Annotated in this window: 40 protein-coding genes, 1 tRNA gene and 1 pseudogene; 15 read left to right on the top strand and 27 right to left on the bottom strand. The window is 66.2% G+C overall.

The window, feature by feature from the left end; genetic code table 11:
- Both ACIRA7_RS04415 and ACIRA7_RS04410 read left to right on the top strand, forming a co-directional pair.
- The coding region (locus ACIRA7_RS04415) for a hypothetical protein (RefSeq protein WP_396219606.1) at nucleotides 1–584 on the top strand (584 nt) is incomplete at its 5' end.
- On the top strand, nucleotides 577–1,956 hold the full coding sequence (locus ACIRA7_RS04410; RefSeq protein ID WP_396219605.1) for a cytochrome P450: 1,380 nt from the start codon (nucleotides 577–579) through the stop codon (nucleotides 1,954–1,956). The genes ACIRA7_RS04415 and ACIRA7_RS04410, both read left to right, overlap by 8 nt.
- Before the next feature lie 140 nt (nucleotides 1,957–2,096).
- Here the strand turns inward: ACIRA7_RS04410 and ACIRA7_RS04405 are convergent, their stop codons facing one another.
- The 8 genes from ACIRA7_RS04405 to ACIRA7_RS04370 all read right to left on the bottom strand — a co-directional run bounded on the left by ACIRA7_RS04405 (nucleotide 2,097) and on the right by ACIRA7_RS04370 (nucleotide 12,732).
- The gene (locus ACIRA7_RS04405; RefSeq protein ID WP_171223885.1) at nucleotides 2,097–2,711 is read right to left on the bottom strand and encodes an ATP-dependent Clp protease proteolytic subunit; all 615 of its coding nucleotides are present in this window, start codon (nucleotides 2,709–2,711) and stop codon (nucleotides 2,097–2,099) included.
- 56 nt (nucleotides 2,712–2,767) lie between these two features.
- A complete protein-coding gene (tig, locus tag ACIRA7_RS04400) occupies nucleotides 2,768–4,012 on the bottom strand; it encodes a trigger factor (protein WP_396219604.1) in 1,245 nt (414 codons plus the stop codon).
- Nucleotides 4,013–4,143: 131 nt separating this feature from the next.
- Nucleotides 4,144–5,655, bottom strand: a complete 1,512-nt coding sequence (locus ACIRA7_RS04395; RefSeq protein ID WP_396219602.1) for a phytoene desaturase — start codon at nucleotides 5,653–5,655, stop codon at nucleotides 4,144–4,146.
- A 47-nt stretch (nucleotides 5,656–5,702) separates the two neighbouring features.
- Nucleotides 5,703–6,005: a hypothetical protein gene (locus ACIRA7_RS04390; protein WP_396219601.1), complete on the bottom strand. Its 303-nt coding sequence runs from the start codon at nucleotides 6,003–6,005 to the stop codon at nucleotides 5,703–5,705.
- A gap of 58 nt (nucleotides 6,006–6,063) precedes the next feature.
- Nucleotides 6,064–7,032 (bottom strand): carotenoid biosynthesis protein, encoded by a 969-nt coding sequence (locus ACIRA7_RS04385; RefSeq protein WP_396219600.1) that lies wholly within the window; start codon nucleotides 7,030–7,032, stop codon nucleotides 6,064–6,066.
- Between the two features lie 12 nt (nucleotides 7,033–7,044).
- Nucleotides 7,045–8,028, bottom strand: coding sequence for a phytoene/squalene synthase family protein (locus ACIRA7_RS04380; protein ID WP_396219599.1), 984 nt, complete (start codon nucleotides 8,026–8,028; stop codon nucleotides 7,045–7,047).
- A gap of 466 nt (nucleotides 8,029–8,494) precedes the next feature.
- Nucleotides 8,495–9,745 carry a hypothetical protein gene (locus ACIRA7_RS04375; protein WP_396219598.1) on the bottom strand — a complete coding sequence of 417 codons (1,251 nt, stop codon included), beginning with the start codon at nucleotides 9,743–9,745 and terminating at the stop codon, nucleotides 8,495–8,497.
- Between the two features lie 11 nt (nucleotides 9,746–9,756).
- Nucleotides 9,757–12,732, bottom strand: a complete 2,976-nt coding sequence (locus tag ACIRA7_RS04370) for a SusC/RagA family TonB-linked outer membrane protein (protein ID WP_396219597.1) — start codon at nucleotides 12,730–12,732, stop codon at nucleotides 9,757–9,759.
- Between the two features lie 546 nt (nucleotides 12,733–13,278).
- Between ACIRA7_RS04370 and solA the strand changes: the two genes are divergently transcribed.
- Complete coding sequence (solA, locus tag ACIRA7_RS04365) at nucleotides 13,279–14,421, top strand: N-methyl-L-tryptophan oxidase (protein WP_396219596.1); 1,143 nt, start codon at nucleotides 13,279–13,281, stop codon at nucleotides 14,419–14,421.
- On the opposite strand, the gene ACIRA7_RS04360 is transcribed toward solA, so the two are convergent.
- The 3 genes from ACIRA7_RS04360 to ACIRA7_RS04350 form a co-directional block, all read right to left on the bottom strand.
- Complete coding sequence (locus ACIRA7_RS04360; protein WP_396219595.1) at nucleotides 14,418–15,425, bottom strand: dipeptide epimerase; 1,008 nt, start codon at nucleotides 15,423–15,425, stop codon at nucleotides 14,418–14,420. The genes solA and ACIRA7_RS04360 overlap by 4 nt on opposite strands.
- A gap of 7 nt (nucleotides 15,426–15,432) precedes the next feature.
- Complete coding sequence (locus tag ACIRA7_RS04355; protein WP_396219594.1) at nucleotides 15,433–15,663, bottom strand: zinc ribbon domain-containing protein; 231 nt, start codon at nucleotides 15,661–15,663, stop codon at nucleotides 15,433–15,435.
- 202 nt (nucleotides 15,664–15,865) lie between these two features.
- Complete coding sequence (locus ACIRA7_RS04350) at nucleotides 15,866–16,720, bottom strand: PEP-CTERM sorting domain-containing protein (RefSeq protein WP_396219608.1); 855 nt, start codon at nucleotides 16,718–16,720, stop codon at nucleotides 15,866–15,868.
- Nucleotides 16,721–17,883: 1,163 nt separating this feature from the next.
- On the opposite strand from ACIRA7_RS04350, the gene ACIRA7_RS04345 reads away from it, so the two are divergent.
- The gene (locus ACIRA7_RS04345) at nucleotides 17,884–18,912 is read left to right on the top strand and encodes an alpha/beta hydrolase family esterase (RefSeq protein ID WP_396219593.1); all 1,029 of its coding nucleotides are present in this window, start codon (nucleotides 17,884–17,886) and stop codon (nucleotides 18,910–18,912) included.
- Nucleotides 18,913–19,027: 115 nt separating this feature from the next.
- On the top strand, nucleotides 19,028–20,119 hold the full coding sequence (locus tag ACIRA7_RS04340) for a serine hydrolase domain-containing protein (protein WP_396219592.1): 1,092 nt from the start codon (nucleotides 19,028–19,030) through the stop codon (nucleotides 20,117–20,119).
- Nucleotides 20,120–20,219: 100 nt separating this feature from the next.
- Here ACIRA7_RS04340 and ACIRA7_RS04335 read toward each other — a convergent pair.
- Nucleotides 20,220–20,301 (bottom strand) — tRNA-Leu (locus ACIRA7_RS04335).
- A 139-nt stretch (nucleotides 20,302–20,440) separates the two neighbouring features.
- Between ACIRA7_RS04335 and ACIRA7_RS04330 the strand changes: the two genes are divergently transcribed.
- The gene (locus tag ACIRA7_RS04330; RefSeq protein WP_396219591.1) at nucleotides 20,441–22,060 is read left to right on the top strand and encodes a hypothetical protein; all 1,620 of its coding nucleotides are present in this window, start codon (nucleotides 20,441–20,443) and stop codon (nucleotides 22,058–22,060) included.
- 33 nt (nucleotides 22,061–22,093) lie between these two features.
- Complete coding sequence (locus ACIRA7_RS04325; protein ID WP_396219590.1) at nucleotides 22,094–22,981, top strand: M55 family metallopeptidase; 888 nt, start codon at nucleotides 22,094–22,096, stop codon at nucleotides 22,979–22,981.
- An 87-nt stretch (nucleotides 22,982–23,068) separates the two neighbouring features.
- On the opposite strand, the gene ACIRA7_RS04320 is transcribed toward ACIRA7_RS04325, so the two are convergent.
- Nucleotides 23,069–24,589, bottom strand: a complete 1,521-nt coding sequence (locus ACIRA7_RS04320; RefSeq protein ID WP_396219589.1) for a trypsin-like peptidase domain-containing protein — start codon at nucleotides 24,587–24,589, stop codon at nucleotides 23,069–23,071.
- A 135-nt stretch (nucleotides 24,590–24,724) separates the two neighbouring features.
- Entirely contained in the window at nucleotides 24,725–26,665 is a 1,941-nt protein-coding gene (gene dnaK, locus ACIRA7_RS04315) for a molecular chaperone DnaK (protein WP_396219588.1), read from the bottom strand.
- A gap of 192 nt (nucleotides 26,666–26,857) precedes the next feature.
- Here dnaK and ACIRA7_RS04310 point away from each other — a divergent pair, with 192 nt between their 5' ends.
- From ACIRA7_RS04310 to ppk1, 4 genes are all read left to right on the top strand, one after another.
- Nucleotides 26,858–27,628: a rhomboid family intramembrane serine protease gene (locus tag ACIRA7_RS04310; RefSeq protein ID WP_396219587.1), complete on the top strand. Its 771-nt coding sequence runs from the start codon at nucleotides 26,858–26,860 to the stop codon at nucleotides 27,626–27,628.
- A 180-nt stretch (nucleotides 27,629–27,808) separates the two neighbouring features.
- Nucleotides 27,809–28,420 (top strand): DUF47 domain-containing protein, encoded by a 612-nt coding sequence (locus tag ACIRA7_RS04305; protein WP_396219586.1) that lies wholly within the window; start codon nucleotides 27,809–27,811, stop codon nucleotides 28,418–28,420.
- A 36-nt stretch (nucleotides 28,421–28,456) separates the two neighbouring features.
- Nucleotides 28,457–29,464 (top strand): anion permease, encoded by a 1,008-nt coding sequence (locus tag ACIRA7_RS04300; protein ID WP_396219607.1) that lies wholly within the window; start codon nucleotides 28,457–28,459, stop codon nucleotides 29,462–29,464.
- Between the two features lie 61 nt (nucleotides 29,465–29,525).
- On the top strand, nucleotides 29,526–31,664 hold the full coding sequence (gene ppk1 / locus ACIRA7_RS04295; RefSeq protein WP_396219585.1) for a polyphosphate kinase 1: 2,139 nt from the start codon (nucleotides 29,526–29,528) through the stop codon (nucleotides 31,662–31,664).
- A 12-nt stretch (nucleotides 31,665–31,676) separates the two neighbouring features.
- Here ppk1 and ACIRA7_RS04290 read toward each other — a convergent pair whose 3' ends face one another.
- From ACIRA7_RS04290 to ACIRA7_RS04245, 10 genes are all read right to left on the bottom strand, one after another.
- On the bottom strand, nucleotides 31,677–33,272 hold the full coding sequence (locus ACIRA7_RS04290; RefSeq protein ID WP_396219584.1) for an HD domain-containing protein: 1,596 nt from the start codon (nucleotides 33,270–33,272) through the stop codon (nucleotides 31,677–31,679).
- On the bottom strand, nucleotides 33,269–33,982 hold the full coding sequence (gene phoU, locus ACIRA7_RS04285; RefSeq protein ID WP_396219583.1) for a phosphate signaling complex protein PhoU: 714 nt from the start codon (nucleotides 33,980–33,982) through the stop codon (nucleotides 33,269–33,271). The genes ACIRA7_RS04290 and phoU overlap by 4 nt, the downstream gene beginning before the upstream one ends.
- Complete coding sequence (gene pstB / locus ACIRA7_RS04280) at nucleotides 33,982–34,758, bottom strand: phosphate ABC transporter ATP-binding protein PstB (RefSeq protein WP_396219582.1); 777 nt, start codon at nucleotides 34,756–34,758, stop codon at nucleotides 33,982–33,984. The genes phoU and pstB overlap by 1 nt, the downstream gene beginning before the upstream one ends.
- The gene (locus ACIRA7_RS04275) at nucleotides 34,755–35,543 is read right to left on the bottom strand and encodes a phosphate ABC transporter ATP-binding protein (protein WP_396219580.1); all 789 of its coding nucleotides are present in this window, start codon (nucleotides 35,541–35,543) and stop codon (nucleotides 34,755–34,757) included. The genes pstB and ACIRA7_RS04275 overlap by 4 nt, the downstream gene beginning before the upstream one ends.
- Nucleotides 35,536–36,417 carry a phosphate ABC transporter permease PstA gene (gene pstA, locus ACIRA7_RS04270; RefSeq protein ID WP_396219579.1) on the bottom strand — a complete coding sequence of 294 codons (882 nt, stop codon included), beginning with the start codon at nucleotides 36,415–36,417 and terminating at the stop codon, nucleotides 35,536–35,538. The genes ACIRA7_RS04275 and pstA overlap by 8 nt, the downstream gene beginning before the upstream one ends.
- Nucleotides 36,414–37,340 carry a phosphate ABC transporter permease subunit PstC gene (gene pstC, locus ACIRA7_RS04265; protein ID WP_396219578.1) on the bottom strand — a complete coding sequence of 309 codons (927 nt, stop codon included), beginning with the start codon at nucleotides 37,338–37,340 and terminating at the stop codon, nucleotides 36,414–36,416. Before pstC ends, pstA begins: the two co-directional genes overlap by 4 nt.
- Nucleotides 37,341–37,396: 56 nt before the next feature.
- Nucleotides 37,397–38,527, bottom strand: coding sequence for a phosphate ABC transporter substrate-binding protein PstS (gene pstS / locus ACIRA7_RS04260; RefSeq protein WP_396219577.1), 1,131 nt, complete (start codon nucleotides 38,525–38,527; stop codon nucleotides 37,397–37,399).
- A complete protein-coding gene (locus tag ACIRA7_RS04255; RefSeq protein WP_396219576.1) occupies nucleotides 38,527–39,171 on the bottom strand; it encodes a hypothetical protein in 645 nt (214 codons plus the stop codon). Before ACIRA7_RS04255 ends, pstS begins: the two co-directional genes overlap by 1 nt.
- 94 nt (nucleotides 39,172–39,265) lie before the next feature.
- Complete coding sequence (locus ACIRA7_RS04250; RefSeq protein WP_396219575.1) at nucleotides 39,266–41,011, bottom strand: hypothetical protein; 1,746 nt, start codon at nucleotides 41,009–41,011, stop codon at nucleotides 39,266–39,268.
- A 163-nt stretch (nucleotides 41,012–41,174) separates the two neighbouring features.
- Nucleotides 41,175–43,949 (bottom strand): carboxypeptidase regulatory-like domain-containing protein, encoded by a 2,775-nt coding sequence (locus ACIRA7_RS04245; RefSeq protein ID WP_396219574.1) that lies wholly within the window; start codon nucleotides 43,947–43,949, stop codon nucleotides 41,175–41,177.
- 229 nt (nucleotides 43,950–44,178) lie between these two features.
- On the opposite strand from ACIRA7_RS04245, the gene ACIRA7_RS04240 reads away from it, so the two are divergent.
- The gene (locus ACIRA7_RS04240) at nucleotides 44,179–45,123 is read left to right on the top strand and encodes an SIR2 family NAD-dependent protein deacylase (protein WP_396219573.1); all 945 of its coding nucleotides are present in this window, start codon (nucleotides 44,179–44,181) and stop codon (nucleotides 45,121–45,123) included.
- Here the strand turns inward: ACIRA7_RS04240 and ACIRA7_RS04235 are convergent.
- Genes ACIRA7_RS04235 through udk form a run of 3 tightly spaced genes read right to left on the bottom strand, consistent with a single transcriptional unit; the run spans nucleotide 45,108 to nucleotide 47,972 of the window.
- The gene (locus ACIRA7_RS04235) at nucleotides 45,108–46,526 is read right to left on the bottom strand and encodes an ATP-binding protein (protein ID WP_396219572.1); all 1,419 of its coding nucleotides are present in this window, start codon (nucleotides 46,524–46,526) and stop codon (nucleotides 45,108–45,110) included. The genes ACIRA7_RS04240 and ACIRA7_RS04235 overlap by 16 nt on opposite strands.
- 48 nt (nucleotides 46,527–46,574) lie before the next feature.
- Entirely contained in the window at nucleotides 46,575–47,291 is a 717-nt protein-coding gene (locus ACIRA7_RS04230; RefSeq protein WP_396219571.1) for a response regulator, read from the bottom strand.
- 12 nt (nucleotides 47,292–47,303) lie between these two features.
- Nucleotides 47,304–47,972, bottom strand: a complete 669-nt coding sequence (gene udk, locus ACIRA7_RS04225; protein WP_396219570.1) for a uridine kinase — start codon at nucleotides 47,970–47,972, stop codon at nucleotides 47,304–47,306.
- 204 nt (nucleotides 47,973–48,176) lie between these two features.
- Here udk and ACIRA7_RS04220 point away from each other — a divergent pair, with 204 nt between their 5' ends.
- The 3 genes and pseudogenes from ACIRA7_RS04220 to ACIRA7_RS04210 form a co-directional block, all read left to right on the top strand.
- Nucleotides 48,177–51,401 carry a 5'-nucleotidase C-terminal domain-containing protein gene (locus ACIRA7_RS04220; protein ID WP_396219569.1) on the top strand — a complete coding sequence of 1,075 codons (3,225 nt, stop codon included), beginning with the start codon at nucleotides 48,177–48,179 and terminating at the stop codon, nucleotides 51,399–51,401.
- Nucleotides 51,402–51,418: 17 nt separating this feature from the next.
- The gene (locus ACIRA7_RS04215; RefSeq protein WP_396219568.1) at nucleotides 51,419–51,685 is read left to right on the top strand and encodes a hypothetical protein; all 267 of its coding nucleotides are present in this window, start codon (nucleotides 51,419–51,421) and stop codon (nucleotides 51,683–51,685) included.
- 2 nt (nucleotides 51,686–51,687) lie between these two features.
- A pseudogene (locus ACIRA7_RS04210) lies at nucleotides 51,688–52,177 on the top strand (adenosine deaminase); the annotation flags it as partial.

Here is a 52,177-nt window from a genome sequence, read left to right as displayed (position 1 = left end):
CGATGGCCATTGGCATGGGGGCGAACACCATTCTGGCCCCGGTGGCCACCCACCCCCATCTCACCGATTGGCCCCCCGCCCGCATCCAGGGCATTTTCGGCTGGATGATGCTGTATCTGGCGATCCTGACCATCAGCCTGGTGTGGCACGGATTGGTCACGGTGCGCAACAAGAAGCAGCACCTCGAGAATCGCCGATGGCCCAACGTGGGGCTCAATGTGCTCGTGATCGCCGCCGCGCTGCTCTGCGCCTACCGCGGCTGGTTGATCGATGAGGTGCTCATGATGGGCATCGCGGTGGTCGGCGTGGCCTCCGGGCTCACGAACCTCTGGTTCATCTACACGCCGAACCCGTCGCGCATCGCCTACCAGCTGGAGCACGTCAAGGCGATCGTCGGTTCGGGCATTTCCGTCTACACGGCCTTCATGGCGTTCGGATTCGTCCGCCTCATGCCACATAATGCGCTTAATCCGAAGATGTGGTCGATCCCGCTGGTGGTCGGTCTGGCCATCATCATCTACCACCAGATGCGCATTCGTCTCACGCAGCGCCGAACGGCGCGGATGACCACTCAGGGTGCCTGACGCTACGCTGTCCCCGTTGTATCGCCCGCCGGCGCCCGTGCCTCGCGCGCCGGTCACCTCGCTCTTGCGGCTGCTCTGGCGCCGTCAGAAGGATTTGCTCAGCCTGCTCCCCGACCTAGCCTACCGCGAGATGGTCACGCCGCTGGGCTCGTCGCGTCGCGGCATCCTGCTGATCAATGATCCGGCCTGGGTGAACAAGATTCTCACCGATCACGATCTCTTCCCCAAGAACGACCTGTTCGTGGAAGCCCTCGAAGATCTGGTGGGCAATTCGATGTTTGTGACCAGTGGCGACACCTGGCGGCGGCAGCGGAAAATGGTCGACCCGGCCTTCTCGCATATGCGCATCAACCGCGCCTTCGACTTCATGGCGGCGGCCGTCCAGGACTTCGAGCAGCGGCTGCGGGCGCTGTCGGCGTCGGGGGACACCTTCTCGCTCGACGCCGCCATGAGTCATCTCACGGCTGACGTGATCACGCGGACGATCTTCTCGGTGCCGCTGGAAGGGGAGACGTCGCAGCAGGTGTTCGAAGACTTCATGCGCTTCGAGCGGCAGGTGGGGAGTATCGACATCAAGCGACTGCTGTTGGACAAGCCGTGGTCGCCCACCACACAGCCGCAGCCGGTCCGCGATGCCTGCGCGCGCATCCGCCGGCATCTGGGCACGATGCTCGACACGCGCATCGCGACCACCGGACTCGATGATATCGCCGGCGCCGTGCTCGAGGCGCGGGACACGGACACGGGGCTGCCGTTCACGCGCGACGAACTGATCGACCAGCTGGGCGTGTTCTTTCTGGCCGGGCACGAAACCACCGCCAGCTCCCTGACGTGGGCGTTCTACATCCTCTCCATGCGCCCGGACGTGGTCGCCCGTATGCGCGACGAAGTGGAGCGCGTGGTCGGTGACGGCCCCGTGCTGCTCGAGCACACGAAGCGGCTACCCTACGTGCGCAACTTTTTCCGGGAAGTGCTGCGCCTCTATCCGCCGATCACCTTTCTGCCGCGTGTCGCGGCGCAGGACACCGAGATCGCCGGCCGTCGCGTGAAGCGTGGCACGATGCTCATGATCGCGCCGTGGAGTATGCACCGGCACCAGAAGATGTGGGTGAACCCGGACCGCTTCGATCCCGACCGCTTTCTCCCCGAACGCGAAGGCGAGATGACGCCGGGGGCCTATATCCCCTTCGGTGCGGGGCCGCGCATCTGTGTCGGTGCTGCGTTCGCGACGATCGAGACGGCGCTGATCCTGGCCAGTCTCGTGCGCCGCTTCGACTTCACCACGCTCGATGCAGACAGCGTGCGGCCATTCGCGCGGCTCACCACGCGACCGGCGGTGGAGGTGATGATGCGGGTGGCAGAAGTGCGATAACTGAAAACTGCAAACTGCAAACTCCCCAAGAAGCAGGGGGGAGGGTTTCAGGAGGCAGGAAGCAGGCGAACCGCACGCGGTTCCTGCGCCCTCCTTCCTGATACCCTCCCCCCTGCTTCCTAGGGAGTTCTTGTTGTTCCTTACTTCGCTACCGCAACCAGTTCCGCCTGATGCTGAATCACGTTGTCGACGAGGCCGTACACCTTGGCGTCTTCGGCACTCATGAAACGATCACGGTCCGTGTCGCGCTCGACCTGCTCGACCGGCTTCCCGGAGTGCTTGGCCATCAGCTCGTTCATCTTCGAACGGAGATACAGGATTTCGCGCGCCTGAATCTCGATATCCGACGCCGAACCACCGCCGCCATTCTGCGACGGTTGGTGGATCATGATGCGCGAGTGCGGGAGCGCGCTGCGATGGCCGGCGGCGCCGGCGCACAGGAGGAACGCGCCCATGCTGGCCGCCATGCCCATGCACGTGGTGTGCACCGGCGCCTTGATGAACTGCATGGTGTCATACATCGCCAGACCGGCAGACACGCTACCGCCCGGCGAGTTGATGTAGAGGTGGATCGGCTTCTCGGGGTTATCGGCCTCGAGGAACAGCATCTGCGCGATGATGATGTTCGCGACGTCGTCATTGATGGGCGACCCCAGGAACACGATGCGGTCCATCAACAGGCGCGAGAAGATGTCATAGGTGCGCTCGCCACGGCTTGAGCGCTCGATGATGTACGGCATGTAGATCGATGCCATGCGACAACTCTCCTGAAACGGTTGGTCGGGCGGTGTCTCGAACGGGGATCGTACGGTTACGCCGTCGTGACCGGGTTCTTTTCGAGCAGCCAGCCGAAGACACGGTCTTCGGTGAGTTCACGCTCGATCTCCTGCAAACGACCCGACTTCTGCAGCTGCGCGTACACCTGGCCAGGATCCACGTTCCGGGCCTTCGCGAGCTCCTCGATGCGCGCATCCACCGCCGCCGCGCTCGCCGTGAGCGACTCCCGCTCGGCGACCGTGTCGACGATGAGATCGCGACGCACCTGACGCTCGGCCATCGGAATGAATTCCTGCGCGAAGCGCTGCTTCTCCGCATCGGGCACGCCGTACATCTGCATGTAGCCGTCGACCAGCTGCATCACCCACGCCTTCGGCACGTCGAACGGATTGGCTTCGACGATCTGGTCGATGAGCTGTCCACGCACGTCCGCGTCGGCTTCGCGCTTCGCATGCGCACCCATGTCGGTGCGCACGGCCTCGCGCAGGATCTGCACGGTGTCGAAGTCGCCGATCTCTCGCGCAAACGCGTCGTCGAGTGCCGGGAGCGACTTGCGTTTCACGTCGGTCAGCACCACGCGTACGAGCTTGGTGGCGCCACGCTGCGATTCGTCGGGGAAGTCGTCGGGCCACCGCACCTGACGCTCCGTGGTGCCGCCAAGGGTGGTCTCCATGATGAGCTCCTCGATGCCAGCGATGGCCTGTCCACCGCCGAGCACGAGCCGGTATTCCTTGCCCTCGGGCAGGGACCCATCGGCGTCGGCCGTGGCGAGCATCACGGTGACCATGTCACCGGGGGCCGGCTTGTCTTCAACCGGCGCCCAGTCGGCCTTCTGCTCGCGGATCTTCTCGATCTGCTCGTCGATCTGGTCGTCGGTCACGGCCGAGTCGCGTCGCGCCACCGTGAAGCCCTCGAGCTTCTCCAGCGTGAGCTCGGGGCGCACTTCGCAGTGCAACTCGAACTCGAGCGGATGGCCGGGTTCGGCCTTGAGATCGTGCACGTGCGGCTGGGCGGCGAGCTTGAGCCCTTCACGCTCGACGGCCTCGCGAAACGCGTCGTTCATCGCGAGCTCGATCGCCTCCTGACGCACTTCGTTGGCGTAGCGCTTGCGCACCATCGCGGTCGGGGCCTTGCCGGGGCGGAAGCCAGGAATGCGAGCCTGCGTCGCGTACTTGCGCGCCGCCTTTTCTTCGTAGGACGCGACGGTGTCAGCCGGCACCGAGATCTGCATCCGGCGCGAGACTCCCGCGCTCTCGGTCGGGGTAATGGTGATGGTCATGCGGCGGAATCTAAGTGAGGCAGGGAGTCGGGGTGAACTGCGAAAACAGGGCCGCCGACGGAAAAGTCCGAACGGCCGCCCTGTGATCGGGGACGATGGCCAGCGCGACGCGTGTCGCCGGCCGGATGCGGTCAGCGCAGCGAGAGCTCCGGGGCCGGCGTCGCAGCGCGAGCAGGCGCGCCACCAATGAGTTCCGCGACGATCTTGCCGCTGGAGATCACGCCGGGGAGTCCGGCCCCCGGATGGGTACCGGCGCCACAGAAGTACAGGTTCGGGATGTCCTTGCTCACGTTGTGCGGGCGCATGTAAGCCGACTGGGTGAGCACGGGCTCCGGACCGAAGGCGCTGCCGAGATAGCTGTTGAGGCTCTTCTCGAAGTACCGCGGGTCGATGCGGCGCTCGGTAACGATATGCTTGCTGAGCTCCGGCATGTAGCGCTCTTCCAGATAGGCCATGATCCGGTCGCGATACCGCTGGCCCACGGCTTCCCAGTCCACGTCGCCGCCGAGATGGGGCACCGGGGACAGCACATACCAGCAGTCGTGTCCCGGCGGTGCCAACGACGGATCGGTGGCGGTGGGGCGGTGCAGGTAGAGCGAGAAATCGTCCGCCAGAATCTTCTTCTCGAAGATGTCTTCCAGCAGCGCCTTGTAGCGCGGGCCCATGATGATCTCATGGTGCGCAATGTCCTCGTACTGCCTATCGGTGCCGAAATAGATCACGAAGAGCGACATGGAGAAGCGCATCCGCTCGACCTTGGCATTGCTCATGGAGGGGCGTGCCTCGGGCGGCAGCAACGTGCGATAGGCCTGCGCCACGTCCCCGTTGCATACCACCGCGTCGGCCTTGAGCACTTCGCCGCCTACCAGCTTCACGCCCGTTGTGCGGCGGCGGGCCATGTCGACCGTGATTTCCTTGACTTCGCTCTCGAAGCGAATCGTGCCGCCAAGATCCTCGAACGCCTGCACGAGCCCCCGCACGAGTGCCCCAGTGCCACCCATGGCGAACAGCACGCCCCACTGCTGCTCCAGCTTGTGGATGAGCGCGTACATCGAGGACGTCTTGTACGGATTGCCGCCGACCAACAGCGGATGGAACGAGAACACCTGCCGGAGGCGCTCGTCCTTGAGATACTTGTCGGCGAGTGCCGCGACCGAGATGTCGGACCTGGTGCGGATCAGGTCGGGGAGCATCTTGATCATCGAACCGGCCGTGAGGAACGGTTTGTCGATGAGCGGCATGCCCACGTTGAAGATTTCCCACGCCTTGTCGCGGAACTTCAAGTAGCCGGCGACGTCGTCGGGATTGAACTCACCCACCTGACGCACGATGGCGTCGCGGTCGCCGTTGTAATGGAAGACCGACCCGTCTTCGAACCGGATGTTATAGAACGGATCGAGCAGGACGAGCTTGATGTAATCTTCGGTTTTCCTGCCGGTCAGCGCGAAGAGCTCGTCGATCAGCCACGGTGCGGTGATGATCGTGGGGCCGGCATCGAACGAGAACCCATCCTGTTCGAACACGTACCCGCGGCCGCCGGCCTTGTCGAGCTTTTCGACAATCGTGACATCGTGGCCCTGTGCCTGCAGGCGAATGGCGGCGGCGAGTCCGCCGAAGCCGCTGCCGATGACAACAATGCGCATGAACCGAGGTGCTGAAGAAAGCGGGGAGCGCCGCTCCGCCGCGTTGATCAGCGGCGAAGCAGCACGGCAATGTGCCAGAGATGAATCACGAGCGCGGCCAGCATGGCCAGAGCAAACCCCTCGGGCGACGGATCCGGGCGACGATGGAAGATCATCGCCGCGACCAGTGATCCGCCCGCGCCGAGAAACGACACGATGCGCGCCGTGTTGGGCGAGCCGAGCGCCGACGATGGGGTCCGTCGCTGCCACAGGTACAGCACGGTGGCCTCGATCACGATGAGGACCAGAATGCCGATCGGGAGCGCGTCGGAATCGAAAATCGGGACCAGTCGATCCATCGGAGCGATCATGAGCCTAACGCCGTGATCCGCAAAACCGTGCCCGCCCGCCGGTGGCCGGTGGGCGGCATCATCGACCGGGCACGGCGACACGCGCCGTCGCGGTCGTCGTGCCGAGGGTGCTGAGCGGCTGCGGGTCGTGGCGGAGCGCCGCCCACAGGGGGATCGCCATCGCAATCGTGCCCAGCACGCCGGCCAACACCATGTCCTGCCGGAAGCAGATGGCGAGCGGCAGGAGGCCGTTCAAGGCGTACAGCGTGATCGGCAGGCGATGCGGCGACACCTTGGTGGCCCAGACGCTGGGCGGCACGATGGCGAGCATGACGCGCGCCACAATGATGCCGGTCAGCAGCCACCCGAGCCAGTTGGTGATGGGCATACCGAAGAAGATCGGCTTGCCGATGAACTGTTCGAAGGCGGAGCGGTCGGACAAGCTCCCCATTTGCCAGAACCAGTGGTTCGTCTTCACCATCGCCGGGTCCATCGACACGTCCCACGCCGTCAGCACCAGCCCACCCATGAGCGCCCAGTACCACTTCGAGGTGTTGTCGTCTTTGGCCGGAAGGAATCGGCCGCAAATGGCCAGCGAGGCCACCAACATGTAGAACCACGACGTCGGGATGTTGAACGGCACACGGCCGAACATCTTGTACCCCAACTGACTGGTGTACTCGTAGGCGCCGAACGGATAGTCGGTGACCGTGCCGGCATACTCGGAGATGAACGCCAGCACGAAGGACGCGAGGAACACCAGCATCGCCCGACGGGCGCCGATGCAATGCGCGAGAAACGTCAGCCCGGCGATCGCGCCGAGGGTAACGGTGGTCGCTCCACCGTACGCGAAGCCCACGGCCATGACCTTCTGGTTCTGCGCGGTTTGCAACCACTCGGGATACGGTGGCACCAGGAACGTCGCGAACGCGAAGGCCGAAAACGCGCTGAAGAAGGCGTGCCCCAGCAGGGTGAGGCCAGCAATCTTGAACAGCGTGGACGGTGAGGAGTCCCGAAGGGAGTCCCGAACATTGGGGGAAGCGGTCATACCAGGTGCGCCTCAGGCCAGTCGGATCAGGGAATCGGCGTTGGACGCCCCCGCGTTGGGTTCCCACACGATCCGTGGACCATGTCCCAAGGCGGAAAGATCAGGCGCCGGCGCGCGATAACGCCAAGCATTCCAGAGAATGCCGACGCGTGCTATGCGACCAATGCGTGCACGGGTCGAAATGGTGTCATACTTCTGCGCTTCGATGGCCGTGAGGATACCGGCATAGCCGTTGGCACAGGCCGCCGCGCAGCGCTGAGCATCGCCGTCGAGCAGCGCGATGCCGGGCATCGCGGCCGCATACAAGGCGCGGGCTCGGCTCACTTCATACGCCATCAGCGGCGCCCAGCCGGCGTGGCTGGCCAGCTCGGGGCCACGGGTCAGCACATCCTGCGGCGTGAGGCCGAAGCGGGCCATGTCTTCGGCCGGGAGGTAGCATCGGCCACGCTGGGCATCTTCACCGACATCCCGCAGGATATTGGTGAGCTGCATGGCGGTGCCGAGGGTCCGGGCATACCGAATGGCTTGAGTGCGCATGGCCGGACCGGCGGGGACGCCGAACACATATGTACACATCTCGCCAACCGAGCTGGCCACGCCTTCACAGTACTGCTCGAGCTCCTCCCACGTGGCGTACGTCTGCGACTCGAGGTCACGCTGGACGCCGTCCAGCAGTTCGAACAGCGGGGCGGGTGACACATCGTATTCCCGCGCCACCCACGCCACTTCGCGGAAAATCGGCCCGCTGGGGCGGCCGTCGAGGGCAGCCTGCAGCTGCGACCGGTAGGCATCGAGTTGGACCGCCAGCTCCGACACGTTGTCGTGATCGGCCTGATCAACCAAGTCATCGGCGATCCGGCAGAACGCGTACAAGGCATAGGCGGCGCGGCGCTTCGCGCCCGGGAGCAGCTTGCTCGCCAGCGAAAAGGTCCGCGCATGCGCCATCGTGATCCGGGCACATTCGGACGCGTCGTCCAAGGACGCGTGGGCGATCATGCTACCGTGGGCAGCATCGGCTGCGTAAAAGGACTCATGCCGGCACGGAAACTCATCAAAACGGTGGTCAAGCGGGATGACGACTACCGCGAGTCAACAGACGGGAGTAAACAGCCCTCGCCAGTTGAACGCGGAAAACGATGGCAAGTTCCTGCAGGTGTTGCCGCGCGGCGGACATTACGGCCTCGCTGACTCGATGCAAACTAAGGTGCGGTTCAATGCGCGGACTGTCAACTATTCCTTACAGTAAAAGTGTCAGGGAAACGTGACGGTCTGATGGGCCCGTCGCTGACTCCAATCACCGCGCCTTGAGATTTCACAGGCCCATTCCCGTAAATGGAAAACAGAATCGCTGTGGCAGAGCCGAATGACAGAACGGGCCGCTCCCAGAGGGAAGCGGCCCGTCCTGTCAGCTGAGCGTCGCGGCCGCGTCAGTCATGCTCCGCGACGCTGACGGTCACCATGCTTAGCTGCGCGGGAAATTGCGGTTGTTGTCCGTTTCCTGCACCGGAAGCGGCCAGCAGGTCTGATTGCCGATCTGTGCAAAACCAGGCTTGAAGTAGGGCGCGCCCGGCACGGGCAGGTTGCGGACGTTCAGCGGACGACGGCGGAAGTCGCCCATACGCTTCGCTTCGAGATAGAAGTCACGCCCCTTCTGCTCGAAGAACTCCGTCAGGACGTCCGCGGCAGCCTGCGATCCGGCGTATGCCGGCTGGTTGTTGGCCGCCCGACGCAGGGCGATGAACGCCAGCTGCGCGGTGGTACCTGTCGCCTCGGCCTCAATATAGTCGGCTTCCAACTTCGAGGCCAACCGGAGCGGGGTATTGAACGCAGGGTACTTGTCCTGAATGAAAAACGGTCCGCTTGCCGGATCCTGTGGAGCGAGGTTGTGCTGAGCGGGCGTCTTGAAACGAATGCGCGGATCATCCGTGATACGGTAGGCGGGCGCCACCGTGATCGATCCACGGTCGAGGGTGAACTGCCACAACCGATTGCCGAGGCGCGTGCGCTGCGCCGGGTCGTCAATCGTGGCCAGGTTGAACACAAAGCCGGCCGGCACGGCACGCGCCGCGGCAATGGCCTCGGCCGTACGCCCAGCCTGAAGGTGCGCGCGCGCCAAGCCGACGCGCGCGACGTTTGCCAGCTGAATACCATCAGCCGTGGCGTTTGCCGTGCCGACGGCTACCGCCTGCGTCAACGAGGCGACGGCCGAGTCGAGCATCTGCGCCGTGGTGAGCGGACCACCACCGTTCGACACGCCCACGCAGAAGCTTTCGGCCATGTAGACGAAGCTCATGCCCTTGAACGCGGCAGCCCGTGCATATGACAGGTTCGTCGTCGGCGTGGGCAAGGTCAAATTGAGCACCGCCGAGGCCGATGACAATGCCACAGAGATTGGCTGCCACACGTCGCTGTTGTGGGAACCGTTCGTGTTCAACACCTCGCGACGACCGTACTCGTTGCGCGTCGGGAACGTCTCGGCGACAAGCGTTTCGCCAACCATCCAGGACTGGTACATCGCAAACCAGCCGTGCGCCACGGCAAAATTCTGCTGCGCCGAGGCGGCGAGTGTCGCCGCGTCATTCACCGGGTCGATGGCCGATGCGTTGATGACGTTGGGATTGGAAACCGTGAGGAAGTCCGAGCAGCCGACAAGGCTGAGCCCGGAGAACGCGACGAGAGCGCCACGTCGAACGATGCGTTGCATATGAGTCATGAGTTGAGCGCTCAGAAAGTGAAGTTGGTCTTGAACACGAAGCGACGCGGATTCGGCAGCGTCAGGAACTCCTCGCGCGAGAACTGCGCGCCGGCGGCCGAGGTCACTTCCGGATCAGGTCCGAGGTAATCCGTCCAGAGCGCCAGGTTCTGGCCGGCGAACGAGATGGTCCCACCGCTGATCGGGCCGAGCTTCGATGTCAGGCTCTTGGGAAGCGTGTACGAAACCGACACTTCACGCAGGCGAATGAAGTCGCCGTTCTGGATGTACGCTTCGCGCACTTCGTTCACCGTGGTGGCGACGCCGTTCTGCTGTACGAATGCCGGCTGTCCCGGGGTATCGTTGCCGTACCGGCGCAGGCGTTCGCGCCGTGACAGCTTATTGGGATCCAGGCGATTGTCGCTGCGAATCAGCTGCGTTTCGCGGAAGAAGTCGGTGTTGTTGTAGACGCTGAAGCCCGACTTCGCATCCAGAAGCGCCGAGACGCGGAAATTCTTGGCGATCGTGAAGGTGTTCGTCAGGTTCCATTCGCGGGTGGGCAGGACGTTGCCGAACGATTCAAGCGTATCGGCCACCACCACGCGTCCCGTGGTTTCGTCGATCGAGCGAATCGTCTTGGTGACGAAGGTGCCAAGCTGGAAGCCCTGCGTGAAGCGATTGAGCGTTCCGAAGGCGTTCACACCGCCAAGGCTCACGAGTTCGTTGTTGAGCGTGTTGCCACCAAAGCGGACTTCCCACCCAAGGTTGTTCATGCGCAGCACCTGTGCCGTCAGCGTGAGCTCGATGCCGCTGTTGGTCACTTCGCCGATGTTCGCGAACGGATTGGAAAGGAAACCGAGCGACGGCGGCAGCTGGCGAGCCAGCAGGAGATCCTTGGTGTTCTTGTTGAAGTACGTCACTTCAGCGTTCAAGCGATCGCCAAGCGTGGTGACGTCCATTCCGAACTCGACTTCCGTGCCACGCTCGGCCTTGAGCGAGTCGTTGCCGGGGTTGAGCGGAATGGCGCCTGCTTGGGACGTCCCGGTAATGGCGAACGGCGCGGCCGAGAACGTGGTCAGCGATGCGCCAGGCGTCGGTGCACGGCCCGTGGTGCCCCACGCGGCGCGAAGACGCACCTGCGGGAAGATGCCGGTAAGCCCGTCGAAGAAGCCCTCTTCCGAGATGACCCACGAGGCGCCGACCTTCGGGAGGAAGAACGACGGCGCGCCTTCACCGAACGAAGAATTCTGGTCAACGCGAGCGCCGATCTGAATGAAACGGCGATCCTGATTGCTCAGCTGCAGTTCGCCGAGATAGCCAAGCGCCTTCTGCTCGCTGAAGTTCTGGCCGCCCGTACGAGTCGATGCGTTGTCAATACTGGTCGCGGCGTTCGTCGTGAAGCCAAAGCCGTTGGCCGTCTGCACGTCGGTTCGGGAAACAATGGCCTGGAAACCACCGGACAGGTTGGCGCCGAACTGGCCTTCCTTGCCGAAGCTCCGGCGCATGCTGCCGAGGTAGTCGATCGTGAAGCGATCCGCGCCGACACGCGTTTGCGTGTTGTCACCCGTGTTCAGGTTGCCCGCATATTGCTGTGGCGCGTTACGCGGGAAAAAGCGGGTGATCTCGTCGCGAGCCAGATCGGCGCCGACCGTGAAGCGATTCGAGAACCACTGGGTGGGCTGGTAATTCGCCGCCACCGTGAACTGAGAGCGGCGGGTTTCCACCGAATTCTTGATCCCGACAATGGCGTCATACTGACGGGCAAAGCCGAAAAAGCCGTCCTGGCCGAGTTGGCCGTCGTCGCGTCGCGTGGTCGGCGACCCGAGCATCGCGCCACCGAGCCAGCCGTAGATGTTGTTGTCGTTGTCCGGCAGCACTGTCTTCGACTGCAGCACGTTGAAGCCGACGTCCATCTTGAAGCGGGCATTCGGCGCCAGGTTGACGTTGGACCGGAAGCCAATGCGAGAGAAGGCGTTGTTCGGAAGCGTGCCTTCGGTCTTGTCGGACGTGGCGCTCAAGAAGTAGCCGTAGTTGCTTCCGCCGCCACGACCGGTCCAGCCGATATTGCGTTCGCTGCCGTCACGGAAGGCGTTCACGCGCTCCAGCGGGTTGTCCTGCACCAGCGCGTTCAGTGCCTGGCCGCGGCAGAGCGGGTTGGTGCTCGCGGGGGCAATCAAGGCCGCGGTACAGTTTCCGAAGTTTGAGGGCGGCGTCCAATTCTGGTCGATCGTGGACGCATCCATGCGAAGCGTCTGGGTGAAGGTGTTCGTGCCCACCTTTCCTTTCTTCGTGATGATCTGAATCACGCCAGCCGAGGCGTCGGCGCCGTAGAGGGTGGCGGCGGCCGGGCCCTTAACCACTTCGATCGACTCGATGTCGTCGGGGTTCAGGTCGTTCAGGCGATCGGTCAGCTGTCCGCCCACGCCGGGTGTCGGCTGCGTTTCGGACACACGGATGCCGTCCACGAAAATGAGCGGCTGATTGGACAGCGAGATCGACGCGGCGCCGCGGATGCGGATCTGGCGCGAAGAACCTGCCGTGCCGCTGGACTGATTGACGGACACACCGGGCAGACGTGACTGCAACACTTCGCCGATATTGGAGACCGGCGCGGTTCGTGCGAGGTCGCCCACGGGGAGTGAAGCCACGACGGCCGCCTGAGCGCGACGCGTAGTGTTGCCGGTGACGCCCGTGACCACGACTTCGGACAACGTGGACACCGTGGCCGTCAGGACGAAGTTCTTCGTGACGCGCTGACCGGCCGCGAGGCGTACGGTGTCGTTCTTGGCGCGGTAGCCAATGCGCTGCGCGGACAGCGACAGCAGGCCGGGACGAATGTTCGCGATGGTGTACTCGCCCTTGTCATTCGTGATGCCAACCAGAGTCGTACCGCTCACCAAGACCGTGGCACCATTTACCGGAGCACCGCTCGCAGCATCCGTGACGGAGCCGGTCAGCGAACCCACGGCAACGTTGCCCTGCGCGATGACACCGCGTGGGGCGAGCATGGACGCGGCGACAACGACCGCCGCCAACGTTGGTAACTGTGTTCGAAGCACCCTAAACATGGAACAACCATCCTGGTGAAGGAGAGAAGAGAGCCGTTGGGAAGCCCCTCCCCCGAGACAATGGGGACGGGAATGGGACAAGCCGCGCTTGAGCATACTTCATCACAACGAACAACCGCTAGTCCGAAGATTTCGCCACGGTTTCGTCAAGGTTTCCCCCGCTGGTTGCGTCGGTCCCAGATGGGAAACGGTCGCCGTACACGACTTTATGGACGGGGGCGCGCTTCGTGCCGTGCTTTGCTGTTCTCCGCCGGCGTCCGACAGCGTGACCGACCGCCGAGACAGCCCGGCGCCAGCTGAAACCAGGAGGCGTGGGCGGGACCCTGCCGCCGTATTGCCCAATAGGGTGTCGCGGCCTGACGCGCTCCACGCGTGGCGCGTGCGACCCCCCTCTATAGTACCGCCAAAGTCACGCACTCTGCTCCGCGTGGATTCGCCGAAGCGTGGCGTCGTCGGCATCCTTCATTCCTCATTGAGGTCGGGCAGATGGGTGACCTTTACGACGTGATCGTCGGCGGCGTCGGCGGAATGGGTAGCGCCGCGGCCTATCATCTGGCGGCCCGTGGCCTCCGTGTGCTTGCGCTGGAGCAGCATGACCTGGGGCACGACGTCGGATCGTCGCACGGTCTCACGCGCATCATTCGCCTGGCCTACTTCGAGGACCCGTCGTATGTGCCGCTGCTGCGTCGGGCTTTTGCCCTCTGGCGTGAGCTGGAGGCCGGCCTCGACGAGCCGCTGCTGCACATCACGGGCGGGCTCGACGTGGGCGCCGCGGGAAGCGTGGTGTTCGAAGGGTCGCTGCGCAGCTGCCGCGAGCACGACCTGCCACACGAGGTGCTCGATGCCACCGCCCTGGCGGCCCGGTTTCCGGGTTGGCGCCCGGCGGCGAACGCGATGGCGGTGTACCAACCCGACGCCGGATTCCTCACGCCGGAACGGTGCATTCTGGCCCACGCCGATCGGGCGCGGTCGCTGGGCGCCGAGATCCGCACCCGGGAAACGATCCAGTCGTTCGAAGCCCACGGCGGGCGCGTGCGGGTACGCACCGATCGGGGGGACTACGAGGCGGCGCAACTGGTGTTGTCGGCTGGCCCGTGGATGGCCGACCTCGCCCCGGCACTGCGTCCGCTGCTGACGCCCGAGCGGCAGGTGCTCGGCTGGTTCGATATCGCCGATCGCCCTCGCTTTGCCCCGTCCGCGTTTCCGGTGTTCGTGCTGGAGGCGGAGGAGGGCACCTACTATGGTTTCCCCGAGTTTGACGTGCCCGGGTTCAAGATCGGGCGGTATCACCATCTCGACGAGCGCGTGCATCCAGATACCATGGACCGCGCCTGTCATCCCCGCGATGAAGCGGCCCTTCGCGAGGCGGTGTCCCGCTACTTCCCCGGCGCGAACGGGGCGTTGCGGTCATCGGCCGCGTGCCTGTTCACCAACACCCCCGACGAGCACTTCATCATCGACCGCGCACCGGGGGCGCCGGAAGTACTGCTGGTGTCACCGTGCTCCGGGCATGGCTTCAAGTTTTCCAGCGTGATCGGCGAGATCTGCGCGGATCTGGTTCAGCATGGCACCACGGCCCACAACATCGACCTGTTCCGCCTCGCGCGTTTTGCGGACCGAGGGCGTTAGCCCCACAGCGCGGCCGAGGGAGGCTGCATGACGCCGTCGGTGAACGTGATGGCGTAATCGCGATCGCGCGATTGCAGCAACGGCCCGTCGAGGTCCACGTAGCCGCAGCGCTGTCCGACCAGGAAGCCCGGAGCCATGCCCAGCGACGTGCCGCACATGTTGCCGACCATCAGCTGCAGTCCCTGCGCCAGCGCGTCGTTGGACATCGCGAGCGCTTCGGTGAGCCCGCCGCACTTGTCGAGCTTGATGTTGATGAACTGATATCGCCCGACCAGCTCGACCAATGAGGCGCGGTCGATGCACGACTCGTCGGCGGCCAAGGGCAGGGCCGCACGGAGTCCGTCGAGTTGGGCGTCCTCGAAGCGCTTCACCGGTTGCTCGACCATCTCGACGCCGAGTGCGGCGAGCGGCGGCAATACGCGCTCGAGCAGGTCGCGGGTCCACGACTGATTCGCATCGACCGCGATGCGTGCTGCGGGATGTTCCTCGCGCACCCAGCGCACGACATCCACATGGCGCTCGGCGTCGCACTTGAGCTTGAGCAGCGGATACTGGCGGGCGGCCCGCGCTTTGCGGCGCGTGTCCGCTTCGTTCCCCAGGCCCAGCGTGAACACGGTGGTGATCGGGCGCAGCGGCGCGAGCGCGGCCTGGCGCCACGCGGGAACACCGGACTGCTTGGCGCGGAGATCCCAAAGCGCGCAGTCGATGGCGTTGCGGGCCCCGCCGGAGGGGAGCAGCTCCTGCACGGCCTGCAGCGTGGCGTCGTTCACGGTGTCATTGGGTGCCGCCGCCAGAACCAGCGGGAGCACGCCCTCGATCTGCGCCTGCAGCATGTCCGGCGTTTCGCCGTCGTAGTCGACGCCCGCCGCCTCCGCGCGCCCCACGTTGCCGTCGCTGTCGGTCAGGGTGAGCGTGACGAGCGGAATGGCGGTCATCACGCCACGTGCGATTTCGAAGGGCTCGACCAGCTCCCACTGCTCGATGGCCACGGCGCTGGTGATCATCGACCGCTCACGACGCGCAGCCGCAGCCGGACCCGCAGCCACCGCCGCCCCGCATCGGGGCGGCACCGGCGCTGTTCCCGGTGAACGTGGCCAGACCACCCGAGAGTACGCGTCGCACGGGCGTACCGTTCTCCGGGTGCGCCGTGAGGCAGGGCTCCGACATCGATTGCCGCAGCTCGAAGGTCAGCGGCAGGTCGGCGTCGGATTGCGGGATGGTTTCGTAGACGTAGACGGGCATGGTCGTGGCGCCGGGCGGGGGAAGGGGAACGCCGAGTGGCTGGCGGAAAAAAGATACGCGCCGCGGCGAGGTTCGCGGCATGCCGTTATCGTTGGCGACGTCGAGCGGACCGTGGTGGAACGAAAAATCGCAGCCACGGTTGCGACGTGGCTGCGATCTGTCCGGCACGCAGCGGCCCTGCCGCCGCGCGATTACGAGCTGCTCACGCGCTCGTGCGGCGACGGCGAGCGGCGATGGCGCAACCGAGCAGCCCGGCACCAACCAGCAGGGCAGACGCCGGCTCGGGGACCGTGCTGACGGTGGTCGGGGCGGAAAACGTGGCCACGTTGCTCCCGAGTCCGTTGATCGCGATCTGCACCTGAGGGGCAAAGGTCCCGATACCGGTGAAGTTCACGTTCTGGTTGAACGGATTGGCGACGCCATAGATCGCCCGCATGGCGTCGAGGTCGAAGAACATCTGGTAGCTGTCGCTCTGCCCGAAGGCGCGGAACGGCCAGTCGTAGCTCACGCCCGAGCCGATGCCACCCACCACTCCCTGCGCATCGTACGGCCCGCCGTAGCGGGTGCCGTTCCCTGCCTGCATGGTCAGGGTACCGCCCCGCCAGCCGCTGGCACCCTCGAACTGCACGGTGAAGTCGCGTGTTTCCGACCACTCGGTGAAGCTGACCCGACCGTCGACACCGCCAACCGATGACGCGGCCTGATAGCTGTCGTTGTCGAGGTCGAACTTCACCGTGGCCGTGAGGGGGAGCGTCGCGCCGCTCACACGTCTGACGCCGACGCCCAGGATGGTGTTGCCGTTGGCGAACGCGCCGGTGGAAAAGGCGCCCGTACCGAAGCCGGTGGTACCGCCGGTGGGTCCGCCGCCGGTGGCCCCGCCGCTCACGGCGTTGTTATTGAAGGTGAACACCGAGCGGTAGATCTCGTACACATCGGTGGTCGATCCGGCTCCGAACACGCCCAGCTGATTGGACTGGCCGACGCTGGTCCAGCCGGTCCAGGTCGCCCCGCCGTTGATCGACGGCTGCGCCTGAGCCGCCGGCGCCACTGCGAGCATGGTCGCCACACAACCGACGACGAGACGCCGGGTTCTGAATAGGGTCTGCATTGCTGCTCCGGAGGAGATCGGAAAACTCGCCGAGCGATGGTGCGGACTGAATGATACCGTTCGCTGGACGCGACGTGAAGGTTCCGTCCTCGGCGGTGGTCGCGGATGGTAACGCCGGGTCGCCGTGGCGCGTGGTCAGGGGGAGGCGTTTCTGACGCGGTCGAGGCGTGCCGGTCGATCCGCGGTTATCTGCGCGCATCCGCGGTGAGGTCGTTCCCTCTTACCGGGCCCTGACCCAAAGCGTACCGCGGATTGACGCGAATGCTCGCGGATGAACGGCAAAGGCCTGGTCGGGTGACGTCGCACGCGACGTGCGGTCGAGGCGTGCCGGTCGATCCGCGGTTATCTGCGCGCATCCGCGGTGAGGTCGTTCCGCTTTTGCCGGGCCCTGACCCAAAGCGTACCGCGGATTGACGCGAATGCTCGCGGATGAACAGCAAAGGCCTGGTCGGGTGACGTCGCGCGCGACGTCCGGTCGAGGCGTGCCGATCGATCCGCGGTTATCTGCGCGCATCCGCGGTGAGGCTGTTCCGTCACAGGGCACCACATGGGCACCTCAGAACCACATGCGAACGCCCGGACTCGAACCGGGATGGGTCGCCCCGCCAGCTCCTAAGGCTGAAATGCTGGCAAGGGCCCGAGCTTCGCTAGCGGAGCGTAAGTGGGCAGAGCGGGTCAGGACAGGGCAGGGCGGTACGATATTTTGTGCTATAGCAGCATGGTCAGCGCTCCCGGTCTCTTCCCGGCCGCTCGCGCTGCGCCGATCACCGAGCGCGGCGAACAGCGCCATGGTGTCGCGGTCAACGCCGGGGAGCACGATGTGCTCGTGCATCACGCCGGGCCAGCCAAGCAGCGTGCTGACTGCCGCGCTGCCCGGCGATGTGTTGTCGACAGCGCCCACAACGGTGCGCAGCCCCACGCGCCGAGGAACACGCGCGGGGTGGCACGCCCCCAGTCGTGGGTGGTTCGACGACGTGGCCATCGATTCGTTTAGCCGGTGGATCGGGGCCCGGCTGCCGTGATGGCGCTTAACGTCGCGCCGGCTTCTCCCGTCTCATCGATACCTGACACACGCAACCGTGTATCCATCTTCGTTCATCGTCACTCCAGCCATGCTTCCGCTCATCACGCAGGGCTGTCGTCGGCTCGCCCGGCTAGCCGCTGCCGTACTGCCGACGTTGGCTGTCGGGTGTGCGAACGGCGCGAACGGTGCCGCCACGGCACCCACCACGCCGCCCGCGCCGTACCCGGTCGGGCTCAGCGATCATTCGCTCACGGTCGCGGGGGTGGCCCGCCAGTATCGCGTGCATGTGCCAACCGCTCTTGCCGGTGCACCTCGGGCGATTGTGCTGGTCCTGCACGGCGGTGGCGGCGCCGGCCTCGACGTCGCGAACACGGGGGCGCATCCCCTGTCGGTGTTCCGGACGGTTGCCGATCGCGAGCGGTTCGTCGTCGTGTATCCAGGAGGGCTGCCCGCCACCGATGGCAACGTGGGGTGGGTGGACTGCCGGCGCGACAATCGCAACGGGACAACTGCGGACGACGAGGGCTTCCTGGCGGCGCTGATCGAGAGGGTCCGCGCCGCGTACAACCTCTCCGCGTCGGCCGTGTTCATGGCTGGGGGCTCGAACGGCGCGATGATGACTCATGCCTTCGCCATGGCGCGTCCCGACCTGGTGGCGGGCGTTGCGACGTCGAGTGGCAGCCTGGCCGCCGACCCACTGCCAGGGGCTTGTAGTGCGGGGGCGACCGTCCCCGTGCCGATCGTCATGGTGCACGGTACGGCCGATACCCAGATGCCGTACGCCGGCGGCTGCGTTGCGGACCTCGGCGGGGGGTGTAATCGCGGGCGTGTGGTGTCGGCCGAGGCGACGCGCGATCGCTGGCTACGCGCGAATGGGCTGATCGGCGTTCAGCCGACGGTACAGGTGATCGATCCCGTGCCGAACGATGGCGGCCCGGCGAACCGGTTCGATTACGCGGGGCCGGTGCCGGTGCAGTGGTGGCGACTCGACGGCGCCGGGCACACCGTAGCCAGCCGGTCCGTGCTTGTGGCCCCCAACACGCTGTCGGGTATCCAGAGCCGCGACATCGAGTTTGCCGAGGTGGCGTGGGCGTTCTTTGCGGCGAGGCTTCGGTGAACACGGTGAGTCGCACATAGGGGTGCGCAGACGTGTTGTGTTTCTACCACGGCGGCCTCCCCCTGGCTGGTGCTCGATCGATCAACGATTCATCACGTTCAACTCGGTGATTCCCATGCGCTCCGTGTGGCGGACCGGCCGCTTACTGACGCCCCTGTCGATCCTCGTAGTACTTGAGACTGGCTGCGGCGCATCCGGCAGTCCAGCGTCTCCGACGACGCCCGACGCGCCGACACCGGCCGCCGGTCCGACTCTCGAGGCGATCGCTGCCGCCAAGGCGTACAGCACGTCGATGGGTGGCCAGACCTTTCTTGTGATGCACCGCGGGCAGGTGCTCGACGAGTCGTACACGAATGGCGGAAGCGCCGACCGCGTCCAGCTGCTCGCCAGCGCGACCAAGGGCTTCACCGGTATGCTCGGCGGGATCGCGGCGGCCGACGGGCTGTTCGACCTCGATGAACCGGTGGCGCGACGGGCCCTCACCGAATGGCGCGGTGACTCCCTGAAATCCCGCATCACCTATCGGCACCTGCTCACCATGACGAGCGGGCTCCGCGAACTGAACGATCTGTCCGGGTGGCTCGATTACCTGCCGGCGCCCGCGGACTATTCAGGCGGCAGCACCTTCGTGTACAGTGGTGATCCCAACCTCTTCGGATTGGCGCTCGAGCGACGACTCGGTGGCGAAGCGGTCGTGGACTACATGTCGCGGCGCCTGCTGCAGCCGCTTGGCATCACCTCGCTGCGTTGGGCCACGAACTTCGCCGACGGCCGCCCCAACCTGTCGGGCAGTGCGTACGTGACCGCGCGCGACTGGGCGAAGTTCGGCGAGTTCGTTCGCCTCACGATGACCGCGCGGTGGACCGGCCCCGCCATCCTGCCGCGCCCGTTCTTCGACCAAGTGTTCAAGGGTAATCCGGCGCACCCGGCCTACGGCTTCTACTGGTGGCTCAAGAAGCCGGTGCCCGCCGCCCTGGCAACGACGATCGACGCAAACAACAAGCGGCAGTACTCGCTGCAGATCAAGCCGATCGTCGATCAGCCGATGATTCCGGACGATTTCGTGATGGCGAAAGGGGCCTACGGGCAGCAGTTGTATGTGATCCCCTCGCTCGAGCTGACCGTCGTGCGCAACGGGCCGGCCCAGCGGAACGATTTCGACGACGTGGCATTCCTGACGCGACTGCTCGCCGGGTTTCGCCGCTGACGCGAGTGGCGTGAGGAACTGCGCTGCGCCATCACGACGCCGACGCGCAGAAGACTGGCGTGTTCACGCCGAAGACGACATACCCAATTCCCTCGGCCAATGCGAACGCCCGGACTCGAACCGGGATGGGTCGCCCCGCCAGCTCCTAAGGCTGGTGCGTCTACCAATTTCGCCACGTCCGCGTACGGCAGCGACCGGCTGCCAGCGCGTGCAGTATAGCGACTTCCCCCCGCGCGCGGGGTGGGGCCATCAACACCGCCTCACGAAGCGCCGCATGCTGCCACTTGTGGCGACGGTTGGCACTCCGCGGTAACGTTGCCCATGCGTCTTTCTTCGCTCCTCGCTTCGGGCGCGGCCTCCAAGAGGGCGGCGTGGTTCGCGTCGCTCTGGCTCACCCCGTTCGCGCTCACGGCCCAAACCACCTCCGCTGCGGGGCCCGCCACCGGCGTCCCCATCGGCGCCGACGCGGTAGAACAACGTGCCATGGGCACCGCGGACGGCGTTCGTGTGGTGGCGTCGTTCGAGGGCCTCGGGGCCCGCTTTGTGGGCCCGCATGGGCGCGTCGCACTCCGGAATCCATCGGACAATTCGCTGGCCGTGGGGCGCCGTCACCTTGTGCAAACGGTCAACTCTCAGCTGGCCGTGTTCAGCCGCGCCGGCACGCCGCTGTATGGGCCGCTGCCCACCAACAGTGTGTTTCGTGGGTTTGGTGGCCCCTGCGAGGACATCCTCAGCGGTGACGCCGTGGTACGCTACGATCAACTGGCCGATCGCTGGCTGTTGGTGCTCCCCATCTTTCGGCGCGCACTGCCGTACACCGCGCCGCATGGGCCGCGCCGCGCGCCGTTGCCGCGTCCCGCGGAGCGGCGCGACACGGTTCCACGCCCTGCTCCACCTCGCCCCGGGCCCGAGCCCGCCAACGGCCAGTACACCATGTGCTACGCGGTGAGTGCTACCTCCAACCCGCTCGGCGCGTGGTATCGCTACGCCTTCACGCGGCCCCTTTTCCCCGACTATCCACGACCGGCTGTGTGGCCCGATGGCTACTATGTGCCCACCAGCACCGGTGACGAGGTGATCGAGAAGCACCTGTGCGTGGCCGAACGCCCCCGCATGTTGCGCGGCGAGGAGGCGCGTGAGCTGTGCCGCATTGTGCCGGGGGTGAACTTCCTGAACACCGCCGATCTCGATGGCCGCACGCTACCGCCGCGTGGTGCCCCGAATCTCGTGCTCGCCGCCGGCGGTGCGCAGCTCCAAGGCGTAACCGACGCGTCCGAGTTACAGCTCTGGCGGTTTTCCGTGAACTGGACCGATACCACCCGCACCTCGCTGGTCGGACCGGAACGGATCGCGGTGGCCCCGTACCGCTATTTGTGTGGCGGCCAACTCACGAACTGTGTGCCGCAGCCGAGCACTGAGCGTCGGCTTGACGCGCAGGGCGACAAGCTGATGGCGCGTGTGGTGTACCGTCAGTTCGGATCAGGCGGGCGAATCGTGGCGGCGCATTCCGTGAACACCACCAGCGGGGCTGGGGGTGTGCGATGGTACGAGCTGCAGGTGGCGCACAACGGGGCGGTGACGCTGGCGCAACAGGGCACCTATGCCCCTGACAGCGCGACGCGCTGGATGCCCAGCGCCGCGATGGACCGGTTCGGCAACATCGGCATGGGGTACTCGTTTGGGAGTGCCACGCACTTCCCGGGGCAGCGATTCGCCGCGCGGACTCCTCGCGATGCCCCGGGTACGCTTGGTCTGCGCGAAGCGGTCTTGGTGCAGGGCGAGGCCGCACAGACCACGACGCTCCGCTGGCAAGACTACACGCAGACGGCCGTTGATCCGGTTGATGACTGTACCATCTGGTACGTGGGCGACTATCTCAAGGCCGGCGACAGCGCCTATTCCACACGCATTGGCGCCTTTCGCCTCCCGGGCTGTCGGTAACGCTGTGTTGGTGTTTCCCCACTCACTTTTCCCATGGCTATGCGAATTCCAACGGCACTCGCCGCACTAACCCTCGCCTTCACCGCCAGTACGGCGCAGGCGCAGACGAAGAAGGTCTATATCTCCGTTGACATGGAGGGGATTAGCGGCATCAACGGTGATAACCAAACGTCGGCCACCGGGGCCGAGTATGGGCGTGCCCGTAAGCTGATGGCGGAAGACGCCAACGCGGCGATTCGCGGGGCGTTTGCCGGCGGCGCTACTGAGGTGGTGGTAAACGATTCGCACGGAAGCCAACGCAACCTGCTCCCCGAGGACATCGATCCGCGTGTGCGACTCATCAGCCACAGCTTCAAGCGCCACGGCATGATGGAGGGGCTGGATAGTAGTTTCGCCGCGATCATCTTCGTGGGGTACCACGCCAAGGCCGGATCACCGCGCGGCGTGTTTGCCCACACGGGCTCCGGGGTACTGGCCGATTTACAGATTAACGGACAGTCGGTGGGTGAGGGTGGTATGAATGCGCTCCTCGCGCGCTGGTATGGTGTGCCGGTGGTCATGGTGACGGGGGACGACGTGGCGATTGAGGAGCAGCGCGTTACCGTGCCAGCGGTGCGTGGCGTGGTGGTGAAGCGGGCCATCAACTCAAGGGCCGTTGAACTCCGGCCATTGGTAGACGCGCGTCGTGACATTGAGCTGGGCGCGAAGGAGAGTGTGGCAGCGGCACGGCCGGTGCCGCCGCAACGATTGCCGCAGTACACGGTGCGCATGACCTTCCGGGACCCCACCATCCCCGAGGTGGCCACGGCGTTTCGTGAGGTGCGTCTGGTGTCGTCCACCAGTGTGGAATTCACCCGTGAGGCCATGCCGGACGCGTACCGGCTGATCCGCGTGCTGTATCGGTTCATCAACACCGACTGAGCGGCGTACGCCTCTCCAAACAGCAAGACGGGCGGCATCGCGATGCGATGCCGCCCGTCCTGTTTCAGCGCGAGACGCGAGCGGGGATCAGCCGCCCACGCGGATGTTCACCACGCGCTGGCCCACGCGCGGGTCCATGTTCTGCACCAGCAGGCTCACGTAGTCGCCGTCCTTGAGCCCCGACAGCACCCCCTGCAGGTCGCTCACGGACTTCACCGTACGACGCGGCGTGGGGTAGAGCACCTCGAGCACGATGTCGCTGCCGGCGGCGAGCTTGTCGCGGGCGGGGCCGTCCTCGGCCACATCCGACACGCGCACGCCGCGCCCGTCGAGCTTCATGCGGTCGGCCACCTCGGCCGGTACCGCTTCCAGCGTGATGCCAAGCTTGCCGGCGGCCGGCACGGCCTTGGCCGCCGCTTCAGGGAGCGCCGCCACACGGCTCACGGCGTCGGCTTCCACCAGCTTCACCTTGAAGCTCTTGCGGGTGCCGAAGCGCATCACTTCCACCGGCACGAGATCGCCCACGCGGCGCGAGCGCACGACGCGCTGCAAGGAGCTCACGCGGTCCACCGGCTTCCCGTCGACGGTGACAATGATGTCGCCCACTTCGATGCCGGCGGCCTTCGCCGGTCCGCCATCGGCCGGGTTGAAGCCCGCCACCTTCACGCCGGCGACACGAGACAAGCCATTGATGCCCGCGTCTTCCGGATCGATACGCCCCACCGAGACACCCATCACGGGCAGGCGCACGCGCCCTTCCTTGATCAGGTCATCGGTGACGGCCTTCACCAGCGTGATCGGAATCGCGAAACCGTAGCCCGAGTAAAAGCCCGTCTGGCTGGCGATGGCGCTGTTCAGGCCGATCACTTCACCACGCAGGTTGATGAGCGGTCCGCCGGAGTTCCCCGGGTTGATCGCCGCATCGGTCTGAATGAAATCGGAAATCGTGAAGTTGCCCGAGTTCGGCAGCTGGATCTCCGAGCCACGGCCCTTGGCCGAGATGATGCCGGCCGTGACCGTGAAGTCGAGTCCCAACGGATTGCCGACGGCAAGTACCCAGTCGCCGATGCGCGTGGTCTCGTCGTTGCCGATGGCCAGCGTGGGGAGCCCCTTCGCCTCGATCTTCACCACCGCGACGTCGGTGGTCGAGTCGGTGCCCACCACCTTCGCCTTGAAAGTGCGACCGTCGCTGAGCGTGATCGACACCTGGTCGGCGTCGGCCACCACGTGATTGTTCGTGACGATGTACCCATCCGCCGTCACGATGAACCCCGAGCCTTCGCCGCGCTGCTGCCGTGGCTGCTGCGGTCCGAACTGCTCGAGAAAGTCTTCCATCCCCTGCGGCGTGCGACCACGAACCTGCGGACGCGGGCGGGCTGTGCGGGTAGTATTGACCGCGACGACGCCCGGCGTGACCCGTTCGGCGATATCGGCGAAGGAGCTGCCTTCGGGGGCCATGGGACCGCGCACCGAGGGCGCGCGCGAGGTCGTGCCACCCTGCGCCCAGCCGATCTTCGTCCAGTCCATGCCGGACGCGAAGAGGACGCCGGCGGAAAAGCTCACGGCCGCCGCAGCGGCGAAACGGAATCGGGAGAAACGAGAAGCCATGTGTCTGAACCCGGTGAATGCGGTACGAGCGGTGTGCTGAAAAACGCTAACCTGAAACCTACGATACGATAAGACACCGGACCCCCGCGGGGAGTTTCCACGGAGGTCCGGTGCCTTCATCCCACCCTGTGGCGCTTACTTCTTGTTGTCGTCGACGATCTCGTAGTCGGCTTCGACGACGTCGTCGGGCTTGGCGCCGCCCGCTGCCGGCTCGCCGGTCGGAGCCGCCCCAGCGTCGGGTGCCGCTCCTTCCGCCGACTGCTGCTGATAGAAGGCCTGCCCGGCCTCGCTATACGCCTTCGTCAGCTCTTCCTGCGCGGCCCGGATTTCGGCCATATCGTCGCCACGGAGCGCCTTACGCGACCGCTCGATCGACGCGTCGATCCGTTCCTTCAGATTGGCCGGCACCTTGTCGCCCCACTCCTTCACGTTCTTTTCGACTTCGTACGTCTGCGAGTCGAGGCGGTTGCGCGTCTCGATTTCCTCGCGACGCTGCTTGTCTTCACCCGCGTTCTTCTCGGCGTCCTTGACCATCTTGTCGATGTCCGCATCCGACAGCCCGCTGGACGCTTCAATGCGGATCTTCTGTTCCTTGCCCGACGCCTTGTCGCGCGCCGTGACATGCAGAATACCATTGGCGTCGATGTCGAACGTGACCTCGACCTGCGGCATGCCGCGCGGAGCGGGCGGGATGCCCGTGAGCTGGAACTTGCCGATGGTGCGGTTGTACACGGCCAGCTCGCGCTCGCCCTGCAGCACGTGAATCTCGACCGTCGTCTGGTTGTCGTCGGCGGTGGAGAACGTCTCCGCCTTCTTGGTCGGGATGGTCGTGTTGCGCGGGATGAGCACCGTCATCACGCCACCGAGCGTTTCGATGCCGAGCGACAGCGGCGTCACGTCGAGCAGCAGGACGTCCTTCTGCTCGCCGGTGAGCACGGCGCCCTGGATGGCGGCGCCGACGGCCACGACTTCGTCGGGGTTCACGCCCTTGTTGGGCTCCTTGCCGAAGAACTCCTTCACGACCTGCTGGATCTTCGGAATGCGCGTGGAGCCGCCCACCAGAATGACCTCGTCGACTTCGCTCGGCTGCATGCCGGCATCCTTGAGCGCCTTCTTCATGGGCTCGAGGGTGCGCTGAATGAGGTCGTCCACGAGCTGCTCGAACTTGGCGCGCGTGAGCGAGTAGTTCAGGTGCTTCGGACCCGACTGGTCGGCGGTGATGAAGGGCAGGTTGATGTCGGTGCTGTTCGCACTCGACAGTTCCATCTTCGCCTTTTCGGCCGCTTCCTTGAGACGCTGGATCGCCATCGGATCCTTGCTCAAGTCGATCGCCTGATCGCGCTTGAACTCGGCCACCAGCCAATCCATGACGCGCTGGTCGAAGTCGTCGCCGCCGAGGTGCGTGTCACCGTTGGTGGACTTGACCTCGAACTGGCGCGTGCCGTCGACGTCGTACAGTTCGAGGACGGAGATGTCGTACGTCCCGCCGCCCAAGTCGAACACGGCGACCTTCTCGTCGGTCTTCTTATTCTTGTCCAAGCCGTAGGCGAGCGCAGCCGCGGTGGGCTCGTTGATGATGCGGAGCACGTCGAGGCCGGCGATCTTGCCGGCGTCCTTGGTGGCCTGGCGCTGCGCGTCGTTGAAGTACGCGGGCACGGTGATGACGGCCTTGGTCACGGTGTGGCCGAGGTAGTCTTCGGCGGTCTGCTTCATCTTCTGCAGGATCATGGCCGAGATCTCGGGCGGCGTGTACCGCTTCCCCCCCACCTCGACGGAGGCCACGTCGTTCGGCCCCGCCACGATCTTGTACGGCACGCGCGACTGCTCGGCCTGGGCTTCGCTGGTCCGCTGTCCCATGAAGCGCTTGATCGAGAAGATCGTGTTCTGGGGGTTGGTGACGGCCTGCCGCTTGGCGATCTGGCCGACCAGGCGCTCGCCGTCCTTGGTAAATCCGACGACCGACGGGGTCGTCCGACCGCCCTCGGCGTTCGGGATGACCACGGGATCGCCACCTTCCAGCACGGAGACCACCGAGTTGGTGGTTCCCAGGTCGATGCCGATAACTTTTTCAGCCATTGAGGTCTCGTTGAGGAGTTGCCGTCTGTAGGGACGTCTGTGCGGTGTGCTTGCTCTGTTCCACTGCTGCCGCTATCAAGGGCAAGCGGTGGGCCGTGATACGCCTGCCGGACCGGCGCAATTCCGGCGGTTGGCGGGAGATGGTGGGCTGTCGCGTCGGCAGTCTGCCAATTTGACTTGGTTGGGGGTGCCATGTTTCCTGTTTCAGACGACAATCCCACGCTGCGCGCCCCGGTCATGACCGTCGGGCTGCTGGTGATCACGTGGGCGGTCTGGTTTTTCGTGCAGGGGGCCGGGAGTCCGCTGCCGCTGGCGATCAGCGTGTGCGATCTGGGGATGGTGCCCGGCGAGCTGAGCCGGATGGCGCCCGTGGGATTTGGGGTGCCGTTGGGTCGTTTCGGCGACCAGGCGCTCTCCTGCGTGATCGACGACTACGCGATCAACTGGTTCACCCCGATAACCAGCATGTTCTTGCACGGCGGGTGGGGGCACCTCATCGGCAACTCGCTGTACTTCTGGGTGTTCGGCAACAATGTGGAAGACAGCATGGGACGGGCGCGATTTCTGGGGTTCTACCTGTTGACGGGTGTGGCCGCGGCGATGGCGCATCTGGCGGTCGATCCGACCTCACCGGTGCCGACGGTGGGCGCGTCGGGAGCGATTTCGGGGATCATGGGGGCCTACCTGGTGCTGTACCCGCGGGTGCAGGTGCGCACCTTCATCCCGCCGTTCTTCCTACTGCGCTTCCCGGCCTGGGCGGTGCTCATTCTCTGGTTCGGCAGCCAGCTGCTGGCCGGACTGCCCGAGCTGTCGCCACTGCGCCGTGAGATTTCCGGCGGGGTGGCGGTGTGGGCGCACGTGGGCGGCTTCGTGGTCGGCGCCCTACTGGCCCGCTGGTTCGAGAACCCCGACCTCGTGCGCCGCAAGCGGGCGGTGAGCGACGCCAAGGTGGTTTGGCGGTGAACCGTCTGGTGTCGGCGGCATGCGTCTAGGTCATGTAACGATGGGTGTCCCACGTGGCGTCCGAGCGCCAGTGACGCGATTGTTACGATACGAAAGATTCCAGTACCGTACCGCTCTCGGGTGTTCGAGGCGCCGCACTGGTTTCCACGTCCGATCCGCCCTCTCTCAGCCATCCGCGCCGTGAAGCTCTTCTCGAAAGACGAAACCTTCTTTGATCATTTTCGCCAGCTGGCCGTGTACATGGGCAGCGCCTCGACGCTGCTGCGCACGTTGCTGGAGAATCCGTCCGACGCCGCCCGCATCGCGGTCGAAATCAAGAAGGTCGAGACGGACGGCGATACGATCGTGCATCTGATCAACCAGCGCATCGACACGAGCTTCGTCACGCCGCTCGACCGGGAAGACATCCATGTGCTGGCGACACGTCTCGACAACGTGATCGACCTGATCAATGGCGCGGCGCGGCGAGTGGTGATGTTCCGGGTGAAGACGCCGCGGACCGGCGGGGTCGAAATGGCCGACGTGCTGGTGCGGGCGAGCGCGGAGATCCTCGCCTCGGTGGGCGATGTGACGAAGCGCGCGAAGATGCTGGAGCATGGCCGCACCATCAAGCAGCTCGAGGAGGAGGGTGACGTACTGTACGCGAAGTCGGTCGGCGCGCTGTTCGAGCACGATGAGCCGGCCATTGAAGTGCTGAAGTGGAAGGAGATTTTCGACGCGCTGGAGCATGCGATCGACGAGTGCGAAGATGTGTCGAACGTGCTCGAAAGCATTGCGCTCAAGAACAGCTGACGATCCGTGGTCTACTTCGTTCTGTTCATCGTGGTGATGGCGCTGGCCTTCGATTACATCAACGGATTCCACGACTCAGCGAACTCCATTGCGACCATCGTCGGCACCCGGGTGCTCAGCCCGCTGGCGGCGGTCATCTGGGCGGCGTTCTTCAATTTCGCGGCGTTGTTCGTTGCGGGCACGGCGGTGGCGAAGGCGTTCGGTGGCGGCTTCATCGACATGAAGATTGTCGATCCGAGCGTGATCTTGGCGGCCTTGCTCGGTGCGATCATCTGGAATCTGATCACGTGGTGGTTCGGGATTCCCTCGAGTTCGTCGCACGCGCTGATCGGCGGGTATGCCGGAGCCGCGGTGTCCAAGGCCGGCTTCGCGGCGCTGTTGTGGGGACCGAAGTGGATCGAGACGCTGTCCGCGATCGTGCTGTCGCCGGCGCTCGGGATGCTGATGGGCTTCGGCCTGATGGTGCTGGTGTTCAACCTGTTCCGGAAGGCGACCAATGCGCGGGTGGACAAGTTCTTCCGCGCGGCGCAGCTGACCAGCTCGGCGCTGCTGTCGCTGGCGCACGGTAGCAACGATGCCCAGAAAACGATGGGTATCATTGTGGCGCTGCTGGTCGCGTCGAAGGCGACGTTCGCCGCGGAGACCGGCTGGCTGCACTTCTTCTACGTCGAGGATCTGAAGACGATTCCGACGTGGGTCGAGTTGGCGGCGTACGCGTGTATCTCGCTGGGCACCTTGTCGGGCGGGTGGCGCATCGTGCACACGATGGGCACGCGCATCACCAAACTGAAGCCGGTCGGCGGCTTCTGCGCGGAAACCGGCGGGGCGATCGTCATTCTGATGGCGACGCGCTTGGGCATCCCGGTCAGCACGACGCACACCATCACCGGCGCCATCGTGGGCGTTGGTGCGACCACGCGGCTGTCGGCGGTGCGCTGGGGCTTGGCAGGCCGAATTGTCTGGGCGTGGGTGATCACGATTCCTGCGGCGGCAACGATGGCCGCGCTCTCCTACCGTCTGCTGGCGGCGATCCATTCTGTCTGATCCTTCATCGGCCCGCCGCGGTACGCCGCGCCGGAACGTCGCCATCGCGTCGTCGACGGCGTTGTCGCTGCCGTACCTGAATCGCGAGCTGAGCTGGCTCGACTTCAACGCGCGCGTGCTTGAGGAAGCGCTGGACGTGCGCGTGCCGTTGCTCGAACGGCTCAAGTTCCTGGCGATTTTCAGCACGAATCTGGACGAGTTCTACATGGTCCGGGTGGCCGGGCTGCGCCGGAAGGTCGCGTCGGGGGCGCCGCAGTATCCGCCCGATCCGCTGTCGCCCCCCGAACAGCTCGAGGCCATCCGCACCCGGGTGCATGAACTGCTGCAGCGCCGTCATCATGCGCTGCACGCGCTGCTGCTGCCGACGCTCGAGGAGAAGGGCATCAAGTTGGTGCCGATGGCCTCGCTCGACGAACGCGAGCGCGAGCGGGTGCACGCCTACTTTGAGTCGCAGGTCTTCCCGGTGCTCACGCCGTTGGCGGTGGACCCGGGCCATCCCTTCCCGTACATCTCGAATCTCTCGCTGTCGCTCGCCGTGGCCATCGGCGATCCGGACAGCGGCAAGGAGCATTTCGCGCGCGTGAAGGTCCCGCGCTCGCTGCCGCGCTGGGTCCCCATCGAGCGCGACGGCGAACATTGCTTCGTGCCCCTCGAAGCCGTCATCGGCGAGCATCTCGGTACGCTGTTCCCCGGCATGGACGTGAAGCGATGGTTCACGTTCCGGATCACGCGCTACTCCGATCTGGACCTCGGACAGATGGACCAGCCGGACGACCTGCTGGAGACGATCGAGCAGCAGGTGTTTCAGCGCCGCTTCGGTGAAGTGGTGCGGCTCGAGGTGCAGCGCGACATGCCGCGGGCCATGCGCCAGCTGCTGCTCGAGGAGCTGAGCGAGAGCGAGACGCAGCTCGTCGCCCCGTTGAGCGCACGCGACATCCACGACCGGGACGATCTGCTGGAGCTGGGCGACTTGTTGCAGATCGCCGGGCTCGATGTGCCGGAGCTTCGCGACGCGCCCTACACACCGGTGGTGCCGGCCCCGTTTCGCGACGGCCGCAACATCTTCGACGTCATTCGTGAACGCGACGTGATGGTGCATCACCCGTACGAGTCCTTCAGCTCCTCGGTGGAAGCGTTCCTCGAGGCGGCGTCGTGTGACCCGCAGGTGCTGGCGATCAAGCTCACGCTGTACCGCACGTCGGGCGACACGGCGATCGTGCGGGCGCTGACGCAGGCCGCCGAAGCGGGCAAGCAGGTGGCGGTCATCATCGAGCTGCAGGCGCGCTTCGACGAGCAGAACAACATCACGTTTGCCCGTACGATGGAAAGCTACGGCATCCACGTGGCCTACGGACTGCCAGGGCTCAAGACGCACGCCAAGACGGTGCTGGTGGTGCGACGCGACCACGACGGTATCCGGCGCTACGTGCATGTGAGCACCGGCAACTACAATTCGAAGACCGCACGGCTCTACACCGATATCGGCCTCTTCACCTGCAATCCGCAGATCGGCGCGGATTCGAGCGACCTGTTCAACTCGCTCACCGGCGTCTCGCGGCAGAAGTTCTACCGCCGGCTGATCATGGCGCCGGCGAATCTGCGCCAACGCACGATCGAAATGATCGAGCGCGAGTCGGCGCACGCCAGGGCGGGACGGGGTGGACGCATCATTGCGAAAATGAATGCCTTGGTCGATCCGGAGGTCATCGCCGCGTTGTACCGTGCGTCGCAAGCGGGGGTGGAGATCGACCTGATCGTGCGCGGCATCTGCTGTCTGCTCCCCGGGCTCCGCGGCGTGAGTGATCACATCCGCGTGGTCAGCATCATCGGGCGTTTTCTCGAGCATTCACGCGTGGTCTTCTTTTCGAACGGCGGGAACCCCGAGTACTACATCGGATCGGCCGACTGGATGCCCCGCAATTTCGATCGGCGCGTGGAAACGATGGCCCCGATCGACGATGTCGCATGGCACGGCCGCCTGCAGCGGGTTCTGGAAACGTGCCTGGCCGATAACCGGCAGGCGTGGGATCTCGGGGCCGATGGCACGTATCGCCGACGGGTGTTGGACGGCGACGACGAGCGTGCCACGCATGCCGCGCTGATGCGCGATCCGTGGGGCGGTGCGGGGTTGAAAGGGGCAGGGAAGACCGCCGCGCGGAAGAAACGGGCGAAGACGGTCAGCACGACCGACGGCGAGTAGCGCGGCAGGCGCCTACTCGCCGTCCCCGTCGTCGTCAGCGCTCAACTCGGTGCCATCGGGCGCCACGACGATGATCGGTCGGCCCAGCACTTCCTCGAGCAGGTGACGCTTGCGGCTGGCCCCCCAGCATTCCAGCCGCACACTCGTGGCGCCGGCGGCTTCCGCCACGCTCACACGCACCGCATCATCGGTCATCTTTACCCGGAGCTCCCCCACCGCCGCCACGTGGCCGCGGTCCATACCGTCGGCGAACCGGAGCAGCGCCGCCAGCTTCACCACCCGCTCGCGCGACGCGCGATCAAGCTGCGCGAAGCCGCGGTGTTTCATCTTGGGCGCCGCGCCCCGATGGTAGCGCGCGATGTGGGCGACGACGATCTGCTGGGCCGGCGTCATCCCCAGCAGTTCGGCGTGCGAGATGAGGTGAAACGAATGCTTGTGGTGCTTCTCGTAGTTGATGTGGTAGCCCACATCGTGCAGCAGCGCCGCGTCCGCCAGCAGCCGGCGATCGTCGGGGCCAAGCTGCATCCGAGGCGCGAGGGCATCGAACAGCTGGAGAGACAGCGCCTGCACCTGACGGGCATGCGGTTCTTCGTAATGACACCGTTCGGCGAACTCGCGCACCGAACGTTCGCGCGCGACGCCCGGATCGGCGACGACCGGGGTCACCCGAGCCGCTTCCAGCAGCAGCCCTTCACGGATGCCGTACGCGGAGGCCAGCAGGTCGCGCGGATCGAAACGCGACAGCACCTCGGCGGCCACGGCGAGTCCAGCCACGATGATGTCGGCGCGGGCCGGATTGAGCCCTGGCACATGGGCCCGCTCGTGGGACTCGAGCCGCTGCAGCCAATCGAGCACGTGCTCCAGCTCCACGCGCGTTACTCGCGTCCCGTGCGGCGACCGTACCGTGACATGCTGTCGCGACAACACGATGCCGGCGAGGTTCGTGAAGGTGCCGCCAGAGCCGATCACCTGCGCCCCACGCCAATCCTTGACGGGCACGGCACGCCGCAGGCCGTCACGCACATGCGCCCGCAGTGCGCGCACACGCCGCGGCGTGACCTTGGGCGACAGAAAGCGCTCGGTGAGACGCACCGCGCCGAACGGCAGTGACGCGACCCGCTCGATGAGTCCGTCTTTCGCGAGCACGAGTTCCAGCGAGCCGCCACCAATGTCCATTACGACGGTACGGCCGGCACCCAACTCGAAGTGCGCCAGCGCGCTCCGGAAGCAGAGCAGCGCTTCTTCCTCGCCGCTCAGGATGCGCACGGCGCGACCGGTGAGTGTCGCCACCTGGCCCGTGAAGTCGGCGCCGTTGGCGGCATCACGCACGGCACTCGTGGCCACGATTTCAATACGGGCCGCACCCAACTGGCCGGCCAGCGTCACCATGCGCTGTACGGCCGTCGCGGCCGCCTCGATGGCGATCGGCGAGAGCGCGCCCGTGGCCTCGAGTCCTTCCCCCAGCCGTGGCATCGCCTTCATCTCGTCCACCACGCGGATCTGTCCGGTGGGGGAGACATCCGCCACGATCTGGCGGATCGAGTTGGAGCCGATGTCGATCGCAGCGATCCGGATGTCGGACGATGCGGTCGTGATGGGTGCCGTCATGTCGCGTCGTTGGGAAAAGGCGTTGGGGCGTCCTCGTCGAACCGATGTCGAATCTGCTTCCCCTCGGCAAGATACACGGCGTCTTCCCCGATGTTGGTGGCCAGATCGGCCACTCGCTCCAGATTCCGGCTGACCAGCAGCAGCTCGAGCGATGGCGCAATGATCTGCGGGTCGCGCATCATGTCGGCCAGCAGCGCACGGAAGATACCCTCGTGCTGCGCGTCGACATCATCGTCGGCCTTCCCCACCGCGCGGCCGAGGGCGCCGTCACCGCGGATGAAGGCGTCAAGGGCGTCGCTCAGCATGGCACGAGCCCGACGGGCCATGTCCGCCAGCGCGGGCACCGCCGGTATCGGGGTTCGTTGATCCACGAGCCGCACCGCACACTGCGCGATGTTCACGGCGTGATCCCCCACGCGCTCAAGGTCACTGGACACCTTGATGGCGCCGATCAGAAAGCGGAGGTCACGGGCCATCGGCTGTTGCAGGGCAAGCATGGCGATGGCTTGGTTCTCGGCCTCCACTTCGAGCCGGTCGAGTTCTTCGTCGGCCTCGATCACGGCGATCGCCTTGTCGCGGTCCCGCTCGAGCAACGCTTCGACCGAGAGCGCGACCAACGATTCGGCCCGTTCGGACATGTCGAGCAGCCGCTGCTTCAGCAGGGCCAGCTCATCGTGAAAGTGCCGGTAGCCGGCGGGAACATCGCGCATCATCCGAACCTCCCCGTGATGAATGCTTCGGTGCGTGAGTCGGACGGGCGGGTGAAGAGCCGATCGGTGGCGGCGTCTTCCACGAGCACGCCATCCACCAGCAGCGCCGTGCGCCGCGACACCCGTGCCGCCTGATAAAGGTTGTGGGTCACGATGATGATGGTCAGGTCCTGCTGAAGATCGTACAGAAGTTCTTCAATGCGCTGCGTTCCCTGCGGATCGAGTGCGCTGGTGGGTTCGTCCAGCAGCAGCACAGTTGGCCGGTTGGCCAGCGCGCGCGCGATGCACAGGCGCTGCTGCTGGCCGCCGGAGAGCGTCAGGGCATTCTCCCGCAGACGATCCTTGACCTCGTCCCACAGGGCGGCGCGGCGCAGCGCGTCCTCGACGGTGTCGTCGAGGATGCGCCCCGTCAGACCGGCATTCAGACGCGGACCGTACGCGACGTTGTCGAACACCGAGCGGGGAAATGGATTGGACCGCTGAAACACCATGCCGACGCGCTGTCGCAGTTCACTCACGTCCACGGTGGGGTCGTACACATTCGCGCCGTCGAGGAGCAGCCGGCCGCTGCTGCGAGCCCCGGGCAGTTCATCATTGAGCCGGTTGATCGCGCGCAGCAGCGTGCTCTTGCCCGAGCCCGACGGACCGATGAGCGCCGTGACCGACCGTGGTCGCACGACCATGTCGACGTTGTGCAACGCCGGCGCCGCCCCGAACCACGCCGAGAAGCGCTCGAGCACCACGGCACCGGGCACACGATGACTTTCGGTGGTCATCCAAACCGTCCGGTGATGTACGCTTCGGTTCGCGGGTCCGTCGGCGTGGTAAACAGCTCGCGCGTCGCGGCGCATTCCACCAGACGCCCGTTGAGCAGAAAGGCGGTGATGTCGGAGATGCGCGCCGCCTGCTGCATGTTGTGCGTCACCATGATCACGGTCACGGTGTCGCGCAGGTCGTACAGCAGCTCTTCGATGCGCTGCGTGCCCATGGGATCGAGTGAGGCCGTGGGCTCGTCGAGCAACAGCACGTCGGGTTGCACCGCCAGCGCCCGCGCGATGCACAGGCGTTGCTGTTGGCCGCCGGACAAGACCATCGCCGAGCCGAACAGGCGATCCACCACTTCGCGCCACAGTCCGGCGCGCTGGAGCGCCACTTCGACGAGGCCTTCCAGCTCACTCGGTGGCACAGATCGGCGTTGGGCCAGAACCCCCGCTGCCACGTTGTCGAATACCGACCGGGTGACGAAGGGAGTGGGTCGCTGGAAGACCATGCCCACGCGACGTCGCAACGCAATCACATCGGTGGATGGTGCGTAGGCCGAGAACGGGCCGATGGCGACGTCACCAGTAACGAAGGCGCCTTCATCCAGCTCGTGCAGCCGGTTGATGCATCGCAGCACCGTGCTCTTGCCGCACCCCGACGGACCGATAATGGCGAGTACGCGTCCCGCCGGTCCCTCGAGGGTGAGCTGTCGGAGCACCCCACGATCGGCGAAGCCGGCCGACAGATTGTCGAGCCGCACGGGCGGCGCGCTCCCCGTCGTCGCGATGCGATCACTCATCGTCGCGGCCGATGCGAGGTGTGACCGATGCCAACAATTTCGCGCGCGCGCCGACGACCGCGCGTCCGGCGACACTGATGATCGTGACCAGGATCAGGAGCACCAAGGCGCCGGCCCACGCCTGGGCGCGCCACTCGTCGTACGGGCTCTGGGCGTACGCGTAGATCTGCAGCGGCAAGGCGGCGATCGGACGCGCCGGGTCGACGGACCAGAAGGGGTTGCCGAACGCGGTGAAGAGCAACGGGGCCGTCTCGCCGGCGGCTCGTGACATGGCGATCAGCACGGCCGTCACGATTCCCGGCATGGCGGTGCGCAGTACAACAGTGAGGGCGGTCCGCCAGCGCGAGAAGCCGAGGGCGAGCGCCGCTTCCGTGAGGGAGGCGGGCACCAAGCGCACCATTTCCTCGGTGGCACGGGCCACAAGGGGTAACACCAGTAACCCGAGCGCGATGCCGCCCGCCCACGCCGAGAAGTGTCCCGAGGGACGAACGATCAATTCCCACGCGAAGATGCCAAGCACGACGGAGGGCAGTCCACTCAGCACGTCGGCCAGCAAACGCACGACGCGGGGGAATCGTCCGCGTCGGCGTTCCGCGAGATACAAACCCGCACCGATCCCCACCGGCACGGCCACGGTCATTGCGATCGCCACCAGGATAATGGAGCCGGCGATGGCATTGGCGACGCCACCACCGCGCACGCCGGGCGGCGACGGCATCCGCGTAAAGAACGTGGGTGTGAGCTGGCCCACGCCGTTCAGCAGCAGCTGCGCCAGAATGAGCAGCAGCGGGAGGACCGCCACGACGGCGGCGGCCCACGTGAGCGCCGTCATGCGGCGACTCGTGCGTATACGCTGCTGTGCGCGGGTGCTCATGATGATCGGCCACCGGGCATGCCGATGGCGACGTGCTGCACGAGCCACCGGGCCAGTACGTTCACCAGCAGGGTGATCAGCAGCAGCAGTGCGGCCACGGCCATCAGCGCCGAGAGATGGACGTCGCTGGAGGCTTCGGCAAATTCATTGGCCAGCAGCGACGCCATGGTGTACGCCGGAGCGAACAGCGAATCGGGCATCGCGTGGCGGTTGCCGATGACCATCGCGACCGCGAGCGTTTCACCGAGGGCGCGTCCGAGGCCCAGGATCACGCCGCCGATGAGCCCCGAGCGGGCCGACGGCAGCACGGCATCGCGGACCACCTCCCAGCGCGTGGCCCCCAACGCCAACGCCGCCTCGCGCTGGGTTTGTGGCACCGCCCGCAGGACTTCGCGGCTCACGCTCGCGATGAACGGCAGGATCATGATGGCGAGCACGAGACTGGCCGCGATCAGGCTCGGGCCATACGCCGGGCCGCGGAACAGCGGAACGACGGCGCCAAGGGGAAGCAGCGCGGGCATGATCGTGCCGCGGAGCAGTGGCACCAGCACGAACACGCCCCACAGCCCGTAGACCACCGAAGGAATGGCGGCGAGCAGGTTGACCAGGAACGACACGGGCTCCCGTAGACGTCGCGGGCCGATATCGACCGTGAAGATGGCGACACCGAGGGCGAGTGGCGTGGCGATCACCACCGCGATGAGCGAGGAAATCAGCGTGCCAGCGATCGCCGGCAGTGCGCCGAATTGCTTGCGGGGCACATCCCACGTGGTGCCGAACGCCAGCTCGCCAGCGTGGGCGGCGAGCGTCGGCCATGCGGCGCGCACGACCACGGCGGTGAGCAGCACGAGCACGACGGGAATCGCGGCGGCGCACACCGTCGTAACCGCGCGATAGAGCCGGTCACCGAGCGGGGACTGCATGCGGTGAAGCTAGGATTCCCGGCCTCTCGGCCGTGCGCTCTCGTGTAACGGCTGTGTCACGGCGGTCCCGACTTTCCCGCCGCCAACGTCGCATCGAGGCGATCGACAATGCGGGCCGCGGCCTCCGAGGGAAGCGGCACGTAGCCGAGGGTGCTGGCCACATCGGGATTCTCGAGCAGCGCCCACCGAACGAAGGCGGCCAGCTGGCGGCTCTTCTGCGCGCCGATGGCCGTAGGGGCCACCAGCATCCAGGTGAACGAGGCGATGGGGTACGACTGCGCGCCAGGCGCGTTCACCAGCGACACGCGGAGATCCGGTGCGCCGCTGGCGTCGGCGGTGTAGAGTTTGCGGTCGGCTTCCAGGACGGCGGTGGCGGCCGAGGCGATCTCGAACGGCATTGGTGCGATGAAACGGCCGGCGGCGTTGCGTACATGCGCCACTGGCAAGCGGTTCTGGCGTGCATACACCACCTCGAGATACCCGATCGCCCCCGGCATCTGCTTGACCTGGCCGGCGACGCCTTCATTGCCCTTGCCGCCGATACCGACCGGCCAGCGTACGTCCTTGCCGCGACCGGGACCCGCCGCCCACGCAGCGCTCACGCTGTTCAGGAAATCGCTGAAAATGTACGACGTGCCGCTGCCGTCGGCGCGATGCACGACGAGAATGTCGGTCGCCGGCAGGGTGAGCTTGGGATTGAGCGCGGTGATCCGCGCATCACTCCAGCGCGTGATCGTACCGAGGAAGATGTCGGCGATGACGTCGGGGCTGAGATTGAGCGGACGCGCGAGTCCCGGCAGGTTGTACGTGATGGCGACGGCGCCGATGACGGTGGGAATGTGCAGCACCGGCATGCCGGCGCTGGCGAGTTCGTCGTCGGTCATCGGGACATCGGTGGCGCCGAAGTCGACGGTGCGTGCCACCACCTGCCGGATGCCACCGCCCGATCCGATCGATTGGTAGTTGATGCGGACGTTGGTGAGCGAGGCGTACTCGTTGAACCAGCGTGCGTAGAGCGGATACGGAAAGGTGGCCCCCGCGCCGGTGAGATCAACGCGCGTGGTGCTCGCCGCGGCGGCGGCCGGGTTGCTGGCGGTGCGGTCCGTTGCGTCGCCGTTGGGCGGCGCGCTGCACGCACCGAGGATGAGCAAGGGCGCCAGGAGCGACGCGAAGCGCGAGCGTCGCATCAGAGGGTGGTGGAGAGGCCGACGAACTTGAAGCGTCCAGCGCGCTCGAGAATCGTACCGAAGAGGCTGCCCTCGACGGTTGGCTTCCCGGGCGCGGTGAGCCGGACCTCGCACTTGCTGTAGAGCACGTTGGTGCCTTGGGTGTCCGGAGGAGTGGGGCAACGCAAGCGACTGGCCGTCACGCGACTTCCTCCGAAACGACTCACCAGTTGCGTCGCGCCCTTGTTGGAGGATGCGAGCAGTTGACCCCAGAGTAGTTCTGGCGGGGCCTCATATGGCGGCTTGCTCATCGGACTGTCGGTGTAGTACAGCCATGCGAACTCGGCGCGACTCATGATCATCGCGTTGAGGTCGGCGGTGTCATTCACGGCGATCGCGGCGGCCCAGCGCGAGACGAGGGCGTCGCGGGAAGGACTCGCGTGCTGCAGCGTGTCCGTGACGGGGAGACCGACGCGGAATCGCCGGAGGTGTTCGGCGATCGGGAGGATCGAATCGACGACGCCGCCAGCGGCAACGACTTCGGCGACATGTTGTGCCTGTTCATCGGCCGGCGATGGGGTCGGTTTGTCGGCGCAGGCCGTCGTGACGGCAAGCAGAAGGGCGCCAAGGTACCAGCGCGACGTAAGTGGGAGAGACATCATCATGTGGTATCAGAAGAAGCGAACGGCCGGTGCCCGAGGGGGCACCGGCCGTTCGGACTTCAGAAAAGCTAACGCGCCAGAGCGTTAGCCGCCGGTACTAGTTGCGGGCGTAGTTCGTCCAGCCAGCCCACCACTTCGCGCCACCAGGGGCCGCCGCGCCACGGTAGGCCGTGGGGGTGATGAACGTGCCGACGCGGGCCGCAATGCGCGGATCGGCGGCGAAGCTGTTCAAGCCACCCGTGGCGATCGGCGAGCTGGCCGCTGGCGACCAATCGAAACTCGCGCCAGTGGTGGTGCCGGACACCGTGGGGAGACTGGTGAAGAGGCTGGCGGCCGTAACCGACGCGGCGCCTACCACGATGTTGGAGTTGCGCGCGGCGAAGGCCGACTCCTGGCCGAAGTTGCTGCCGGCGGCATCGAAGTTCGCACCACTGGCCAGCACACCGTTCTCGGCGAAGTACAGGTTCCGCACGATCAGCGAGTCCACCACGAAGCGGTTGTTCGACGTGGAGTCGCGGAGCGAGATGCCGCCACGCGGCCAGCGCGCAAGCACACCGTTCATGTAGTAACCGCCCGTGCCGCGGCGGAGCACCGCACCCACGCCACCCGAACCCGGAACCGTCACGCCAGTCGGCGTACCGATCATGGTGAAGTTCGCGAAGACGTTCATGTTGTACAGTCCTTCGTCGCGGCCCGCACTCTGCGCGTTGCCTCCGCTCGGTGCGACACATCCGCCACCGTTGCAACCGTCGATCTCGAAGCCCTGCGGGTCGGTGGACACGGCACCGGCGCCCGGACGCGGCGTGATGAAGGTGGTCTGCATGCCGATCAGGAACTGATTGAGGCCGCGGTATCCTTCCGAACCGTCGAAGTGATCGTCACCCGATTCGTACGACACCAGATACTTGCCATTCACCGTACCGCCGAACCATTCGAAATTGTCGTCGAGGCCGGCGAGGGCCTGCACATACTCCACCGTGGTGCCGCTGCCGACGGCCGCGAAGGTGAACGAGTTGAGCTCGGCGTCGGTGAGCGTGGCGTAGCCGGCAAACTCCACACGCACGTAGCGCAGCGTGCCGCTGTTGTCCGTGTCGACCGTACCGCCGGTGTAGATCGTCCCGGCCGGATTGGCGCCGACGACCGAGCCATTCGAGCCTTCGACGATGACGTTGCCCGTACGATTCGCGCGTGCGTTGCCGACGATCACCAGGCCGCCCCAGTCGCCCGGGGAACGGTTGCCGACGCTACGCTGCGACGTGAAGACAACGGGAGCGGCTTCGGTGCCATTGGCCACGATGCGCGCGCCGCGCAGCACGAACAAGGCGGAGCCGAGCGCCGTCGTGTCACCGACGATTCTCGTGCCGGCGTTGATGGTCAGCGTGGCGCCGCTGTTCACGTAGACGAACCCACGCAGCACGTAGTTCGTGTCCGGCGTCAGCGTGCGATTGGCGGCGATCGAACCGCTGATCGTCACGGTCGGGTTGGCGGTGATCGAGTACGTCACCGTGGCCGTCGCGGTGGCGCTCGACGTCACCGTTGCGGGCGAGCCCGTGACGGCGGCGTTGTAGCGCACGTTGTTGGAGGTCACCTGCGCGGCCGTCACCGTGTACGTGCCGGGGGCAACGCTGTACGTCGCCGACGCGGTCGGTGACTGCGTGTAGGAACTCGGGCCGGTCACGGTGACGGCGGCGTTCACGCCGGCGGGGAGGCCGGACACGGTGACCGCCAGCGTGCCGTTCGCGGGCGTGACGGGGGCGACGGGATCATCGCTGCCGCACGCAGCGAGCGCGAGCAGGCTGCATGACGTCATGGCGAGAGCGCGCAAGCGCGTGAACATCGTCATCAGAGCTTCCTGGATTTAGTGGGTGAGGCGCAACGATCGAAGCGTTGTTACAAACGGAAGTAAGGTGGGTTTCTGTCCCGAAGAGGTCATGACCCGGTCACGGTTGTGTCACCGTGCCGGGTCAGGTGGCGCTTGCCAGACGGCCTGCGCGCCGATCGGACGCCTACTGGCGCCAGGACAATCCGACCGAGAACGAGCGGCCCGCGTTGTAGCCTTCACGCTCGAGGTTGCCCTGCATGAACCGATAGCGTGCGTCGAGCAGGTTCCGCGCGTCCATCCGCGCCGACAGGCTGCCGGCCACCGGGAAGCGGAGCGACAGGTCGACCATGTGACGCGGCTTTTCCACGATGTTCGGGAGAGGCACCACACCCGCCGCTTGAATGCGCTCGCCCACCACGTTGTACAGGATCGTAGCGTTCGTACGGCCCGACAGCGACGAGTACGTCATGCCGGCGTTCACCACATATGGCGCCTGACCCACCAAGCGACGCGTGCGGTCGGTGACCGTGAGACCGCCTAGCGTGTCGAGATCGACGGAGGAACTCATCAGCGTGACGTTGCTGAAGCCGGTGAGCGGCTCCGCCCAGCCACCAAGGAATCCGAGCTGCTTGCGGAACTCGAGCTCCACGCCGGCGTTCACGGCACTCAGCGCGTTCTGGAAGCGCGCCTGATAGGCACCGGAGGTGGCCTGTTCGATGCGCTCGATCGGGCTGTCGAAGCGCTTGGCGAATACGCCGATGCTGAGCACCTCACCGGGATTCGGGAACGCTTCGTAGCGCAGGTCGACGTTGTCGATCAGCGAACGGCGGAGCTGATCGTTACCCGTGACGCTGACGCCGCCAAGGACATCGCGGAACGTGACCGGCGCCAGTTCGCGATACTCGGGGCGGGCGAGGGTGCGCGTGATGCCGAAGCGGAGGTTCTGCGTCTCGGTGAGCTTGGTGTTGACGAGCAGCGACGGCAGCACGTCGGTGTTGTTGAGATTGGCCGACGAGGTGAAGCCACCCTGCGTGGACGCGTCCACGGTAATGTCGGCCGACTCGACTCGCGCACCGGCGATAATGCGGACACGGCTGCCCAGGCCCCAGTCGGCCATGAGGTATCCGGCCATCGTGCGGTCTTCTGCCGTGTACGAACCGGCCTGACCGACCGGCTGCACGTTGATGAAACTGCAGTTGCTGCACGCCTGCGCCGCACCGAAGATCACGTCGGGCTGTTGGCTCCGGACATTATCGGCGGCACGGCTGAGAAATGCATAGATCGGCGCATCGGCGCGGCGATCGGTCGAGCGCGCGTAGGCGCCGACCTTGAGCGTGTTCTGATTGGCGACCTCACCAATGGTGATGGTGTGATCGATCTGTGCGGTGTTGTTGGTCTCGGCGAGATCGAAATACAGGCGACGGGCGCCGTCGAGCGAGCTGAGTAGCGTGTACTGGCCGGTGTTGTTGCGGGCGTACACGACGTCGGAGCGATCCGGCTCACGACGGCCCGTGTTGGCGTAGGTCACGGCCCACGCCGTTTTGTTCCGCTCGCCCAGCTGATGTTCGCCAGCGCCGGTCACGGTGGCCACACCGCGCTCGACGTAGCGCAGCGTCGTGCGGGCGATGCTGTCACCCAGATTCTCGTCGAAGCCGCGATCCATGCGGGCCTCGTTATCGGCGCTGCGCGTCATGGTGGTGTTGAGCGACAGACGCGAGCTCTTGCCGACGAGTGTGGAGAGGTTGGCGATGCCGCCCCATTGCGCGCTGCTGCGGCCCGTGCTCCCACTCACCGACGTCAGCGGCACGACCGTGTTGTTCGCGCCCTGATTGCCGACCGCGAACTGCTCGTCGGCCCGTACTTCCTCCGAGTAGCCATAGCTGCCGCTCAACACATAGCCAATGCGCTTGCCGAGAATCGTGTTGCCGCCCGTGGACGCGCCGAACGACCCGTTGGGGCCACCATTGCGAGGCGTCGGGTTCCAGACATTGCGCTGCTGTTGCGCCATCTGATTGAACTGGCCCTGCGACACGTTGCCCAGAAAGTTGGCCTGTGCGATGGCATTCGGGATCTGACGCTTGCTGTTCGCGAAACCGACCAGCTCGCCGCCAGCCCGCGGGGCGAACGGCAGCGTCTGTCCGAGCACGCGGCTGTTCGCGCCGAAGCTCGTGGAGTAGTTGATTTGACGCGACGCGGGGAATTCCTTCGTACGGATGTTCACGTTCGCCCCGGCGAAGTCGCCGGGCTGGTCGGGCGTGAACGTCTTGGTGGTCGTGACGTCTTGCAACAAGTTCGCCGGGAAGAGATCAAGCGGCACGACCTTGCGCTCCGGTTCCGGGCTCGGGATACGCGCGCCGTTCAGCGAGGCGGTGGTGTAGCGCTCACTGAGTCCACGCACCTGCAGAAACTTGCCGTCCTGCACCGTCACACCGCTCACACGCTGTGCGGCCTGTGCGGCATCGCCGTCCGGGCTACGCGCGATCTGCTCCGCGGTAATGGAGTTCACGGCGTTCGTGGCTGTCCGCTGCAGGTTCAGGGCGTCGTTGACCGTACCCTTTTCCTTCGTCGCCGTCACGCTGATGGCCGCCAACTGGACGTCGGCCGAGTTCAGCGAGATGTCGAGCTCGAGGGCCCCGTTCGCCGGCACGATCACACCGGTGACCGTCTTCGGGCCGTAGCCGATGCGCCGAACCTGCAACGTGGTGGTGCCGGCCGGCACGCGAATGATCGTGTAGCGGCCGTCCACCCCGGACTGGGCGCCGATCGTGGTGCCCACGACTTGTACGCCGGCGGCCGCGATGCCTTGGCCGGACTTGGCATCGATGATCCGGCCGGTGATCCGGCCGACTGGCGCATCGGCGCTTTGTGCCGCCGCAACAGAAGCGGGGACGACGGCGGCCGTCATCGCCAGCGTCAACTGACGCGCGAAACGGGAGAGCACGTGTACGTAGGTCCGCATGGATGATCGGGTCGGTTATGTATGTTGAGAACTGCTGGCGCGCCCGTCGTGAGCGCTCGATGTCCCGTGGTGAATCGGCGCCTTGCGGTTCCGAGTAACCAGAAAATCTTCGTGACTCAGGTCTCGGTCTCCGCACGGTTGTGCAACGGTTGTGTCACGGAGGCTGGGGGGGTAGGCGATGGGGAGGGGCTGGTGCGCGGTGCCGCGTCGTGATATCCTCGGCGGCACGATGGCTGCCTCTGATCCCCTACTCGAGCGTCGACGCGTCGCGTCGCCCCCTCCCACCGACCCGCAGACCCGGGCTGAGGCCCTCTCGGTGGCGGCCCGCGCCCTGCGGGCGGCGGAGCATGTCTGCGTGCTCTCCGGCGCTGGTGTGTCGGCCGAGAGCGGCATTCCGACCTTCCGCGACGCCCAGACGGGGCTGTGGGCCACGTATTCGCCGCAGGAGCTGGCCACGGCGACCGCGTTTGCGGCGCATCCCAACCGGGTGTGGCAGTGGTACGCCGCTCGACGCGCCATGGTGCGGGCCGCGCAGCCCAATCCCGCGCATCAGGCGTTGGTCACGCTGGCCTCCCGGGTGGCGCACTGCACGCTGGTCACCCAGAACGTGGACGACCTGCACGAGCGGGCCGGGTCGCGCGACCTGATTCGCCTCCATGGGTCGCTCATGCATGCCCGCTGCAGTGCGGGGTGTCCGGGGACGATGGTGCCTTCGGAGGCACAGGCCGCCGAGCCGCCGCCGTGCCCCTCCTGCGGCGCGCTGATGCGCCCGGACGTGGTGTGGTTCGGCGAGCCGATGCCGATGGTGGAGTTCGAGGCGGCGCGCAGTGCGGCTGTGGCCTGCGACGTGTTCCTCTCGATCGGGACCTCGAACATGGTGGAGCCGGCCGCCTCGTTGCCCTGGATCTCGGCCACCCATGGTGCCACCGTGATCGTGCTCAACGCCAATATGGAAGGGCAGCGTCGGGGGCCGAGCATTCTGCCGATCGAGGGGCCGGCCGGAGTGATGCTGCCGCGCTTGATCGCCGAAGCGTTTGCCGGCCGCCGGGCCCGTCGGCAGGAGTCGGCCGCGCCGCCCATCCGTGGCAGCGCGACGTCGCAGCCCGCCGCGAACGACCTCGCGTTCGACGGGTCATCGGAGCTCACGCCGCTGGCCGATCAGCCGTCGGAGTAGTCGGCCGCCGCGTCATCGCCTGGAATCCAGGCCGAGATTGTGGTCCCCACGCCAGGCTGCGACTCGGCCTTCACCTTGCCCCCGTGCGATTCGGCGAGATGGCGCACGATCGCCAGCCCGAGGCCCGTGCCGCCGGCTTCGCGGGAGCGGCCCGGGTCGGCCCGGTAGAACCGTTCGAAGATGCGGGGCAGGTGTTCGGGCCCGATGCCGCAGCCGGTATCCCGCACGCCGATCCGGGTGCCGCCGTCTTCGATCTTCGAGAAGAGCACGATCTCGCCCGCGGTCGTATGACGCATCGCGTTTTCGGCGAGATTGCTGAGGATCTGCCGCGCCGCGGTGGGATCGATGTAGAGGTGGCCGGCGTCGGGGCCGACCTCGGTACGGAGGCGCACGCCTTTCGCCGTCGCTGCCGACTGTAACGGGGCAAAGACTTCGGCGGCGATCGCGGCAACATCGAGATCGCCAGGGTTGGGCACCCATCCTCCCGATTCGATACGCGAGAGGTCGAGCAGGTCGTCGACGATGCGCTGCATGCGCCGCACGTTGGCTTCGCACATGGCGAGGAACTGCCGACGCAGGTCCTCGGGAAGGTCCTCGTCCTGGAGCGTCTCCACGAAGCCGCCGATCACCGTGAGCGGCGTGCGCAGTTCGTGCGACACGTTGGCGACGAAATCACGGCGCACCGCTTCGAGGCGACGCACGGGCGTGAGGTCGTAGAGGGCGAGCACGGCGCCGCCACCCGGCAGGGGACGCGCGGTGAGGGAGAGGGTGCGATCGTCGACCCGCACTTCGTCGGGCACGGCGTCGGCGCCCGAGAGTACGGCAGCGAGGGCTTCGCGGAGTGTGCGGTCACGCGGCAGAAAGTCGGCCGGGAAGGGCACCGGCTCGCGTAGCCGGAGAAGCTGTCGAGCGGTCTCGTTGATCCGCACCACGCGCTGTCGGGCGTCGACCGCGATCACGCCTTCGTTGAGTGACTCGGTCAAGGCGACCAGGAGGGCCTCTTCGCCTTGCAGCGCCTGCAGCCGCGCCTCCAGCTGCTCGGCGAGCCGACGCAGCGCTTCGGCAAGATCGCCCACTTCGCCGCCGGCGATGGCGCGAGACGGTCGCTGCGTAAGGTCACCGGCGGCGAGCCCGCGGGCCACGTCGCGGAGCTCCTCGATGGGACGCGCGACCGGGGCGGCGAGCACTTGGGCGAGGGCGACCCCGACCAGCAGCGCGGCCAAGCCGGCGATGACGATGTCGCGGCGCACCTTGGCGAGGAACTCATCGGCCGATGCGGCGGCCGTGGGTTCCTCGGCGCGCACGCGTTCGGTGACCCGGCGTTCCACCGCGAAGAGCACGATGCCGACGAGCAGCGTCGCGACGACGAAGCTGTTGATGACGATGCGCTGTACGAGCCTCATACGCGGCGCACGACGGGCCCGCCCGGGGAAAACGGCAACGCGGTGCGGTTACCCACCGCGCGACATCGCCGCGCGGAACCGATAGCCAAAGCCGCGTACCGTCTCGATCATGTCCCCCGCCGCGCCCAGCTTGGTGCGCAGTCGTTGCACGTGCATGTCGACGGTGCGTGTCTGAATGTCGGGGGCGGCGTCCCATACCGTTTCCAGCAACAGCCCGCGCCCCTGCACGCGGCCGCGCCGCTCCACGAGTGTGAGCAAGAGCTTGAACTCGGTCGGCGTGAGTTCGACATCCTGTCCGTCGACGGCGACCGCCATGGCCGCCCGGTCGATATGCAGCGGCCCCATCACGATCGTATCGGAATTGGCCGGGGCGGCAGTGCCGGTGCGACGCAGGATTGCGCCGACCCGCAACACAAGTTCAGCGGGGCTGAACGGTTTCGTGAGGTAATCGTCGGCGCCGAGCGAGAGTCCGCGAATCCGGTCGGGTTCTTCGCGACGGGCCGTGAGCATGAGGACCGCGATATCGCGGGTCGCCTCATCGCTCCGCAGCTGTTCGAGCACGTCGAAGCCCGAGAGCCCGGGAAGCATCAGGTCGAGCACGATCAGCGACGGCCGTTCGCGGCGCGCGAGGTCGAGCGCCTCCTGGCCAGTGGCCGCCGTCGCTACGCGATACCCGACTTTGGCGAGGTTGTAGGTGACGAGCGCCACAATCTCCGGCTCGTCATCGACCACGAGAATGCGTTCAGTGGACGGCGCAGCTTGCATGCAGTATCAGACTCAGGCCGGTTCGGCCGTTGCGGGCACGGACAATGGACTTCGCGCAGCAGCGCGCGAAGCGAGCCGACGCTGGATCTTGGCGACGATCATCTCGATGGCGACGAGATTGCTGCCGCCTCTGGGGACGATCACGTCAGCGTAGCGTTTGCTGGGTTCAACGAACTGCAGATGCATCGGTTGCACGGTGTTCAGGTACTGATCGAGCACCGATTCCAGCGAGCGCCCGCGCACCGCCGTGTCGCGGCGAATGCGGCGAATGAGCCGGATGTCTGGATCGGCGTCGACGAACACCTTCACGTCGCACAGCGCGCGGACGTTGGCATCGGCCAGCAACAGAATACCGTCGATGACGATGACGTCGGCCGGCGCGATGCGTCGGGTCCGTTCGCTCCGGGAGTGCGTCGCGAATTCGTAGACGGGGGTGTCCACCGGCTCGCCGCGCGCGAGCGCGTCGAGATGCATGGTGAGCAACTCCACATCGAAGGCCTCGGGATGATCCCAGTTTACATGATGCAACTGCGACAGCGTGAGATGCCGGAAATCGCGATAGTAGGTATCCATCTCGAGAAACGCGACCGACGCGTCGGGCAAGGCTTCAGCGACCTTGCGCGCGACCGTGGACTTCCCCGAGCCGGTTCCGCCGGCGATCCCGATGATCAGCGGTTTCATGCGCGGCTGCTCCGGTTCCGACACTTCACGAGTGGCAACTTGTCCCCTTGTCATGTCCGGACCGCCACGACGGTGTAACAGGTGCGTATCGGCGGCCGGAACCGATACGGGCAACTTCGCGTGGCCCGAGAGGGGGGGCAAGCGGTTCGCCCCGAGCCATCGCGCCCCCTCCTGGCCGCGGGGGGCTGCCGCTAGCTTTCCTCTATGGTACGCTTGCCTTCGCTCCTCACCGCGGCCGTGCTGACGTGTGCTGCGGTTGCCCCCCTGCCGGCGCAGTCGGGCCGGTTCGATCTGGTCATTGCGGCCACCACCGACGTCCATGGCCGCCTGCGTGGCTGGGACTACTACGCCAACGCCCCGGATCCGGCCCGAACGCTGGCCGGGGCGGCCACGATCGTGGATTCGGTGCGAACGGCCAACCCGGGGCGCGTGCTGCTGGTCGAGGGAGGCGACATCCTCTCGGGCAATCCCCTGCTGTACGTGGCCGCCAAGATCGCCCCGCCGCCGGTGCATCCGGTGATCGCTGCGATGAATGTCATGCGTTACGACGCTGCGGTGCTCGGGAACCATGAGTTCAATTTCGGCGTACCGGCCCTCCGGGCCGCGATCGCCAAGGCGGCCTTCCCCTTCCTGGCCGCCAACGTGCGCGACGCCCAGGGGCGTCCGTTCGTGGCACCGTATACGCTGATTGACCGCCGCGGTGTGCGGATCGCGATCATCGGCGGGACGACACCGGGTTCGATGCTCTGGGATCGCGACAATCTGCGCGAGGCCGGGCTCACGGTCAGCGATATCGTGGCGTCCGTGCGCGGGGCGGTGAGCGAAGTGCGCAAGCGCAAAGCGGATGTGGTGGTGGTGCTGCTGCACTCAGGCCTCGATGGCGCGGCCACGTATGACACGGTGGCCACGGGACTGCCGTCGGAGAATGTGGCGGCGCGCGTGCCCCGCGAAATCGACGGCATCAACCTGGTGGTGTACGGCCACTCGCACGCCGAGCTGGTGGACTCCACCATCAACGGCGCCTTGCTCGTGCAGCCGCGCAACTGGGCCGCGTCGGTGGCGCTGGCCACGTTGACGCTCGAGAAGTCGAAGGGGAAGTGGTCCGTGGTGAAGCACCGCGGTCAGTCGGTGAAGGTGGCGGGTCACGTCGAATCGCCGGCCGTGTTGGCGGCGTCGGCCGCCACCCATAAAGCCACGGTCACCTGGGTCACCACGCCGGTGGGGCGCACGGCGGTCGCGTGGCGCGCCGACAGTTCGCGGGTCGTGGACTCGCCGATCACCGATTTGATCAACGAAGTGATGCGGCGCGAGTCGGGCGCGGAGCTGTCGGCCACGGCGGCGTTCTCGCTCGACGCCACGCTCGATACGGGCGCGGTGACGCAAGCATCGCTCTCCAAGCTGTATCCGTACGAGAACACGCTGCGCGCGGTGCGCATTTCGGGTGCCCAGTTGCGCGCGTTTCTCGAACAGTCGGCCTTGTACTACCGCACGCTGGCGCCCGACGGGTCGGCCCCGGCCGGTGGGTTGGTGGACCCCAAGATTCCCGGCTACAACTTTGACGTCGTCACCGGTGTGGACTACGTGATCGACGTGTCGAAGCCAGCGGGTGCCCGAATCACGACGCTTATCAGGAACGGTCGTGCCGTGCAGCCCACGGACTCGTTCACGATGGCGCTCAACAACTACCGGCAGAGTGGTGGTGGCGGCTACGCGATGCTGGCCAACGCGCCGGTGGTGTTCCAGAAAGACATCGATATCCGTTCGCTGATCATCGATGATGTGGCCAAGGCGGGGACGCTCGATCCCGCCAAGTACGCCACGGTCAACTGGCGATTGGAGCCGGCGGCTGCACGCGCGATTGCGTATCGCGAGCAGAACCGCGGCCGGGCCGGTGAAGCGGCTGGTGGCGCGCCGGCTGCCGCCGCTGCTGCCGTTCCGCCTGCAGCGACCGCGCCCGCCGCGCCGCAGGGGCGGACGTTGCGAGTGATCGCGATGAGTGATTTCCACGGTGCGCTCTCGAGCCGCCCGGATGATCGTGGGCGACTGCAGGGCGGAGCGGTGGCGTTATCGGCCGCCATCGAGCAGGCGCGACGCGAGTGCACCGGTCAGTGCCAAAGCCTGGTGGTCGACGCCGGCGACTTGTTCTCCGGTGCACCAGCCTCCGACTGGGATGCGGGAAAGCCCACGGTCGCCGTGTTCAACCGGCTCCATGTGGCGGCCGGTGCAATCGGTAACCACGAGTTCGATTTCGGGCAGGATACGCTGCGCATGCGCATGAAGGAACTCAAGTTCGGTATGCTGGGGGCCAACGTGCGTGGCGCCGACGGGCGCCCGCTGCCATGGGTGCGCGCCGACACGGTGGTGGTGCGCGGCGGGGTGCGCATCGGCATCGTCGGTACGGCCGGCCAGCACACGGCCACGTCCACCAAAGCCCGGAATGTGCGCCAACTGACGTTCCTCGATCCGGCGCCGATCATCAGCGAGCGCGTGCGGGCCCTTCGCGCTGGCGGGGCGCAGATCGTGATTGCACTGGCGCATGATGGCGCGCGTTGCGACCGCGACAAGCCGGATACCTGCACGGGCGGTGGGATCAGCATCATCGACAAACTGACCGACTTGCCGGACCTCTTCGTGATGGGCCATGCGCACTGGAACGTCGCCCTGCGCCGTCGCGACATGCCCGTGGTGGAGACGACGTCGAACGGCCGCGCCATTGCCGTGGTCGACATCCCGCTGGACGGTGGGCAGGCGCGGGCCGAGGTCCGAAGCGTCTCCGGAGAAAACCGCGCCGGCGCCGATCCGGTCGTCGATTCGATCGTCACGGCGGCCACGGCCAAAGTGCAGGCGCGCATCGATCGGCGGGTCGCGACCATCGCGACGCCGTTCGTGCGGAACAGCGATCAGTACCCACTGGGCAACGTGGTGGCCGACGCCGCGCGTGTGAAGGGGAATGCCGACTTCGGCGCCTGGAACAACGGCGGGATCCGTACCGACGTCCCCGCCGGTCCGATCACGTTCGGCGGCGTATACCAGATTTCTCCGTTCGGCAACGTGCTGGTACGCGTTCGCTTGCGTGGTCGCGATCTCGTGGCCAATGCCGAACGGTGGGTGTGGAACGGTCGACCGAATACACACGTGAGTGGCCTCACGATCGAATTCGATCCGGCCAAGCCGCAGGGACAGCGTGTGGTCCGCGTGCTCAGCGCCAACGGCGCGCCGCTCGATCCCGACCGGATCTACTCGTTGGCCGTGAATGATTTCATGATCGACGATGCTGAAGGCACGATGCTGGCGCGCACGATTTCGGTCGACGTACTCGCCGTGCGCGATGTCGACATGTTGGCGAGCTACCTGCAGGCGTTGCCGCAGCCCGTTCGCGGTGACGCGACCGAACGTATTCGCGCCGTTGGCGCGGGAGTCGCAAAATGAGTGAGGGGGGGTCTTCGATGTCTGGTCCCGATTCGCTTCGGGTGTATGTGAACGAACGGGGCGTGTCGGTGCCGCACGGCTCGCTTGCGGTCGACGCCGTGCGCGCGCTCTTCCCGGACCTGGCCACGGAAGTCGATGCCGGCCGGCAACGGCTCACCGACAGTCGCGGTTTGCCGGTGGACGCCACGCAGGCGCTGGTGGGCGGATCGATCTATCGGGTGGTGCCGGTACGCGAGCGACTGGACGCGGCCACCGAGCCGGGAGACGCCGAGGTCGCGCCGTGAGCATGGTGAATCCCGCGTTCGTCGAAATCGTTCGGCGTATGCCGAAGGCGGATCTGCACTGCCATCTCGACGGCTCCCTGCGTCCGGCTACTTTGCTGGAGCTGTCGGCAGAACGTGGGCTGGCGCTCCCGGTCTCGACAGCGGTGGAGCTGAGAGACTGGATGCGGGTGGATGATGCACGCCGTCTCGAGGATTACCTCGCGCGGTTCGAGGTGACGCTGGCCGCGATGCAGGACGCCATCGCGCTGGAGCGCGTCGCGTACGAGTTCGTGCTCGATGCGGCGCTCGACAGCGTGCGCTACATCGAAGCACGCTTCTGCCCGGCGCTCAGCGTGCGCGGCGGGCTGTCACTCGACGACGTGATGCAGGCGGTGTTGCGCGGGTTGGCGCGCGGCGAAAAAGAGACGGGAACGCTGGCGCGCGTGATCGTGTGCGCGCTGCGCAGCGTGGCGTGGCCACATGCACTGGAGATGGCCGAGCTGGCGGTGGCAT

It is taken from the genome of Gemmatimonas sp., assembly GCF_044376735.1.
Classification (GTDB): domain Bacteria; phylum Gemmatimonadota; class Gemmatimonadetes; order Gemmatimonadales; family Gemmatimonadaceae; genus Gemmatimonas.
The sequence above is the reverse complement of the archived record's forward strand: the minus strand, read 5'-3'. Positions and strand labels throughout refer to the sequence as shown.

Bases quoted from the DNA above. Each gene is read 5' to 3' on its own strand.
- ACIRA7_RS04405 (WP_171223885.1), bottom strand. From the start codon at position 2,711: ATGGCATCGATCTACATGCCGTACATCATCGAGCGCTCAAGCCGTGGC.
- tig (WP_396219604.1), bottom strand. From the start codon at position 4,012: ATGACCATCACCATTACCCCGACCGAGAGCGCGGGAGTCTCGCGCCGG.
- ACIRA7_RS04395 (WP_396219602.1), bottom strand. From the start codon at position 5,655: ATGCGCATTGTTGTCATCGGCAGCGGCTTCGGCGGACTCGCCGCCGCC.
- ACIRA7_RS04390 (WP_396219601.1), bottom strand. From the start codon at position 6,005: ATGATCGCTCCGATGGATCGACTGGTCCCGATTTTCGATTCCGACGCG.
- ACIRA7_RS04385 (WP_396219600.1), bottom strand. From the start codon at position 7,032: ATGACCGCTTCCCCCAATGTTCGGGACTCCCTTCGGGACTCCTCACCG.
- ACIRA7_RS04380 (WP_396219599.1), bottom strand. From the start codon at position 8,028: ATGATCGCCCACGCGTCCTTGGACGACGCGTCCGAATGTGCCCGGATC.
- ACIRA7_RS04375 (WP_396219598.1), bottom strand. From the start codon at position 9,745: ATGACTCATATGCAACGCATCGTTCGACGTGGCGCTCTCGTCGCGTTC.
- ACIRA7_RS04370 (WP_396219597.1), bottom strand. From the start codon at position 12,732: ATGCTCGCCCCACGCGGTGTCATCGCGCAGGGCAACGTTGCCGTGGGT.
- solA (WP_396219596.1), top strand. From the start codon at position 13,279: ATGGGTGACCTTTACGACGTGATCGTCGGCGGCGTCGGCGGAATGGGT.
- ACIRA7_RS04360 (WP_396219595.1), bottom strand. From the start codon at position 15,425: ATGATCACCAGCGCCGTGGCCATCGAGCAGTGGGAGCTGGTCGAGCCC.
- ACIRA7_RS04355 (WP_396219594.1), bottom strand. From the start codon at position 15,663: ATGCCCGTCTACGTCTACGAAACCATCCCGCAATCCGACGCCGACCTG.
- ACIRA7_RS04350 (WP_396219608.1), bottom strand. From the start codon at position 16,720: ATGCTCGCAGTGGCGCCGGCGGCTCAGGCGCAGCCGTCGATCAACGGC.
- ACIRA7_RS04345 (WP_396219593.1), top strand. From the start codon at position 17,884: ATGCTTCCGCTCATCACGCAGGGCTGTCGTCGGCTCGCCCGGCTAGCC.
- ACIRA7_RS04340 (WP_396219592.1), top strand. From the start codon at position 19,028: ATGCGCTCCGTGTGGCGGACCGGCCGCTTACTGACGCCCCTGTCGATC.
- ACIRA7_RS04330 (WP_396219591.1), top strand. From the start codon at position 20,441: ATGCGTCTTTCTTCGCTCCTCGCTTCGGGCGCGGCCTCCAAGAGGGCG.
- ACIRA7_RS04325 (WP_396219590.1), top strand. From the start codon at position 22,094: ATGGCTATGCGAATTCCAACGGCACTCGCCGCACTAACCCTCGCCTTC.
- ACIRA7_RS04320 (WP_396219589.1), bottom strand. From the start codon at position 24,589: ATGGCTTCTCGTTTCTCCCGATTCCGTTTCGCCGCTGCGGCGGCCGTG.
- dnaK (WP_396219588.1), bottom strand. From the start codon at position 26,665: ATGGCTGAAAAAGTTATCGGCATCGACCTGGGAACCACCAACTCGGTG.
- ACIRA7_RS04310 (WP_396219587.1), top strand. From the start codon at position 26,858: ATGTTTCCTGTTTCAGACGACAATCCCACGCTGCGCGCCCCGGTCATG.
- ACIRA7_RS04300 (WP_396219607.1), top strand. From the start codon at position 28,457: ATGGCGCTGGCCTTCGATTACATCAACGGATTCCACGACTCAGCGAAC.
- ACIRA7_RS04290 (WP_396219584.1), bottom strand. From the start codon at position 33,272: ATGACGGCACCCATCACGACCGCATCGTCCGACATCCGGATCGCTGCG.
- phoU (WP_396219583.1), bottom strand. From the start codon at position 33,982: ATGCGCGATGTTCCCGCCGGCTACCGGCACTTTCACGATGAGCTGGCC.
- pstB (WP_396219582.1), bottom strand. From the start codon at position 34,758: ATGACCACCGAAAGTCATCGTGTGCCCGGTGCCGTGGTGCTCGAGCGC.
- ACIRA7_RS04275 (WP_396219580.1), bottom strand. From the start codon at position 35,543: ATGAGTGATCGCATCGCGACGACGGGGAGCGCGCCGCCCGTGCGGCTC.
- pstA (WP_396219579.1), bottom strand. From the start codon at position 36,417: ATGAGCACCCGCGCACAGCAGCGTATACGCACGAGTCGCCGCATGACG.
- pstC (WP_396219578.1), bottom strand. From the start codon at position 37,340: ATGCAGTCCCCGCTCGGTGACCGGCTCTATCGCGCGGTTACGACGGTG.
- pstS (WP_396219577.1), bottom strand. From the start codon at position 38,527: ATGCGACGCTCGCGCTTCGCGTCGCTCCTGGCGCCCTTGCTCATCCTC.
- ACIRA7_RS04255 (WP_396219576.1), bottom strand. From the start codon at position 39,171: ATGATGATGTCTCTCCCACTTACGTCGCGCTGGTACCTTGGCGCCCTT.
- ACIRA7_RS04250 (WP_396219575.1), bottom strand. From the start codon at position 41,011: ATGACGATGTTCACGCGCTTGCGCGCTCTCGCCATGACGTCATGCAGC.
- ACIRA7_RS04245 (WP_396219574.1), bottom strand. From the start codon at position 43,949: ATGCGGACCTACGTACACGTGCTCTCCCGTTTCGCGCGTCAGTTGACG.
- ACIRA7_RS04240 (WP_396219573.1), top strand. From the start codon at position 44,179: ATGGCTGCCTCTGATCCCCTACTCGAGCGTCGACGCGTCGCGTCGCCC.
- ACIRA7_RS04235 (WP_396219572.1), bottom strand. From the start codon at position 46,526: ATGAGGCTCGTACAGCGCATCGTCATCAACAGCTTCGTCGTCGCGACG.
- ACIRA7_RS04230 (WP_396219571.1), bottom strand. From the start codon at position 47,291: ATGCAAGCTGCGCCGTCCACTGAACGCATTCTCGTGGTCGATGACGAG.
- udk (WP_396219570.1), bottom strand. From the start codon at position 47,972: ATGAAACCGCTGATCATCGGGATCGCCGGCGGAACCGGCTCGGGGAAG.
- ACIRA7_RS04220 (WP_396219569.1), top strand. From the start codon at position 48,177: ATGGTACGCTTGCCTTCGCTCCTCACCGCGGCCGTGCTGACGTGTGCT.
- ACIRA7_RS04215 (WP_396219568.1), top strand. From the start codon at position 51,419: ATGTCTGGTCCCGATTCGCTTCGGGTGTATGTGAACGAACGGGGCGTG.